At 69.5% G+C, this 57,671-nt stretch carries 40 protein-coding genes and 2 pseudogenes (2 of these 42 cut by a window edge); 33 read left to right on the forward strand and 9 right to left on the reverse strand.

All coding sequences use genetic code 11. The annotated features are described in order from the left end of the window. The 4 genes in view from J7E88_RS00490 to J7E88_RS00505 are tightly spaced (at most 49 nt apart) and all read left to right on the forward strand, a layout consistent with a single transcriptional unit that may run on beyond the window. Nucleotides 1-2,287, forward strand: partial view of a GNAT family N-acetyltransferase gene (locus tag J7E88_RS00490; protein ID WP_215176048.1) — the 3' portion only. 1,466 nt of this gene lie to the left of the window's left edge; only the last 2,287 of its 3,753 coding nucleotides appear in the window; the start codon falls outside the window, past its left edge; its stop codon occupies nucleotides 2,285-2,287. A gap of 37 nt (nucleotides 2,288-2,324) precedes the next feature. Then, the gene (locus J7E88_RS00495; protein WP_215176050.1) at nucleotides 2,325-2,909 is read left to right on the forward strand and encodes a DUF5998 family protein; all 585 of its coding nucleotides are present in this window, start codon (nucleotides 2,325-2,327) and stop codon (nucleotides 2,907-2,909) included. After that, the gene (locus J7E88_RS00500) at nucleotides 2,909-4,111 is read left to right on the forward strand and encodes an alkaline phosphatase family protein (protein ID WP_215176052.1); all 1,203 of its coding nucleotides are present in this window, start codon (nucleotides 2,909-2,911) and stop codon (nucleotides 4,109-4,111) included. Before J7E88_RS00495 ends, J7E88_RS00500 begins: the two co-directional genes overlap by 1 nt. A gap of 49 nt (nucleotides 4,112-4,160) precedes the next feature. Beyond that, a complete protein-coding gene (locus J7E88_RS00505) occupies nucleotides 4,161-4,811 on the forward strand; it encodes a thymidine kinase (RefSeq protein WP_215176054.1) in 651 nt (216 codons plus the stop codon). A gap of 294 nt (nucleotides 4,812-5,105) precedes the next feature. Here J7E88_RS00505 and J7E88_RS00510 read toward each other — a convergent pair whose 3' ends face one another. Continuing rightward, nucleotides 5,106-5,894, reverse strand: coding sequence for a VOC family protein (locus tag J7E88_RS00510; protein ID WP_215176056.1), 789 nt, complete (start codon nucleotides 5,892-5,894; stop codon nucleotides 5,106-5,108). 221 nt (nucleotides 5,895-6,115) lie between these two features. Here J7E88_RS00510 and J7E88_RS00515 point away from each other — a divergent pair, with 221 nt between their 5' ends. Then, the gene (locus tag J7E88_RS00515; RefSeq protein ID WP_215176058.1) at nucleotides 6,116-6,946 is read left to right on the forward strand and encodes a sulfurtransferase; all 831 of its coding nucleotides are present in this window, start codon (nucleotides 6,116-6,118) and stop codon (nucleotides 6,944-6,946) included. Nucleotides 6,947-7,524: 578 nt separating this feature from the next. Here J7E88_RS00515 and sepH read toward each other — a convergent pair. The 3 genes from sepH to J7E88_RS00530 all read right to left on the reverse strand — a co-directional run bounded on the left by sepH (nucleotide 7,525) and on the right by J7E88_RS00530 (nucleotide 11,735). Beyond that, nucleotides 7,525-8,571 (reverse strand): septation protein SepH, encoded by a 1,047-nt coding sequence (gene sepH / locus J7E88_RS00520; RefSeq protein WP_215176060.1) that lies wholly within the window; start codon nucleotides 8,569-8,571, stop codon nucleotides 7,525-7,527. Between the two features lie 634 nt (nucleotides 8,572-9,205). Beyond that, nucleotides 9,206-10,504: a D-arabinono-1,4-lactone oxidase gene (locus J7E88_RS00525; protein WP_374196201.1), complete on the reverse strand. Its 1,299-nt coding sequence runs from the start codon at nucleotides 10,502-10,504 to the stop codon at nucleotides 9,206-9,208. Then, complete coding sequence (locus J7E88_RS00530; RefSeq protein ID WP_215176063.1) at nucleotides 10,485-11,735, reverse strand: MFS transporter; 1,251 nt, start codon at nucleotides 11,733-11,735, stop codon at nucleotides 10,485-10,487. Before J7E88_RS00530 ends, J7E88_RS00525 begins: the two co-directional genes overlap by 20 nt. A 136-nt stretch (nucleotides 11,736-11,871) precedes the next feature. On the opposite strand from J7E88_RS00530, the gene J7E88_RS00535 reads away from it, so the two are divergent. Together J7E88_RS00535 and J7E88_RS00540 are read left to right on the forward strand one after the other, a co-directional pair. After that, nucleotides 11,872-12,999 carry a ferrochelatase gene (locus J7E88_RS00535; RefSeq protein WP_215176065.1) on the forward strand — a complete coding sequence of 376 codons (1,128 nt, stop codon included), beginning with the start codon at nucleotides 11,872-11,874 and terminating at the stop codon, nucleotides 12,997-12,999. A gap of 11 nt (nucleotides 13,000-13,010) precedes the next feature. Next, nucleotides 13,011-13,811: an inositol monophosphatase family protein gene (locus J7E88_RS00540; RefSeq protein ID WP_215176066.1), complete on the forward strand. Its 801-nt coding sequence runs from the start codon at nucleotides 13,011-13,013 to the stop codon at nucleotides 13,809-13,811. A 364-nt stretch (nucleotides 13,812-14,175) separates the two neighbouring features. Here J7E88_RS00540 and J7E88_RS00545 read toward each other — a convergent pair whose 3' ends face one another. Next, a complete protein-coding gene (locus J7E88_RS00545; protein ID WP_215176069.1) occupies nucleotides 14,176-14,343 on the reverse strand; it encodes a hypothetical protein in 168 nt (55 codons plus the stop codon). 315 nt (nucleotides 14,344-14,658) lie between these two features. On the opposite strand from J7E88_RS00545, the gene J7E88_RS00550 reads away from it, so the two are divergent. The 4 genes from J7E88_RS00550 to J7E88_RS00565 all read left to right on the forward strand — a co-directional run bounded on the left by J7E88_RS00550 (nucleotide 14,659) and on the right by J7E88_RS00565 (nucleotide 18,250). Continuing rightward, nucleotides 14,659-15,312 (forward strand): response regulator transcription factor, encoded by a 654-nt coding sequence (locus J7E88_RS00550; RefSeq protein WP_177151625.1) that lies wholly within the window; start codon nucleotides 14,659-14,661, stop codon nucleotides 15,310-15,312. A gap of 5 nt (nucleotides 15,313-15,317) precedes the next feature. Then, nucleotides 15,318-16,556 (forward strand): cell wall metabolism sensor histidine kinase WalK, encoded by a 1,239-nt coding sequence (locus J7E88_RS00555; protein ID WP_215176070.1) that lies wholly within the window; start codon nucleotides 15,318-15,320, stop codon nucleotides 16,554-16,556. Between the two features lie 382 nt (nucleotides 16,557-16,938). Further along, on the forward strand, nucleotides 16,939-17,235 hold the full coding sequence (locus tag J7E88_RS00560) for a DUF4193 domain-containing protein (protein ID WP_018848140.1): 297 nt from the start codon (nucleotides 16,939-16,941) through the stop codon (nucleotides 17,233-17,235). A gap of 13 nt (nucleotides 17,236-17,248) precedes the next feature. Beyond that, on the forward strand, nucleotides 17,249-18,250 hold the full coding sequence (locus J7E88_RS00565; protein WP_215176071.1) for a hypothetical protein: 1,002 nt from the start codon (nucleotides 17,249-17,251) through the stop codon (nucleotides 18,248-18,250). A 389-nt stretch (nucleotides 18,251-18,639) separates the two neighbouring features. On the opposite strand, the gene J7E88_RS00570 is transcribed toward J7E88_RS00565, so the two are convergent. Beyond that, nucleotides 18,640-19,098 (reverse strand): DUF3093 domain-containing protein, encoded by a 459-nt coding sequence (locus tag J7E88_RS00570; RefSeq protein WP_215176073.1) that lies wholly within the window; start codon nucleotides 19,096-19,098, stop codon nucleotides 18,640-18,642. A gap of 58 nt (nucleotides 19,099-19,156) precedes the next feature. Between J7E88_RS00570 and J7E88_RS00575 the strand changes: the two genes are divergently transcribed. The 8 genes and pseudogenes from J7E88_RS00575 (at nucleotide 19,157) to J7E88_RS00610 (ending at nucleotide 26,742) form a co-directional block, all read left to right on the forward strand. Beyond that, nucleotides 19,157-19,777, forward strand: coding sequence for a PaaI family thioesterase (locus J7E88_RS00575; protein ID WP_308307205.1), 621 nt, complete (start codon nucleotides 19,157-19,159; stop codon nucleotides 19,775-19,777). Beyond that, complete coding sequence (gene dut / locus J7E88_RS00580) at nucleotides 19,777-20,289, forward strand: dUTP diphosphatase (RefSeq protein ID WP_215176075.1); 513 nt, start codon at nucleotides 19,777-19,779, stop codon at nucleotides 20,287-20,289. The genes J7E88_RS00575 and dut overlap by 1 nt, the downstream gene beginning before the upstream one ends. A 1-nt stretch (nucleotide 20,290) precedes the next feature. After that, nucleotides 20,291-21,064, forward strand: a complete 774-nt coding sequence (locus J7E88_RS00585; protein WP_215176081.1) for a DUF3710 domain-containing protein — start codon at nucleotides 20,291-20,293, stop codon at nucleotides 21,062-21,064. 263 nt (nucleotides 21,065-21,327) lie between these two features. After that, nucleotides 21,328-21,997 (forward strand): annotated as a pseudogene (locus J7E88_RS00590) (ABC transporter ATP-binding protein). A 202-nt stretch (nucleotides 21,998-22,199) separates the two neighbouring features. Further along, entirely contained in the window at nucleotides 22,200-24,746 is a 2,547-nt protein-coding gene (locus J7E88_RS00595) for a sensor histidine kinase KdpD (RefSeq protein ID WP_215176082.1), read from the forward strand. Nucleotides 24,747-24,834: 88 nt separating this feature from the next. Further along, a complete protein-coding gene (locus tag J7E88_RS00600; RefSeq protein WP_215176085.1) occupies nucleotides 24,835-25,521 on the forward strand; it encodes a response regulator in 687 nt (228 codons plus the stop codon). Between the two features lie 33 nt (nucleotides 25,522-25,554). Further along, nucleotides 25,555-25,980 (forward strand): OB-fold nucleic acid binding domain-containing protein, encoded by a 426-nt coding sequence (locus J7E88_RS00605; protein ID WP_215176087.1) that lies wholly within the window; start codon nucleotides 25,555-25,557, stop codon nucleotides 25,978-25,980. Nucleotides 25,981-25,983: 3 nt separating this feature from the next. Further along, nucleotides 25,984-26,742 carry a DUF3159 domain-containing protein gene (locus J7E88_RS00610; protein WP_215176089.1) on the forward strand — a complete coding sequence of 253 codons (759 nt, stop codon included), beginning with the start codon at nucleotides 25,984-25,986 and terminating at the stop codon, nucleotides 26,740-26,742. A gap of 192 nt (nucleotides 26,743-26,934) precedes the next feature. On the opposite strand, the gene J7E88_RS00615 is transcribed toward J7E88_RS00610, so the two are convergent. Further along, nucleotides 26,935-27,600 carry a TrkA family potassium uptake protein gene (locus J7E88_RS00615; RefSeq protein ID WP_215176090.1) on the reverse strand — a complete coding sequence of 222 codons (666 nt, stop codon included), beginning with the start codon at nucleotides 27,598-27,600 and terminating at the stop codon, nucleotides 26,935-26,937. Beyond that, the gene (locus J7E88_RS00620) at nucleotides 27,600-28,268 is read right to left on the reverse strand and encodes a TrkA family potassium uptake protein (protein WP_215176199.1); all 669 of its coding nucleotides are present in this window, start codon (nucleotides 28,266-28,268) and stop codon (nucleotides 27,600-27,602) included. Before J7E88_RS00620 ends, J7E88_RS00615 begins: the two co-directional genes overlap by 1 nt. A gap of 182 nt (nucleotides 28,269-28,450) precedes the next feature. Between J7E88_RS00620 and J7E88_RS00625 the strand changes: the two genes are divergently transcribed. The 8 genes from J7E88_RS00625 to J7E88_RS00660 all read left to right on the forward strand — a co-directional run bounded on the left by J7E88_RS00625 (nucleotide 28,451) and on the right by J7E88_RS00660 (nucleotide 44,383). Continuing rightward, nucleotides 28,451-30,499 (forward strand): APC family permease, encoded by a 2,049-nt coding sequence (locus J7E88_RS00625; protein WP_215176091.1) that lies wholly within the window; start codon nucleotides 28,451-28,453, stop codon nucleotides 30,497-30,499. Between the two features lie 69 nt (nucleotides 30,500-30,568). Further along, complete coding sequence (locus J7E88_RS00630) at nucleotides 30,569-31,897, forward strand: class I SAM-dependent RNA methyltransferase (protein ID WP_215176093.1); 1,329 nt, start codon at nucleotides 30,569-30,571, stop codon at nucleotides 31,895-31,897. Nucleotides 31,898-32,226: 329 nt separating this feature from the next. Next, nucleotides 32,227-33,213, forward strand: a complete 987-nt coding sequence (locus J7E88_RS00635) for an AAA family ATPase (RefSeq protein ID WP_215176097.1) — start codon at nucleotides 32,227-32,229, stop codon at nucleotides 33,211-33,213. Nucleotides 33,214-33,346: 133 nt separating this feature from the next. After that, nucleotides 33,347-35,845: a S8 family peptidase gene (locus tag J7E88_RS00640; RefSeq protein WP_215176098.1), complete on the forward strand. Its 2,499-nt coding sequence runs from the start codon at nucleotides 33,347-33,349 to the stop codon at nucleotides 35,843-35,845. Nucleotides 35,846-36,024: 179 nt separating this feature from the next. Then, nucleotides 36,025-38,073 carry a class I SAM-dependent DNA methyltransferase gene (locus J7E88_RS00645; protein WP_308307207.1) on the forward strand — a complete coding sequence of 683 codons (2,049 nt, stop codon included), beginning with the start codon at nucleotides 36,025-36,027 and terminating at the stop codon, nucleotides 38,071-38,073. After that, nucleotides 38,070-39,404 (forward strand): restriction endonuclease subunit S, encoded by a 1,335-nt coding sequence (locus tag J7E88_RS00650; protein ID WP_215176100.1) that lies wholly within the window; start codon nucleotides 38,070-38,072, stop codon nucleotides 39,402-39,404. Before J7E88_RS00645 ends, J7E88_RS00650 begins: the two co-directional genes overlap by 4 nt. Before the next feature lie 182 nt (nucleotides 39,405-39,586). After that, nucleotides 39,587-42,673, forward strand: coding sequence for a type I restriction endonuclease subunit R (locus J7E88_RS00655; RefSeq protein ID WP_251021944.1), 3,087 nt, complete (start codon nucleotides 39,587-39,589; stop codon nucleotides 42,671-42,673). A gap of 51 nt (nucleotides 42,674-42,724) precedes the next feature. Then, nucleotides 42,725-44,383, forward strand: coding sequence for a serine/threonine-protein kinase (locus J7E88_RS00660; protein WP_308307208.1), 1,659 nt, complete (start codon nucleotides 42,725-42,727; stop codon nucleotides 44,381-44,383). A gap of 4 nt (nucleotides 44,384-44,387) precedes the next feature. On the opposite strand, the gene J7E88_RS00665 is transcribed toward J7E88_RS00660, so the two are convergent. Next, nucleotides 44,388-48,347 (reverse strand): NACHT domain-containing NTPase, encoded by a 3,960-nt coding sequence (locus tag J7E88_RS00665; RefSeq protein WP_215176102.1) that lies wholly within the window; start codon nucleotides 48,345-48,347, stop codon nucleotides 44,388-44,390. 250 nt (nucleotides 48,348-48,597) lie between these two features. Between J7E88_RS00665 and J7E88_RS00670 the strand changes: the two genes are divergently transcribed. The 6 genes and pseudogenes from J7E88_RS00670 to J7E88_RS00695 form a co-directional block, all read left to right on the forward strand. Next, nucleotides 48,598-48,858 carry a hypothetical protein gene (locus tag J7E88_RS00670; RefSeq protein ID WP_215176103.1) on the forward strand — a complete coding sequence of 87 codons (261 nt, stop codon included), beginning with the start codon at nucleotides 48,598-48,600 and terminating at the stop codon, nucleotides 48,856-48,858. 1,036 nt (nucleotides 48,859-49,894) lie between these two features. Further along, nucleotides 49,895-54,412, forward strand: a complete 4,518-nt coding sequence (locus J7E88_RS00675) for a DEAD/DEAH box helicase (protein ID WP_251021945.1) — start codon at nucleotides 49,895-49,897, stop codon at nucleotides 54,410-54,412. Further along, the gene (locus J7E88_RS00680; protein ID WP_215176105.1) at nucleotides 54,409-55,293 is read left to right on the forward strand and encodes a hypothetical protein; all 885 of its coding nucleotides are present in this window, start codon (nucleotides 54,409-54,411) and stop codon (nucleotides 55,291-55,293) included. Before J7E88_RS00675 ends, J7E88_RS00680 begins: the two co-directional genes overlap by 4 nt. Before the next feature lie 253 nt (nucleotides 55,294-55,546). Next, nucleotides 55,547-56,384 (forward strand): annotated as a pseudogene (locus J7E88_RS00685) (DUF5655 domain-containing protein). A gap of 434 nt (nucleotides 56,385-56,818) precedes the next feature. Further along, entirely contained in the window at nucleotides 56,819-56,995 is a 177-nt protein-coding gene (locus J7E88_RS00690; protein ID WP_185923492.1) for a hypothetical protein, read from the forward strand. 10 nt (nucleotides 56,996-57,005) lie between these two features. Continuing rightward, nucleotides 57,006-57,671, forward strand: the 5' portion of a protein-coding gene (locus J7E88_RS00695; protein ID WP_215176107.1) for a cupin domain-containing protein. 546 nt of this gene lie beyond the right edge of the window; the window shows 666 of its 1,212 coding nt (coding positions 1-666); the start codon lies at nucleotides 57,006-57,008; its stop codon lies off the right edge, out of view.

A 57,671-nucleotide genomic window follows, 5' to 3' on the forward strand; every position in this document is an offset into this window, starting at 1 on the left:
CGACGCGGGGCTGCTGCTCGCCGGGCAGCCGCTGCCGGCCGGGCCGAGGGTCGCGATCCTCGGCAACTCCGAGTCCCTCGGGCTTCTCGCGTACGACGCGTGCCTCGCGGAAGGGCTACGGCCGCTGCCGCCGCTCGACCTCACGACAGGGGCGACGCCGGCGGACTTCCGGACAGCGCTCGCCCGGGCGTTGGACGACGACGCGTGCGACGCGGTGGTCGTCACGGCGATCCCGTGGGTCGGCGAGAACGGCGTCACGGAATCGGGCGACGGCGAGGTGCTGGCCACGGCCCTCCGCGACGCGGCGGCGACGAGCGCGGCGAAGCCGGTGGCCGTGGTGCACGTCGAGATGGGTGCGCTGGCGGACGCGCTCTCGGCGGCATCGAGCACGTCCCCACGCGCCCGTGCGGGCACGACGCCCGGCCGCCCGTCCGAAGCGGCCGAGTCGTCCGAGGCCGCTGAGACCGCCGACGGCGGGCCGCAGTCGACGGACCGTCGGGTCGGGCGGGGCGAGCCGGAGGCGGCCGGCAGTCGGGGCGGGTCCGCGCCGACGAACGGGCGGGGCGGGCCTGAAGCGGTCGGCAGCGCTGCGGTCCCGGCGTCGGACGGGCGGCGGCAGGTTTCGACTCCGGTGGACGCGGACGTGTCGTCGCCGGGGGCGGGTGCCCCTTCGGGTGATGGCCGGGGCAGGGGCGTGACGGATCGGCATGGCGCTGCCGTGGATGCGGATGTGTCGTCGCCGGGTGCGGATGCCCCTTCGGGTGATGGCCGGGGCAGGGGCGTGACGGATCGGCATGGCGCTGCCGTGGATGCGGATGTGTCGTCGCCCGGGGCGGATGCCCCTTCGACAGAGGCTCGTGGCACGGGCGTGGCCGATCGGCATGGCGCTGCAGTGAACACGGGCGTGTCGTCCGAGAAGGCGGCGGAGCAGCACGGTGCTGCCATAGACGCGGACGCGTCGTCGCCGGGGCCGTATGCCCCTTCGGGCGAGGGCCGGGGCACGGGCGTGGCGGACCAGCACGGTGCTGCCGTGGACGCGGACGTGTCGTCCGGGAAGGCGGCGGACCAGCACGGTGCTGCCGTGGACGCGGACGTGTCGTCCGGGAAGGCGGCGGACCAGCATGGCGCTGCCGTGGACGCGGACGTGTCGTCCGGGGATGCCCGCCGCACGTCCCGGTCCGCGGTGGCCAGGTCGTGGTTCGGTCTGCGGGGACGTGTCTCGGGCAGGCCGGCCGGCTCACAGGGGCACGGCGCCTCCGAGGCCCCCGCCGACGAAGGGCGGCGATCGGCCCCCGCCGGCGCCGACGTGCCTGCCCGGCCCGGCGCCCGTCCGGCGCACGCCGACGCCGCGCCCTCCCGTGCCCCGCAGGCGCGCGCCGTTGCGGATGCCGACCGTCCTGCCGCAGGCGACGACACGCGGCGCATCCCCGCGTATCCCGCCGCGGAGCGGGCCGTCCGGGCGCTGGCCGAGGCCGTCAGGTATGCGCAGTGGCGGCGGCAGGCCGCCGAGCCCGGGAGGGTGCCCGAGTACGACGACATCGACGAGGCAGGGGCCGCCGCCCAGATCGAGCGGCTGCTCGGCGGGGACAGCGACAGCCGGGGCTTCACCCTCGGCCAGGTCGACGCCCACGAGCTGCTCGCCCGCTACGGCATCCGTGTACGGTCCGCCCTGCCCGCCTCGGACGCCGATTCCGCCGCCGAGGCCGCCCGGCGCCTCGGCTATCCCGTTGCTCTCAAGACAACCGCCCCGCACCTGCGCCACCGCGCCGACCTCGGCGGCGTACGTCTCGATCTGGCGGACGAGACGCAACTGCGCCAGGCGTACACGGAGTTGATCGGCTCACTCGGCAAGCCCGCCGAGCTGCAGCCCGTCGTGCAGGCGATGGTCCCGCGCGGAGTCGACACCGTCGTGCGCGCCGCCATCGACCCCGGCGCCGGCGCTGTGCTCTCCTTCGGGCTGGCGGGCCCGCCCTCCGAGCTGCTGGGCGACACCGCCCACCGCCTCGTCCCCGCCACCGACCGCGACGCGGCCGAGCTGGTCCGCAGCATCCGCACCGCCCCGCTCCTGTTCGGCTGGCGCGGCTCCGCGCCCGTCGACACCGCCGCGCTGGAAGAGCTCCTTCTCCGGGTCTCACGGCTGGTCGACGATCACCCCGAGGTGGTGTCGATCAGTCTCGAACCGGTCGTCGTCGCACCCCAGGGCCTCGCTGTTCTCGATGCCTCCGTCCGTCTCGCACCACCGCCCCCTCGCACCGACCTGGGCCCCCGCAGGCTCCCCAGCTACTGAGCGCTCGGGCCCCTCAGGGCCCCGTAGGATGGACCGCATGGCGAAGACCGGTACGACGACCCAGGGGCTGCGCGCGGCGATCGAGCGCAGCGGCTACTACCCGGCCCTCGTGGCCGAGGCGGTGGAGGCCGCCGTCGGCGGCGAGCCGATCTCGTCGTACCTCGTGCACCAGGAGACCACGTTCGACGCCAACGAGGTCCGCCGCCATGTCACGGTCCTCGTCCTGACCGAGAACCGCTTCATCGTCAGCCACACCGACGAGCAGGCCGCCGACACCAGCTCCCCGACGCCGTACGCCACGACGTCCACCGAGTCGGTCAAGCTCGACCGCATCTCGTCCGTCGTGGTCAGCCGCGTCGTCGCCAACCCCGAGTCGTACACCCCCGGCACCCTGCCCCGCGAGGTCGTCCTCACCATCGGCTGGGGCGCCGTCTCGCGTATCGACCTGGAGCCCGCGGCCTGCGGTGACCCGAACTGCGACGCCGACCACGGCTACACCGGCAACTCGACCGCCGACGACCTCAGCCTGAGGGTGAGTGAGGCGGGCGACGGTCCCGACACCGTGCGCCAGACGCTCGCCTTCGCCCAGGCACTCTCCGAGGCCACGGCGGCCACCCGCTGATGGTCCAGCCCGCGCAGAGCGCCGTCTGGCCGGACGAGCCCACTCCGCTCGCACTCGACACCGCACCCGTGCCCGAGTACGGCACCGGCTCCCTCGCGGATCTCCTGCCCACCCTGGCTGCCGGCCTGGGCGTCCCCGGGCTCATGAGGCGCATCCCGGAGCTGACACCCGCCGACCGCAACTGCGTGTTCCTGATCGACGGTCTCGGCTGGGAGCAGATCAAGGCGCACCCGGACGAGGCCCCGTACCTGACCTCCCTGCTCGGCACCTCGCGCGGGGGTACCGGCCGTCCGCTCACGGCCGGGTTCCCCGCCACCACCGCCACCTCGCTCGCCTCCGTCGGCACCGGCCTGCCACCCGGCGTGCACGGCCTGCCCGGCTACACCGCGCGCAATCCGGAGACCGGCGAGCTGATGAACCAGCTGCGCTGGAAGCCCTGGACCCCGCCACGCGTGTGGCAGCCCTACCCGACCGTCTTCCAGCTCGCAGACGAGGCGGGGGTGCATACGGCGCAGGTGTCGTCGCCGACGTTCGAGCAGACGCCGCTCACCAAGATCGCGCTCAGCGGCGGCACGTTTCACGGGCGGCTCTCCGGCGAGGAGCGCATGGACCTCGCCGCCGAGCAGCTCGCCGCCGGCGACCGCTCGCTGGTCTACACGTACTACAGCGATGTCGACGGCAAGGGCCATCGCTTCGGTGTGGACTCCGACGCCTGGCGTGGACAGTTGATGTACGTGGACCGGCTGGTGCAGCGCCTCGCCGAGCAACTGCCGCCCCGCGCCGCCCTGTACGTCACCGCCGACCACGGCATGATCGACATCCCCTTCGACGAGCAGTCCCGCATCGACTTCGACGAGGACTGGGAGCTGCGCGCCGGTGTCGCCCTGTTGGGCGGCGAAGGCCGGGCCCGCCATGTCTACGCCGTGCCGGGCGCCCAGTCCGATGTGCTCGCGGTCTGGCGGGAGGTGCTGGGCGAGCAGTTCTGGGTGGCCGGCCGGGACGAAGCGATCGCCGCCGGCTGGTTCGGCGACCGGGTCGACGAGCGGGTGTACGGGCGGATCGGCGACGTCGTCGCCGCGGCCCACGACGATGTGGTGATCATCGCGTCGGTCAACGAGCCGCACGAATCGGCCATGGTCGGCATGCACGGGTCCATGACCCCCGTCGAGCAGCTCGTCCCCCTCCTCGAACTACGCTCGTAACCCCCGCATCCCCACCGCCTCCCACGACCCGAAAGGTCCTCGACCTCCCATGCCCGAGCTGGTGTTCTTCTCCGGAACGATGGACTGCGGAAAGAGCACCCTCGCTCTTCAGATCGAGCACAACAGGTCGGCGCGCGGCCTGCAGGGCATGATCTTCACGCGGGACGACCGGGCGGGCGAGGGCAAGTTGTCCTCCCGGCTGGGCCTGGTGACCGACGCCGTCGAGGCAGCCGAGGGCTTCGATTTCTACGCGTACCTCGTCGACCGTCTCTCCAAGGGCGGCCGCTGCGACTATGTGATCGCGGACGAGGCGCAGTTCCTCGCGCCCGAGCAGGTCGACCAGCTGGCCCGTATCGTCGACGACCTGGAGCTGGACGTCTTCGCCTTCGGCATCACCACCGATTTCCGCTCCAAGCTCTTCCCCGGCTCGCAGCGGCTCGTCGAACTGGCCGACCGCGTCGAGGTGTTGCAGGTCGAGGCGCTGTGCTGGTGCGGTGCGCGCGCCACGCACAACGCCCGCACCGTCGGCGGCGAGATGGTCGTCGAGGGCGCCCAGGTCGTGGTCGGGGACGTCAACCAGTCACCGGACGAGATCGGTTACGAGGTGCTGTGCCGACGCCACCACCGGCGCCGGATGACGGCGGCGACAGCGCGCGCGGCCGCTCTGTCCCCTGACGTCCTGCCGGTCGGGACCGTCTGACGGGGCGGTTCCGTCGGCCTGACGGTACGGACTGCTTGACCGGGTATCCGGCTCGGACAGCACGGTCGGCCGGCCGCCCGGTCCCGCCGCGTCCGCCGCCTCAGCCCCCGGTTCGCCGGTACCTCAGCCCCGGCCCGCCGCCTCTGCCCCGGCACGCACGCCCCGCCGCGCCCGCCGCCTCAGCCCCCGGTTCGCCGGTACCTCGGCCCCGGCCCGCCGCCTCTGCCCCGGCTGCAGGCCCCGCCGCGTCCGCCGCCTCTGCCCCGGCACGCACGCGCCGCCGCGCCCGCAGTCTCAGCCCCGCTCCGTCCGCACGATCGTGAACACCGCGCCCTCCGGGTCCGCGACGGTCGCCTCGCGACATCCGGCCCCGGTCCCCGGGGGCCGGATCACCCGCCCGCCCAGCTCGACGACCCGCTGAGCCGCCGCGTCGGTGTCCTCGACCTCGAAGTACGTCATCCAGTGCGGGCCGCGGTCCCGGGGGAGCGCCTGGCCGACGCCGCGCACCGAGGCCACCGGCCGACCGCCGACGAGCAGCGTCAGACGGTCCTCCTCGGCCGGGCCGCCGTCGGCGGACGGGACGAGCGCCTGCGTCTCGTGGCCGAAGACCACCTGGTAGAACTTGCTCACGGCCGTGTCCCGGGCGACCAGCTCGTTCCACACCGGCGTGCCATGGGTGCCGTGGACGGCGGTGCCGGTGTGTGCCGCGGCCTGCCAGACGCCGAAGACCGCGCCCACCGGGTCGGAGGCGATGGCCATCCGGCCTTCTTCCCCGGCGACCAGCGGGCCCACGCCCACGGTGCCGCAGGCGCTCCGGATCGCCTCGGCCGTCGCGTCCGCGTCGTCCGTCGCCAGATACGGCGTCCAGGCGACCGGCAGATGACGGTCGGCGGGCAGGCGGCCGATCCCTGCCACCTCCTTGCCGTCGAGCAGCGCGCGGACGTACGGACCCAATTGCGGCGGGCCGGGCGCGAACTCCCATCCGAACAGCGACGCGTAGAACTCCTGCGTCACATCAAGGCCGTGCACCATCAGGCTCACCCAGCAGGGTGTGCCGGGCGCGCGCCGAGTCGCCTCGGTCATTGTCACTCTCTCCTCGGACCATCGTGGTGGCCGTGCGGGGACGGGCGCGCCGTTGTGCGGACAGGGTGTGCGCCCGAGCAGATGCTTTCACCACCGGACGCCCACTGCGCCCCGGCCGCGCCGGATGTGGCGGGTTCCCGCCGGAGCATGCCCGGTCTGCAGCCGGTCATCCGCCTCGAGGGCGTTACGGTGCGGCGATGCGGTGCGCGAGGATGGCCCGTATGACACCCATCATCTCCGCGGCCGATCTTGCGACCGAACTCGCCGGCCCGACCCCGCCGGTGCTGCTCGACGTCCGCTACCAGCTCGGCGGTCCGCACGGCCGGCCCGCGTACGAGGCCGGGCACATCCCCGGCGCCGTCTTCGTCGACCTCGATGCGGAACTGGCCGGGCCCCCCGGAGCTGGCGGCCGGCATCCTCTGCCCGACATCGACGCCTTCGGCGCGGCGATGCGCCGCGCAGGCGTCGGCGCCGGCATGCCGGTCGTGACGTACGACGGCGACAAGGGCTGGGGTGCGGCCCGTGCCTGGTGGCTGCTGCGCTGGGCGGGGCACGCCGACGTACGGGTGCTCGACGGCGGGCTCGCCGCCTGGACGGGGCCGCTGGAGACGAAGGAGCCCGAGCCCGTGGAGGGCGACTTCGTCCCCGCGCCCGGCGCGCTGCCCCTGCTGGACGCGGACGGCGCTGCGGCCATGGCCCGGGAGGGGCTGCTGCTGGATGCCAGGGCGGGGGAGCGGTACCGGGGCGAGGTGGAGCCCATCGACGCGGTCGCGGGCCATATCCCGGGTGCGGTCTCGGCTCCGACCTCGGAGAACGTGGACGAGACGGGACGCTTCCTGCCGCGCGAGCAGCTGGTCGCGCGCTTCGTCGGCCTGGGCGCCGGCGAGGACGCGAAGAGCGTCGGCGTCTACTGCGGGTCGGGCGTCTCGGCGGCGCAGCAGGCGGTCGCGCTGGAACTGGCGGGCTTCGTCCCGGCGTTGTACGCGGGCTCGTGGTCGCAGTGGTCGCGCGACCCGTCTCGCCCGGTTGCCACAGGTCCTGATCCGTCCTGACGCCTCCGTGATGGGTGGTCCGGTGCAGTGGTGTTCCGTACGCCGGACCATCGCGCGTGCTGGTGCGGGTGGGTGTTGCGTTGCACGCGGGCTTGCGGGTGTCGGTGGTCGGGCGCCCGGTTGCCACGCGGCTCGGCCCGTTCCGACGCCGCCACGGTGGATCGGCCCGGGAGCGCCCGGAGCCGGCCGGGGCCGTGGCGGCACGCGCCGTCAGCGCGGCCGGCAGTTCCGCCGCGCGGCCCGGCCGGATGGACCCGCCCTGTCGGTCACGTCATGGCCCCGTCCGAGCCTGTGCGCCCCCGCAGCGATCAGGTCGGCGTCGGGCATGCGCGACCTGCTCTCATGCAGGAGCTGTGGCGGGCCTGGGCGTTGCCTGGCCCGGCTCCGCGGAGCTGCTGCTGTGTCCGCCGCTGCTGCACCGGCGGCACGCGGCCCGGGTGGTCGTGCGACGTGCCGTCCGTGGCGGGGCCGCGCGCCCCGGCCGGGGCGCGGCGCGGCGGCATGCGTACCCGACGGGGCTCGCGGCCGCGCACGCCGAAGGGCCGGCACCGCACCGGTGCCGGCCCTTCGCCGAGCCGCTACTCCTGCTTCTTGCGCCGCGTGCCGAAGACGATCTCGTCCCAGCTCGGCACGGCCGCCCGGCGGCCGGGGCGGACGCCGTCCGCCTCCGCTTGGCGGTCCGTGGTGCCGGTCAGCCGGTCGCGGTGGCCCGCCACCGAGCGCGGCATCAGCACGTCCGCGTACGCCGAGCCCGCACCCGCCGACGCCGCGGGAGCCACCGGCTCCTCCTCGGCCTCAGGCTCCTGGGCGGGGTCGAGCGCGGCGGGCTCCGGCTGTGCCGGGCGCTCCGGGACGACCATGTCGCCGCGGAAGTTCGGCACGGCCTCCAACAGGCTGGTCAGGGAGTCCCGTTCGCCGCTGTCCTCCGCGTCGGGCGCGGGGCCGACCGCGGGCCGGTCCATCTGGCGGTCCAGGGCACGGTCCAGCGGCCGGTCTCTCGGCAGCCGTGCGATACGCGGCACGAACGGGAAGCTCGGCTCCTGCGCGATCGTGTCGTCCGTCTCGCCGATCAGCGCGCGCGCCTCGTCGTCGACGGCCTGGACGAGCCGCCGCGGCGGGTCGTACGTCCAGCTCGCCGAATGGGGCTCGCCGGCCACCCGGTAGACCAGCAGGACCTCCCAGGTGCCGTCGTCACGGCGCCACGAGTCCCACTGCACGGTGTCCTTCTCGGCGCCGCGCAGCAGCAGCCGTTCCTGCACCGCTTCGCCGAGCTGTGGGCCGGTGTTCTCGCCAGGACGGCGTACGGGCGTCTTACGGGCCCGCTCCGCCATGAACGCGCGCTCGGCGAGGACCGGGCCCTCGAAGCGGCGCACCCGGTCGACGGGAATGCCGGCGAGCTGCGCGACCTCCTCGGCTGAGGCACCCGCGCGTATACGCGCCTGGATGTCGCGGGGGCGGAGATGACTCTCCACCTCGATCTCGATCTGGCCGAGACGGGCGCGGTCGTTGCGCACCGCGGCGCGCAGCCGCTCATCGATCGGAAGCGTGTATTCCGTGCTGTCCGCAGCCTTGAGCACCAGCCGTGTGCCGTCGTTGGAGACGGCCACGACACGCAGTTCGGGCATGGGGACCTCCCGGGTGGTGCCTGCCGACGTCACCTGCGTCGCTGCTTCCGCTAGTCGAGTGTGGCCTGCCCGGGTGCAGCCTGCCACAACCTTGCCGAGTTGCCCGGCGTGTCGGGCACAGGCCCTTGATCGCCGTTATGGCACGGTTATCTATTTGCCACTCAGAGTGATCGACGCTCACTCTGAGCAATAGATTCCCGTCCGGTGCCGCGGCGCCGCCGGATCGAGCGCCGCTTTCGGCCCCCTACCTGGGGTCCCGAACACCACGAAGGTGCTGGGGCCCAGGGCTCGCCACAGTACTCCATTCGGGCCATCGGGGTGGACTGCCGCGCTGTCGAACTTCTCCGCGGGGGTGGGAGTTGGCGCGCCGAACGGGCGGTGACCAGGTGTTGTGCTTCACGGGAGAGGCAGAAACGGAACTGTCCACTTCGCTCAACTGTCCCTATCTGGGTGTACGAGGGGCAGATGGGTGGACAGGGGTGGGAGGTGCAGAAGAAGGCGGACGGCGGGACGAAAGAGCAGGAACGGGCCGAACGGTCCTTGGGCGCCGGCCACTCGGCCGGAGAGTCCGGCGTCCGAGGGCGGGTTCGGGGCGGCGACCACGTACGGCACCCGCGTGCGGAGACGCATCCGGTCAGTCGCCCAGGACCCGCCGCAGGTAGGGGTTCTGGAACAGCCGGTCCGGATCCAGCCGGTCCCTCAGCGCGGTGAACTCGCCGAACCTCGGGTACACATCGGCGAGGTACCCGGCGTCCCGTGTGTGGATCTTGCCCCAGTGCGGCCGCCCGGCGTGCGCGGTCATGATCCGCTCGACCGCGGTGAAGTAGGAGCGGTACGGCGTTCCCCGGTACATGTGAACGGCTATGTACGCGCTCTCGCGGCCCGACGCCGTCGACAGCGTGATGTCGTCGGCCGGGGCGGTGCGCACCTCCACGGGGAAACCGATCCGCAGCGGCGAGCGGTCCACCATGGCCCGGACCTCGCGCAGCGCGTCGACCACCGCCTCACGCGGCAGCGCGTATTCCATCTCCACGAAGCGCACCCGGCGCGGAGATGTGAAGACCTTGTAGGGAATGTCCGTGTACGTGCGGGCGGACAGGGCCCGGCTGGAGAAGCGGGCGATGGCCGGGACGGCCGCCGGGAAGGTGCGGCCGAGTGAACAGGCCACCTGAAAAGCCCCGTTGGACAGCAGCTCGTCGTCGATCCAGCCGCGCACGGCACCGGTCGGTGCGGCGGGGCCCGCACTGCGGTTGTTGCGCTTGGTGTTGCAGTTGCCGGTGTGCGGGAACCAGTAGAACTCGAAGTGCTCGTTCTCCGCGTGCAGGGCGTCGAAGTCCGTGAGCACCCGGTCGAGGGGCATCGGCTCCTCACGGGCCGTCAGCAGGAAGAGAGGTTCCACGGCGAACGTGATCGCGGTGACGACACCGAGCGCGCCGAGCCCGATCCGGGCCGCCGCGAAGAGGTCCGGATCCTCCTTCTCGGAGCACGTGCGCACCCTGCCGTCCGCCGTCACCAGCTCAAGGGCCTTGATCTGCGCGGCCATCGAGGCAGAGTCGCGGCCGGTGCCGTGGGTGCCGGTCGACGTGGCGCCCGCGACGGTCTGCTCCATGATGTCGCCCATGTTGGTGAGCGACAGGCCCTCGCGCGCCAGCGCCGCGTTCAGCCGCTTGAGCGGAGTGCCCGAATCTACGGTCACCGTCATCTCCGACCGGTCGATGCGCCGGATCCCGGTCATCAGGTCGGGACGGATCAGCAGCCCGTCGGTCGCGGCGATCGCGGTGAACGAGTGGCCGCTGCCCACGGTCTTGACCCGCAGCCCGTCCTCGGCCGCCCGGCGAACCGCGTCGGCCAGCTCCTGGACCGAGGCCGGTCGGGCCTCGCGCTGCGGCACCGAGGCGACGGTTCCCGCCCAGTTACGCCACGTGCTCCCCACGCTCTTCCGCCTGTTGCGAGTCCCGCTCACGCTGCCCCTCCCGCGTCGGCACCGGCCTGCGCAGCCGACGGTACCCCAGGAACGCCACCACGGCCGCGAGCACTCCGGCAACGCCGGGCACCCCGTACCCCGCGGCCGCCCCGTGCGCGTCGACCACCCAGCCGGCGGCCGACGAACCGAGTGCCACACCGACAGCGAGCCCCGTACCGGTCCAGGACATGCCCTCGGTCAGCTTGCTGCGTGGTACGTGCGCCTCGACGAGGGCCATGGTCGTCACCATGGTCGGCGCGATGGCAAGACCCGCGACAAAGAGCGCCACGGCCAGGAACGGCAGGCTCCCGGCCAGTTGGAGGGGGATCATACTCACGGCCATCGCACACACGCCGAGCACCCACCTGCGCGAGGGCTCGCCCCTCAGGTGCAGCAGGCCGAAGACGGCGCCGGCGAGGCAGGAGCCCAGGGCGTAGACCGCCAGCACCAGGCTGGCGGCGGCCTTGTGCCCCTCTTCCTCGGCGAACGCCACGGTCACCACGTCCACCGCGCCGAAGATCGCACCCGTGGCGACGAACGCGGCCACCAGTACCTGCAGTCCGGGGGAGCGCAGTGCGCTGCCGCCGGTGTGCTGCTCGACGGGATGCGGTTTCGGCTCGGTGGCGCGCTGGGCGGTGAGCCACCAGACGCCGACGAGCAGGAAGAGCGCTGCCAGCAGCGGACCCGCCTCCGGGAACCACACCGTCGACAGACCGATCGAGACGATCGGCCCGAAGATGAAGCAGATCTCGTCGATGATCGACTCCAGCGAGTACGCGGTGTGCAGCTCGCGCGCCGAGCCCTGATAGATCTGCGCCCAGCGGGCCCGCGTCATGGCGCCGACGCTCGGCACACAGCCGGCGACGGCCGAGAACACGAACAGCGTCCAGTCCGGCAGGCCTTGCTGCGCGCAGATCAACAGCCCGGCGACGCCCGCCACGGCGACCAGGGTGGCCGGACGCAGCACCCGGCGCTGGCCGTGCCGGTCGACGAGCCGCGAGATCTGGGGCCCGAGCACGGCGGCGGACATGGCGAGCGCGGCCGAGAGCGCGCCGGCCAGCCCGTAACGGCCGGTGATCTGCGAGATCATCGTGACGATGCCGATGCCCATCATGGACAGCGGCATCCGTCCGATGAAGCCGGCGGTGGTGAACACCAGGGTGCCGGGGGCGGCGAAGATCGCGCGGTAGGGGCTGGGCAAGGAGCACTCCCGGTAAGGCGTATGGGCAGCCTTCACAGATTACGGGTCGGCGGGTGTGAGCGCACCGCGGTTTTCCCGCGCGCGGTGCCGGGGGTCTCCCCGCCCGGGGCACGGGGAGGGTGGCAGGATCGATCCCATGTCCGATCTGCGTGATCCAGCTCCCTACGACGCCCTTCTGCTGCTCTCCTTCGGCGGCCCCGAAGGCCCGGACGACGTGGTTCCGTTCCTGGAGAACGTGACCCGCGGCCGGGGCATCCCCAAGGAACGGCTCAAGGAGGTGGGTCAGCACTACTTCCTGTTCGGCGGGGTCAGCCCCATCAACGACCAGAACCGCGCCCTGCTCGACGCCCTGCGCAAGGACTTCACCGAGCACGACCTCGACCTGCCGGTGTACTGGGGCAACCGCAACTGGGCGCCCTACCTCGCCGACACCCTGCGCGAGATGACGGCCGCCGGTCACCGCCGGATCGCGGTGCTCACCACCAGTGCGTACGCCTCGTACTCGGGCTGCCGCCAGTACCGGGAGAACCTGGCCGACGCCCTGGAGGCGCTGCGGGCGGAGGGCCTGGACGTGCCCCGCGTGGACAAGCTGCGCCACTACTTCAACCACCCGGGCTTCGTCCGTCCCATGATCGAGGGTGTCCTCGCCTCGCTGGCCGACCTGCCCGAGGAGGTCCGCTCCGGCGCCCACCTCGCCTTCACCACGCACTCCATCCCCACGTCCGCCGCCGACACCTCCGGCCCCGAGCCGGAACACGGGGACGGCGGCGCCTATGTGCGCCAGCACCTGGACGTCGCCGCCCTGATCGCGGGCGCCGTACGGGAGGAGACGGGTGTCGACCACCCCTGGCAGCTCGTCTACCAGTCCCGCAGCGGCGCCCCGCACATCCCGTGGCTGGAGCCGGACATCTGCGACCACCTCGAGGCGCTGCACGCCTCTGGCGCGCCCGCGGCCGTGATGGTCCCCATCGGCTTCGTCTCCGATCACATGGAGGTCCTCTACGACCTCGACACCGAGGCCACTGCCAAGGGAGCCGAACTGGGGCTGCCCGTACGCCGGTCCGCCACCGTGGGCGCCGACCCGCGGTTCGCCGCTGCCGTACGCGACCTGGTGCTGGAACGCGCCGCGACCGAACGCGGCATCGCCGCGGAGCGCTGCGCCCTCGGGGCGCTCGGCGCGAGCCACGACCTCTGCCCGGTCGGCTGCTGCCCGGCGCGGGCGCCGAAGCCCGCGGCCGCCGGCGCCGACAGCCCCTACGCCTGAAGGAGACCGCTGTGACCGACCCCCTGACGTCCGAACTGCTCACCCTCGCCCTCGAAGCCGCCCGCCGGGCGGGCACGCTGCTGCGCGACGGCAGGCCGGACGACCTGGCGGTCGCCCGGACCAAGTCCAGCCCCATCGACGTGGTCACCGAGATGGACATCGCGGCGGAGAAGCTGATCACCGGCTATCTGACGGAGCACCGCCCCGACGACGGCTTCCTCGGCGAGGAGGGCGCGTCCAGCACCGGCACCAGCGGTGTGCGCTGGGTGATCGACCCGCTCGACGGCACCGTCAACTACCTCTACGGCCTGCCCACCTGGGCCGTGTCCATCGCCGCCGAGCTGGACGGCGAGACGGTCGTGGGGGTCGTGGCGGCGCCGATGCGCGGCGAGACGTTCCGGGCGGTCCTGGGGGACGGGGCGTACCTGGGCGAGCGGCGGCTGCGCTGCCGCCCGGCCCCGCCGCTGGACCAGGCGCTGGTCTCCACGGGGTTCAACTACGTCCACACGGTCCGCTCGCACCAGGCGCAGGTGGCCGAGCGGCTGATCCCGCGGCTGCGTGACATCCGCCGCAGCGGCTCGGCGGCCATCGACCTGTGCGACGTGGCCGCCGGCCGCCTCGACGGGTACTACGAGCGCGGACTGAGCCCCTGGGACCTTGCGGCGGGCGACCTGATCGCCCGCGAGGCGGGCGCGCGGACGGGCGGTCGCCCCGGCGAGCCGCCCTCCGGCGATCTGACGGTCGCGGCCGGCCCCGGCGTCTTCGAACCGCTGCAGACCCTCCTGGAGGACCTGGGCGCCTGGCACGACTGAGCTTTTCGTGGCTGCGGTTCTCCCCCTGGTGCCCTCTGGTGCCCCTGGCTCCGCCTGGCGCCCCCTGGCTTCGCTAAGGGGAGCCTGAGACAGCAGCCGACGGTCGTCCCCGCTCGACCCTCCCCAGACTGCGTCCGGGGGTGCCCCCACGTTCCCCGGGAGCTCTGCGGTAGGGAGACCCACCCAGCGGTAGCCGGGGGGCGTAGGGAGACCCGACTCCCTTTCGCCGCCGCGACCCCTTCGACTCACTCGCCCATGCGCCGAGCAACAAAGAACAGAACCCCGGCGCCGTCTTGCGGTGCCGGGGTTCTCGGGCTGTCCAGCGGGTCAGAGCCGGACAGCCATTGATGCTCTCGGAGTGGTGCTACGCCGCGCTGAGCTCGACGCCGTGCTCGGCGGCGAGCCGGCGCAGGTCTTCCAGCTCAGCCTGCTCGACGTCGGCGAGGAACTCGTCGCCTGTCTCGCGAGCCATCGTCAGGTCGGTCTCCGCAGCCTTTATGCGCTGCAGAAGTCCCGCGGTGAAAGCGTCCATGATGCGCCCCCTCGGCTAGGTCGGTGGCACGGGGGTGTGCCTGGGGTCCCCCTCGTCAGGGCGAGGGGCGGGTGATCAACCCTGGAACAGGTCGTGCTGCGCCACTTACAAGGCGTGATCGTGGGTGTGCAGACGTCTTCCCCACGCGTTCCCTGAGGGAAACCTCAGCTGTCGCGGGAATCGCGTGCATTCCCAGTTGCTCTTGCAACGAAATCCGCCTTACAGCCGGTTTACGCGCGTAACGGGCAGGATGGACGCGCACAGCAGTGCAAAAACTGCCCGTCGCCGGACGGGCCCGGAGGAAGGAACAGCGACGTGCGCGTACTCGTCGTCGAGGACGAGCAGCTGCTCGCCGATGCGGTGGCCACCGGACTGCGCCGGGAGGCCATGGCCGTCGACGTCGTGTACGACGGCGCGGCGGCCCTGGAGCGTATCGAGGTCAACGACTACGACGTGGTCGTCCTCGACCGTGACCTCCCGCTCGTGCACGGCGACGACGTCTGCCGCAAGATCGTGGAGCTGGGCATGCCCACCCGGGTGCTGATGCTCACCGCGTCGGGGGACGTCAGCGACCGTGTGGAGGGCCTTGAGCTGGGCGCCGACGACTATCTGCCCAAGCCGTTCGCGTTCACCGAGCTCACCGCCCGGGTCCGCGCACTGGGCCGGCGGACGACCGTGCCGCTGCCTCCGGTGCTGGAGCGGGCCGGGATCAAGCTCGACCCGAACCGCCGGGAGGTGTTCCGCGACGGCAAGGAGATCCAGCTCGCGCCCAAGGAGTTCGCCGTTCTGGAGGTGCTGATGCGCAGTGAGGGCGCGGTGGTCTCGGCCGAGCAGCTGCTGGAGAAGGCCTGGGACGAGAACACCGACCCGTTCACCAACGTCGTGCGCGTCACCGTGATGACCCTGCGCCGCAAGCTCGGCGAGCCGCCGGTGATCGTCACGGTGCCCGGCTCCGGCTACCGGATCTGATCCGCATGGCCTCCGTCCCCGCGCCCCCCGAGGCGCCGCCGAAACCGACCTGGGACCCCAGGGAGCCGGTGCGCCCGTGGCTGCGCCCGACCATCCGGATACGGCTCACGCTGCTGTACGGCGGGATGTTCCTGATCGCGGGCATCCTGCTGCTGTCGATCATCTATCTCTTCACCGCGCAGGCGCTGCACGACGGGAGCGGTCTTCCCTTCAAGCTGCTGCCGGAGAGCAAGATCCAGCTCACGGACAACTCCTGCGAGGCGCTGACCACGGGCCTGTCGGCCGACGAGGCCAACGCGGCGCTGAAGTCGTGCTTCGCGCACCAGCGCGAGCTGGCCCTGGACGACCTGCTGCGCCGCTCGCTGTTCGCCCTGCTCGGGCTGAGCATCATCGCCTTCGCCTTCGGCTACGCCATGGCGGGGCGGGTCCTGTCGCCGCTCGGCCGCATCACCCGCACCGCCCGCCAGGTCGCCGGCTCGGACCTGACCCGCCGGATCGAGCTGGACGGCCCCGACGACGAGCTGAAGGAGCTCGCCGACACCTTCGACGAGATGCTGGACCGCCTGGAGCGGGCCTTCACCGCCCAGCAGCGGTTCGTGGCGAACGCTTCGCACGAGCTGCGCACCCCGCTGGCGATCAACCGCACGCTGCTGGAGGTCCACCTCTCGGACCCGGGCGCGCCCGTGGAGCTCCAGCAGCTCGGCAAGACGCTGCTGGCCACCAACGAGCGCAGCGAGCAGCTCGTGGAGGGCCTGCTGCTGCTGGCCCGCAGCGACAACCAGATCATCGAGCGCAAGCCGGTCGACCTCGCCGAGGTCGCCGCCCGCGCCATCGACCAGGTGCGCGCCGAGGCCGACGCGCAGGGTGTGGAGATCCGCGGGGAGCGCGCACCGGCCGTCGTGCAGGGCAACGGCGTGCTGCTGGAGCGGATCGCGCTGAACCTCGTGCAGAACGCCGTGCGCTACAACATGGGGGACGGCGGCTGGGTGGAGGTGTCCACCGAGGTCCAGGGCAACCAGGCCGTCCTGGTCGTGTCGAACACGGGACCAGTGGTTCCCGCGTACGAGATCGACAACCTCTTCGAGCCGTTCAGGAGGCTGCGGCAGGAGCGGACGGGCAGCGACAAGGGCGTCGGTCTCGGCCTCTCCATCGCCCGGTCGGTCGCCCGGGCCCACGGTGGCCGTATCATCGCGGAGCCCCGAGAGGGCGGAGGGCTTGTGATGCACGTCACCCTGCCGGTCTGACATGCTGAGGGACGTTCGCTTTAAGCGGAATTTTCTGGACCCGTTTCCCAGAGTCCGTTGTGCGATCGATCACAGAGGCGAATTGCAGGCCGTATACTCTCCGTGATCGAACATTCTGTCGGAAAGTCGGTGAAAGCCCGAGTTTCCGGGGGGTGTCATTACGGGAAGTACACGGGGTGGTGCTTGTGAAGCGCGCCCTTCGGACCGTGTACGGTCCCCATCGCCGTCCAACCCGATCACTCTTGAGGGATCCGGTTGGGTGTCGATTGAGTAACAGACCTTGATGTGAGGCAAAATCTCCGCCTCAGGTCGGGCACAAGTCCGGCCTCTCACGCGTTACGTGCGCTGGAGACACCGCAGACACCCAGAGGGGGAGAGCGACATGGCAACGGATTACGACACCCCACGCAAGACCGACGACGACGTCGATTCGGACAGCCTTGAAGAACTGAAGGCCCGGCGGAACGACAAGTCCACCTCCACCGTCGACGTCGACGAGTTCGACGCCGCGGAGGGCATGGAGCTCCCCGGAGCAGACCTGTCCAACGAGGAGCTGGCCGTTCGCGTCCTGCCGAAGCAGGCCGACGAGTTCACCTGCATGAGCTGTTTCCTCGTGCACCACCGCAGCCAGCTGGCTCGAGAGAAGAACGGCCAGCCGATCTGCCGCGACTGCGACTGAGGGCAGGTCGCCAGTGGCAGGCGAGACACCGTCCAGGAAGTGGCGTTTTCGGCGTCAGAAGCCGTCGGAGGCGCACCAGGGCGGATCAGGCCCGGCACCGGACGCGGAGGCGTCCGCCGAGCCCGATGCTGTCCTGCTGCCGCACGGCGCACGTGACGACAGCGAGCGAGGTCGGTCGGCCTCGCTCGAAGCAGCGGGCCAGGCGGGGCCCCCGACCAGGGCCCGGCGCCTGGCCGCGGTGCGTCACGGCGTCGTACGGGGCGGCGCGGGAGCCAGGGTCTCGCTGGTGAAGACCGGGCACGGCGTACGGAATGGGCTCGTCAGGACCCGCCAGGGAGCCAAGGCCGCCCTGGCCCACCTCGCCGACCGCCTGATCGACAACGCGCCCCGCGTGCCGGTGCGCGACCTGGCGACGCTGCGCAGCCAGTTCCCGGGGCTGGGACCCGAGCAGCTCGCCGACAAGCTCGTGGCGGGCGCGGCGAACGCCACGTCCACCGTCGGTGCCGGTATCGGCGCCGCCGCGATGATGCCCGTTCCGCCGGCCATGCCGACCGAGCTGGCCGCGGAGGTCCTGGGCGTCGGTGCGATCGAGCTCAAGCTCGTTGCCGAGCTCTACGAGGTCTACGGACTGCGACCGCCCGGCAACCTCAAGGACCGCAGTACCGCGTATCTGAACGCCTGGTCGTCGGAGCGCGGGATCGATGTGACCAAGCCGTCGACGTACAACGCGTCGATGGGCGGTCAGCTCAAGCGCCAGCTGCGCCAGCAGATCATGAAGCGCATGGTGCGCAACCTGCCCAACCTCATGCCGTTCATGGTCGGCGCCGCCGTCGGCGCGGTGATGAACCGCCGCGACACCAGGAAGCTCGCGGACCGCATCCGCAAGGACCTGCGCGCCAGCCAGGTGCCCTGGGAAGCCCTCCCACAGCTGCCGCCGCTCGAGCAGCCGAAGGATCCGCTGCCCGGAGAGGTCCTGGGCGAGCCTCGCCGGCTCCCGCCCGGCACGGAACACTGAGCACGTCTTCGGGCCGCGCGCCGGCCACGGGGTGAGCTCAGCCGGCCCCGCCCGCCGTGGAGGACGGCCGGGGCGGTTCGGCCGCGACCGGCACGAGGCCGCCGGGCGTTGGGCCCCCGACCGGCCTTGCACACGGTTGAGCCAGTTCGGCCGCGACCGGCACGTCACGCATTGAGCAGTTCGGCTGCGAGCGGCACGGAAGACAGCTCGGACAGCTCGGCCGGGACCGGCCCTTCACACCGTTGTGCAGTTCGGCTCCGCCCCCCGCGGAAGACCAGCGAGGCGGCTCGCCCGCGACCGGCACGTCAGACCGCTGAGCCTCCAGGACGCGACCGCCGCCGCCGCCACCGCCGCGACCTCGCGGCAGCGCGGCGCAGCGCCGAGCGGGCTCAGGCCGTCTGGACGGTCGTCAGCGCAGCCGCCAGCTCCTGCGGGTGCCGCGTCGACAGATAGACGTACGGCGTCGGGTCCGCCGGGTCCGTGACCTCGATCCGCACCGCCGTCGGCACATAGCTGCGCAGCAGCATGTACGCCCGCGGATCCGCCTTGTGCGACCGCCAGGCGCGCGCCTCCTCGGGGTCGAGCACCTCGGGAGTGCCGAGCGCCGACACCGGGATTCGGGCGTCGCCCGCGACCAGCGAACCGGCCACCACGCGGATGCGTGCCGAACCGTACGAGCTGACCAGCGCCCCCGCCAGCGCCGTGGCCCCGATCAGCCCGCCGAGCATCGGCAGCGTCCCCAGGGGCAGCGTGACCAGAGCGCCGGAGATGCCGACGAGAGCGGTGACGACCCACCATGAACGGGGCGCGGTCAGGCGTTCTGAGTACCGGGGGGCGGAAGGCTGCATGAATCCAAGCTTGGCACGGCGCGACCCGCGCGTATCCGCGCGGGTAAGGTCTGCGCCTGTGAGTAACGCGAATCCCCAGGCGGCGACGCCCGGACCCTCGGCAGGCCGCGCGGCGCTGACCCCGCCGCCCGACGCCACGGCACCGGTCCGGCACCCCGATGCCCCGGCCCCCGGAGAGCTCCTCGGCGCGCACTACGACCACTGCTTCGGCTGCGGCGACGGACAGCCCCATGGGCTGCACCTGGCCGCCCGCGCCCAGGAGGGCGTCCGCGTCACCGCCGAGTTCACGGTCAAGCCCGCCCACCAGGGCGCACCGGGTCTGGCCCACGGCGGGGTCCTGGCCACCGCCCTGGACGAGACGCTGGGCTCGCTGAACTGGCTGCTGCGGGTGATCGCAGTGACCGGCAAGCTGGAGACCGACTTCGTGCGCCCCGTGCCCGTCGGCACCGTGCTGCACTTCGACGCCGAGGTCACCGCCGTGGCCGGACGCAAGATCTACTCGCACGCCGTCGGCCGGATCGGCGGCCCGGACGGACCGGTGGCCGTGCGTGCCGGCGCGCTGTTCATCGAGGTCAAGGTGGACCACTTCATCGACAACGGCCGTGCCGAGGAGATCCGGGCAGCCATGGCCGACCCCGACCAGATCAGGCGCGCCCGCGCCTTCGAGGTGAACCCCTGATGCGTGAACCCGTCGACGTACTGATCCGCCGCGTGGACCCCGACGTCCCGCTCCCGGTGTACGGACACCCCGGCGACGCCGGTGCCGATCTCGTGACCTGCGAGGCCGCCGAACTCGCGCCGGGCGAACGCGCGGTCCTGCGCACCGGGGTCTCGATCGCCCTGCCCGACGGGTATGCGGCCTTCGTGCATCCGCGCTCCGGTCTCGCGGCCCGCTGCGGAGTGGCCCTCGTGAATGCCCCAGGGACGGTCGATGCCGGGTACCGTGGAGAGATCAAGGTGATCGTGGTCAATCTCGACCCACGCGAGAGCGTGCGGTTCGAACGGTTCGACCGGATCGCCCAATTGGTCGTCCAGCAGGTCGAGAAGGTGCGCTTCCATGAGGTCGCGGAGCTTCCCGGCTCGGCGCGGGCCGAGGGGGGCTTCGGGTCCACCGGCGGTCACGCCGCCGTGGACGGCACCACGGGTGGGAATCGATACGCTTCGGTCGTATCCGACCGGGAAGGACAGTGACGTGTTCGGACGTCGCAAGAAGAGTGGTTCCGCCGGTGACACGGCGGCGGGCGAGGCCGAGCGAGTCGCCGACCTGTCGGACGAGCTCGACACCGACACCGAGGAGGGCGCGCCCCGCCGGGCGAACCTCCCGCCGGCGCCCCGGCCCGACGGCCCCTGGGACGTCTCCGAGGTCTCCAGGCCCGGCGACGGCAGGGTCGATCTGGGCGGGCTGTTCGTGCCCGGGGTCGAGGGTATGGAGCTGCGCGTCGAGGTGGCCGGCGACGCGATCGTCGCGGCCACGGTCGTGCTGCGCGACAGCGCCGTACAACTGCAGGCCTTCGCAGCGCCCAAGAAGGAGGGCATCTGGGGCGAGGTCCGCGAGGAGATCGCCTCCGGCATCACGCAGCAGGGCGGTGTCATCGACGAGGTCGAGGGTCCGCTCGGCTGGGAGCTGCGGGCCCAGGTGCCCGTGCAGCTGCCCGACGGCACGGGCGGCGTGCAGCTGGTGCGCTTCGTCGGCGTCGACGGCCCGCGCTGGTTCCTGCGCGGTGTGATCTCCGGGCAGGGCGCGGTGCAGCCGCAGGCCGCCGGCCTGCTGGAACAGATCTTCCGGGACACCGTCGTCGTGCGCGGCGACGGCCCGATGGCGCCTCGCGACCCGATCGTCCTCAAGCTGCCGGACGACGCCCAGATGGTGCCCGAGGGCGTCCAGCAGGAGGAGCAGGAGGGATCCCGCTTCTCCGGAGGCATGGGTCAGCTCCAGCGCGGACCGGAGATCACCGAGGTCCGCTGACACGGCGGTACGGCGCGAGGGCCGCGGCTCCGTCGTGGGCGCGGCCCACGGGCTTTTCATGCAGCGTGCCGCGGCCACGCGCCTCTCGTCCATGCAGCCATGGCCGTCGCCCCCTGCGCCGTTCGCGACGGCCGTTGCCCGGCCGCATGACCCCTGCACACACTGTGGCGCGGACGATCAGGACGTACGGGGGAACGCATGACCGAGGGCAGCCGCGCGCGGCGGCACGGCCGTCGCCGGCGAGCGGGCCTGCGAGCGCACCGATGCTGCGGGTGGAGAACGGGCACCGTTCGTACGGCACCGGGGCCGTGGCCGTGCACGCCCGGCGCGGAGTCTCCTTCGAGATCCCCCGCGGGAAACTCGTCGCGCCAAGGGCCGTTCGGGCTCCGGCAAGACATGCTCCTCAACTCGGCGGCGGACTGGACTCCCCGGACGAGGGCCCCATCACCGTCGACGGCATCGAACTGCAGGGCCTCGGCGAGAACGGGCTGCTGGAGCTGCGCCGCGACGGCATCGGCTTCATCTTTCAGTCCTTCGGCCTGATCCCGATCCTGAGCGCCGCCGAGAACGTGGGTGTGCCCCTGCGGCTGCGCAGGGCGGACCGCGCGAGCATGAGGAGCGAGTACAGCTGATGCTCGCCCTCGTCGGGCCGGCCGACCACGCGGCCCAGCGCCCCGGCGGACTCTCCGGCGGGCAGCAGCAGCAGCGCGTCGCCGTCGCCGTCGCCAGGGCGCTCGCCAACCGTCCCGCCCTGCTCATCGCCGACGAACCGACGGGCCGGTTCGACGCCGAGACCGGTCTGTCGGCCATGGAGCTCCTGCGCGCCGTCGTACGCAGCGAGGGGGTCGCCCTGGTGGCCACGCACGACGCCCAGCTGCTCGACCTGGCGGACCCGTGATCGAACTGCGCGACGGCGAGATCATCGAGCACTGACAGCCGGTGCCAGCCGCCCAAGGGCCGATCCGACCGCCGCCCGGCCCGCCTCAGCGGCCTCGGGCGCATCAGAATCGCGTCAATACACACCGTCGAGTCCCTCGCCGTACCTGTCACCCCCTCGGTCCGACGTAAGGTCGACGCTGCGCGGGGCAGCGGCCGCAGCCGCCGACCGACGCGGCACGGAGAAGACGATGGGGCCATGGGACGCGGCAAGCTTCGGATCTATCTGGGTGCGGCACCCGGAGTCGGCAAGACCTACGCGATGCTCTCCGAGGCGCACCGCCGCGTGGAACGCGGCACGGACTGCGTCGTCGCGTTCGTGGAGCACCACGGCCGGCCGCGCACCGAAGCGCTGCTGCACGGACTGGAGCAGGTCCGCCGCCGCGAGATCACCCACAGCGGCGCCGTCTTCACGGAGATGGACGTCGACGCGGTGCTGGAGCGCCGCCCCGCAGTCGCCCTCGTCGACGAACTCGCCCACAGCAATGTGCCCGGCTCGCGCAACGCCAAGCGGTGGCAGGACGTCGAGGAGCTGCTCGCCGCCGGCGTGGACGTCATATCGACCGTCAACATCCAGCACCTCGAATCACTCGGGGACGTCGTCGGCTCGATCACCGGGGTACGGCAGCGGGAGACGGTCCCCGACGAGGTGGTCCGCAGGGCCGACCAGATCGAACTCGTCGACATGGCACCGCAGGCCCTGCGCCGCCGGATGGCGCACGGCAACGTCTACCAGCCCGACCGCGTGGACGCCGCGCTGTCCAACTACTTCCGCCCCGGCAACCTCACCGCGCTGCGCGAGCTGGCCCTGCTCTGGCTGGCGGACCGGGTCGACGAATACCTCCAGCAGTACCGGGGCGAGCACAACATCCGCTCCACCTGGCAGGCGCGTGAGCGCATCGTCGTCGGCCTCACCGGTGGACCCGAGGGCCGCACCCTGATCCGGCGGGCGTCCCGGATGGCGGCCAAGGGCTCGGGCAGCGAGATCCTCGCCGTCTACATCGCCCGCAGCGACGGACTGACCTCCGCGTCCCCCAAGGAACTCGCCGTCCAGCGCACCCTCGTCGAGGACCTCGGCGGCAGCTTCCACCATGTGATCGGCGACGAGGTGCCCTCCGCTCTGCTGGAGTTCGCGCGCGGGGTCAACGCCACCCAGATCGTCCTCGGCTCCAGCCGCCGCAAGTCCTGGCAGTACGTCTTCGGGCCCGGCGTCGGCGCCACGGTGGCCCGCGACTCGGGGCCCGACCTGGACGTCCACATCGTCACGCACGACGAGGCGGGCAAGGGCCGCGGGCTGCCCGGCAGCCGCGGTGCCCGGCTCGGCCGCTCCCGGATCGTGGTGGGCTGGGCGGTCGGCGTCGTGGCACCCGTGCTGCTCTCCCTGCTGCTCACCAGCCTGGAGAACGGCCCCGGCCTGGCCAACGACGTCCTGCTGTTCCTCTTCCTGACGGTCACGGCGGCCCTCATCGGCGGACTGCTGCCCGCGCTCACCTCAGCCGCCGTCGGATCGCTGCTGCTCAACTACTACTTCACCCCGCCCACCCACACCCTCGACATCGCCGACCCGCAGAACCTCGTCGCCATGGTGATCTTCTTCGCGGTGGCCGTGGCGGTCGCCTCCGTGGTGGACATCGCCGCCCGCCGCACCCACCAGGCCGCCCGCCTGCGGGCCGAGTCGGAGATCCTCTCCTTCCTCGCGGGCAGCGTGCTGCGCGGCGAGACGGCGCTCGACGCGCTCCTGGAACGGGTCCGCGAGACCTTCGCGATGGACTCCGTGGCACTCCTGGAGCGCGCCTGCGACGTCGAACCCTGGACGTGCACGGCGAGCGTCGGCCCGGCTCCGGCCGTCCGCCCCGAAGACGCGGACGTGGACATGCCAGTGGGCGACCACATGGCGATGGCCCTCTCCGGCCGCGTGCTCCCGGCCGAGGACCGCCGGGTGCTCGCCGCCTTCGCCACCCAGGCAGCGGTCGTCCTGGACCGGAAGCGTCTGGTGGGGGAGGCGGAGGCGGCCCGGGCACTCGCCGAGGGCAACCGGATCCGCACCGCTCTGCTCGCCGCCGTCAGTCACGACCTGCGCACCCCGCTCGCGGGGATCAAGGCCGCGGTCTCCTCGCTCAGGTCCGACGACGTCGCCTGGTCCAAGGACGACGAGGCCGAACTGCTCGCCGGCATCGAGGACGGCGCGGACCGGCTCGACCACCTGGTCGGCAACCTGCTCGACATGTCGCGCCTGCAGACCGGCACCGTCACCCCGCTCATCCGCGAGACGGGCCTCGACGAGGTGATCCCGCTCGCGCTGGCGGGGGTACCGCAGACGAGTGTGGACCTCGACATCCCCGAGACACTGCCGATGGTGGCCGTGGACCGCGGGCTGCTGGAGCGGGCGGTCGCCAACATCGTCGAGAACGCGGTCAAGTACAGCCCCCCGGGTACTCCCGTCACCGTCGCGGCCAGCACCCTGGGGGAGCGGGTCGAACTGCGGGTCGTGGACCGTGGCACCGGAGTGCCCGACGAGGAGAAGGAACGCATCTTCGAGCCGTTCCAGCGCTACGGTGACGCCCCGCGCGGCGCCGGCGTCGGCCTCGGTCTCGCCGTCGCCCGCGGCTTCGTCGAGGCCATGGGCGGCACCCTCAGCGCCGAGGACACTCCCGGGGGCGGCATGACCATGGCGCTCACGCTGTGCGCCGCGCCCGGCCACAAGTACGCGGGCACCGCCGAGCTGCCCGCGCAGGTGACGTCATGACGGCACGCGGCACCCCCGGCGGCGCGCCCCTGACCAGCCCTCAGCCCCCACAGCAGCCCCAGCCCACTTCGGAGAAAGGCGGACCGGCATGACCCGGGTGCTCGTGGTCGACGACGAGCCGCAGATCGTACGCGCCCTCGTGATCAATCTGAAGGCGCGCACGTACGAGGTGGACTCGGCCTCCGACGGGGCGACCGCGCTCGAGATCGCCGCCGCCCGCCACCCCGATGTCGTCGTCCTCGACCTCGGCCTGCCCGACATGGACGGCGTCGAGGTCATCAAGGGACTCCGCCGCTGGACCAGGGTGCCGATCCTGGTGCTCTCCGCCCGCCACTCCTCGGACGAGAAGGTCGAGGCGCTCGACGCCGGCGCCGACGACTACGTCACCAAGCCCTTCGGCATGGACGAGCTGCTGGCCCGGCTGCGCGCCGCCGTCCGCAGGGCCGAGCCCGTCCGGAGCGACGAGGACGATGTGGTCACCGTCGACACCGAGACGTTCACGGTCGACCTCGCGGCGAAGAAGGTGAACCGCGACGGACGCGACGTACGCCTCACGCCCACCGAGTGGCACCTGCTGGAGGTCCTCGTACGCAACACCGGCCGCCTGGTCAGCCAGAAGCAGCTGCTCCAGGAGGTCTGGGGCCCTTCCTACGGCACGGAGACCAACTACCTGCGGGTCTACATGGCCCAGCTGCGCCGCAAGCTGGAGGCCGACCCCTCGCACCCGAAGCATTTCGTCACCGAGCCCGGCATGGGGTACCGCTTCGAACGTTGATCCGGCCCCGGTAGCGGCCGGTAGGCTTTCTGTATGAGTGCTCTACCCCGCCCTGAGGGTGCGGCGAAAGACGACAGCGCGTCGAAACCGGTCGGCCGCTTCCGCCGCATGCTCGACCGGCTCTCCAGCTCCCAGCAGGACCTTGAGTCGGAAGAGCTCCAGGAGGACGCCGAGGCGTCGGGGTGCACCCGCATCTGCGATTGCGGCGACCGCCAGATAGTCAAAGTCACTGGTACCTTGCGCACCGTCACCCTTCGTCCGCGGGCCGGTGTGCCCGCGCTGGAGGCGGAGCTCTTCGACGGCACGGCTGCGCTGGACGTCGTGTGGCTCGGCCGCCGCTCCATCGTGGGCATCGAGCCGGGCCGCAGGCTCATCGCCTCCGGCCGGATCTCGATGAGCCACGGCCGCCGGGTGCTGTTCAATCCCAAATACGAACTCCGACCGCTCGGACAGGAGTAGCCGGTGACGTCTGTCGACAAGCCGACCCCCACGACGAACGACCAGCAGCAGGACAGCGAGCAGGGCCCCGCCGACTCGAAGGCGGTCACCGAGGCGGCGCTGTTCGAGGCGTTCGGCGGCATGCGCGGCATGGTGGAGACGGTCCTGCCGGGCCTGCTCTTCGTCACGATCTACACGGTCAACAGGGACCTGCACATCTCGGCGATCGCCGCACTCGCGGTCTCGCTGGTGCTGGTCGCCGTCAGGCTGGTCCGCAAGGACACCGTGAAGCACGCCTTCAGCGGCGTCTTCGGCGTTGCCTTCGGCGTCGTCTTCGCGATGATGACGGGCAACGCGAAGGACTTCTATCTGCCGGGCATGCTCTACACGCTCGGGCTCGCTCTGGCGTACATCATCACGACGCTGGCGGGCGTGCCGCTGATCGGCCTGATCCTCGGCCCGGTCTTCAAGGAGAACCTCTCCTGGCGCACCCGCAACCCCGGCCGCAAGAAGGCGTACGCGAAGGCCAGCTGGGCCTGGGGCCTGATCCTGCTCGCCAAGTGCGCCATCCTCTTCCCGCTGTACTGGTGGGCGGACACGACACAGCTGGGCTGGGTCCTGGTCACGCTGAAGATCCCGCCGTTCCTGCTGGCCGTGTACCTGACGTGGCTGTTCCTGGCGAAGGCGCCGCCGCCGATCGACGTCTTCGCGGAGATGGAGGCGGAGGAACGGGCGGAGAAGGCCCGCAAGGAGGCAGCCGCGCACGGCGGCGGCGAGGGATAGCCGCGCACGCCCCTGGTGCCACTGCGCAACGGCCCGGAACCGAGACGGTTCCGGGCCGTTGCCGTGTCCTGTGCGTGGGGACCCGCGCGTCAGGAGACCGTGCGTGGGGCCACGGGCCAGGAGACTGTGCGTCGGGCCACCCCGGAGACGGGTGGCCCGTGCCGTCCAGGAGACGGTGCGCCGGGCCGCGCGTCAGGGCCGGCGGACCGAGAGCAGGTCCTCCAACTGCTCCTCACGCGCTTGGGCCGCCACGAACAGCAGCTCGTCGCCCGCCTCCAGCGTCTCCTCAGGGCTCGGGGTGAGGACCCGGGAGCCGCGGATGATCGTCACCAGGGAGGTGTCCTCGGGCCACGCCACATCGCTCACCTGCGTACCCGCCAGCGCCGACTCCGGGGGGAGCGTCAGTTCGACGAGGTTCGCGTCGCCGTGGCTGAAGCGCAGCAGACGCACCAGGTCGCCCACGCTCACCGCCTCCTCCACCAGCGCCGACATCAGGCGCGGGGTGGAGACGGCCACGTCCACGCCCCAGGACTCGTTGAAGAGCCACTCGTTCTTGGGGTTGTTCACGCGGGCGACCACCCGCGGCACCCCGTACTCCGTCTTCGCCAGCAGCGACACGACCAGGTTCACCTTGTCGTCGCCCGTCGCCGCGATCACCACGTTGCAGCGCTGCAGCGCCGCCTCGTCCAGCGAGGTGATCTCACAGGCGTCGGCCAGCAGCCACTCAGCCTGCGGCACCCGCTCCACCGAGATGGCGGTCGGGGCCTTGTCGACCAGGAGCACCTCGTGCCCGTTCTCCAGCAGCTCACCCGCGATGGAACGGCCCACCGCGCCGGCGCCCGCAATAGCCACCCGCATCAGTGACCGCCCTCCTCAGGACCCTCCGAGAAGGCCGCCTCGACCTTCGCGATCTCGTCCGTACGCATCATCACGTGCACGAGGTCGCCCTCCTGCAACACGGTCTGCGACGTCGGCAGCACCGCCTCGCCCAGCCGTGTGAGGAAGGCGACGCGTACGCCTGTCTCCTCCTGCAGCCTGCTGACCTTGTGGCCGATCCAGGCAGGCGACGTGTGGACCTCCGCCAGCTGCACCGCGCCGCTGGGATCACTCCACAGCGGCTCCGCGCCCGACGGCAGCAGCCTCCGCAGCATCTGGTCGGCGGTCCAGCGGACCGTCGCGACCGTCGGAATGCCGAGGCGCTGGTAGACCTCCGCGCGGCGCGGGTCGTAGATCCGGGCGGCGACGTTCTCGATGCCGAACATCTCGCGCGCCACCCGCGCCGCGATGATGTTCGAATTGTCGCCGCTGCTCACCGCGGCGAACGCGCCCGCTTCCTCGATCCCCGCCTCGCGCAGGGTGTCCTGGTCGAAGCCGACACCGGTGACGCGGCGGCCACCGAATCCGGATCCCAGGCGGCGGAAGGCCGTGGGGTCCCGGTCGACGACGGCGACCGTGTGCCCCTGCTGCTCCAGGGTCTGCGCGAGGGCGGCTCCCACTCGTCCGCACCCCATGATGACGATGTGCACGACCGTCCTTCCGGCTGTCACTGATCCTGTCCTGCAGTCAAGACCCTCCAGGATCTCAGACCGCGGCCCTAGCTAAACACGTGCGGTCGCCCCCTTGACCCCGGCGTCACCGGAGACAGGATTCCGTTAAGGCGTGGGTGGTGAGTGGGCATGACTGATATCGAACGCTTACGATCCTCACCGTGTCCAAACTGACCGACGTGCCCAAACGGATCCTGATCGGCCGGGCGCTGCGCAGCGACAAGCTGGGAGAGACCCTTCTTCCCAAGCGCATCGCGCTCCCCGTCTTCGCCTCCGACCCGCTTTCCTCTGTGGCGTACGCCCCGGGCGAAGTCCTGCTGGTCCTGTCCATCGCGGGTGTGTCGGCCTACCACTTCAGCCCCTGGATCGCCGTGGCGGTCGTGGTGCTGATGTTCACGGTCGTCGCCTCCTACCGGCAGAACGTGCACGCGTACCCGAGCGGCGGCGGCGACTACGAGGTCGCCAACACCAACCTCGGGCCGAAAGCCGGCCTCACCGTCGCCAGCGCGCTGCTCGTCGACTACGTCCTGACCGTCGCCGTCTCGATCTCCTCCGGCGTGGAGAACCTCGGCTCGGCCATCCCCTTCGTCGTCGAACACAAGGTGTTCAGCGCCATCGTCATCATCGTGCTGCTGACGCTGATGAACCTGCGCGGTGTCAAGGAGTCGGGCAAGCTCTTCGCCATCCCGACATACGTCTTCGTCACCGGTGTGTTCCTCATGATCGCCTGGGGGGCGTTCAAGGGGATCGTCCTCGACGAGAGCATGCGCGCCCCGACCGCCGACTACGAGATCAAGGCCGAACACGAGGGCCTCGCCGGCTTCGCGCTCCTCTTCCTGCTGCTGCGCGCCTTCTCCTCCGGCTGTGCGGCGCTCACCGGCGTCGAGGCGATCAGCAACGGCGTCCCCGCCTTCCGCAAGCCCAAGAGCAGGAACGCCGGGACCACGCTGGCGATGATGGGCACCCTCGCCGTCATCATGTTCTGCGGCATCATCGGCCTCGCCATGGCCACCGACGTCAAGATGGCCGAGAACCCGGCCAAGGACCTGCTCGCGGGCGGCACACCGGTCGGCTCCGACTACGTCCAGCACCCGGTGATCTCGCAGGTCGCGGCCGCCGTCTTCGGCGACGGCACGTTCTTCTTCGTGCTGCTCGCCGCAGCGACGGCACTCGTGCTGTTCCTCGCGGCCAACACCGCGTACAACGGCTTCCCGCTGCTCGGCTCGATCCTCGCCCAGGACCGCTACCTGCCGCGCCAGCTGCACACCCGCGGCGACCGGCTCGCCTTCTCCAACGGCATCGTGCTGCTGGCCGGAGCCGCCATCCTGCTCGTCTGGGTCTACGGAGCCGACTCCACCAAGCTGATCCAGCTCTACATCGTCGGCGTCTTCGTCTCCTTCACGCTCAGCCAGACCGGCATGGTCCGGCACTGGAACCGGCACCTGAAGACCGAGACGAACAAGGCCAAGCGGCGTCACATGATCCGCTCCCGCGCGATCAACACCTTCGGCGCCTTCTTCACCGGCCTGGTGCTCGTGGTCGTCCTCGCCACCAAGTTCACGCACGGCGCCTGGGTCGCCCTGCTCGGCATGGTGATCTTCTACGGAACGATGAGCGCGATCCGCCGGCACTACGACCGGGTCGCCGAGGAGATCGCCGCGCCCGACGAGCCGACCGACGACACCGCACGCCCCTCCCGCGTGCACTCGATCGTCCTCGTCTCCAAGCTCCACCGCCCGACGCTGCGCGCCCTCGCGTACGCCAAGCTGATGCGTTCCGACAAGCTGGAGGCGCTGAGCATCAACGTCGACCCGGCCGAGACCAAGGCGCTCAAGGCGGAGTGGGAGCGGCGCAGCATCAACGTCCCGCTGAAGATCCTCGACTCGCCCTACCGCGAGGTCACCCGCCCGGTCATCGACTACGTCAAGAGCATCCGGCGCGACAGTCCGCGCGACGCGGTCAGCGTGATCATCCCCGAGTACGTGGTCGGCCACTGGTACGAGCAGCTGCTGCACAACCAGAGCGCCCTGCGCCTCAAGGGCCGGCTGCTGTTCACCCCCGGGGTGATGGTCACCTCGGTGCCGTACCAGCTCCAGTCCTCCGAGGCCGCGAAGAAGCGGGCCAGGAAGCGCCAGGAGTGGAACGCGCCCGGCTCGGTGCGCCGCGGTCCGGTCGACCAGCGCCCCAAGCAGCCGGCGGCCAAGAGCTGAACCGGAGGCACGTAGACTGGTGGGCTGCCGCCCCGGCAGCCCACGTCTCACCTCTGGAGTCACCCCCTCATGCAGAACGCACCGGATTCTTCGCTGATCGGGGAGGAGTACGAGGTCGAGGTCGGTCCCGTGGCACACGGCGGCCACTGCATCGCCCGCACCGACGAGGGCCGCGTGCTGTTCGTACGGCACGCGCTGCCCGGCGAGAAGGTTCTCGCCCGCGTCACCGAGGGCGAGGAGGACTCGCGCTTCCTGCGCGCCGACGCCGTACGGATCGTCGAGGCGTCAAAGGACCGCGTCGAGGCCCCCTGCCCGTATGCCGGGCCGGGCCTGTGCGGCGGCTGCGACTGGCAGCACGCCAAGCCGGGTGCGCAGCGGCGGCTCAAGGGCGAGGTGATCGCGGAGCAGTTGCAGCGGCTCGCCGGTCTGACTCCCGAGGAGGCCGGCTGGGACGGCACCGTGATGCCGGCCCCGGGCGACAAGCTCCCGGCCGGTGAGGTGCCCGCCTGGCGCACCCGCGTGCAGTACGCGATCGACGCAGAGGGACGCGCCGGGCTGCGCAAGCACCGCTCGCACGACGTCCAGCCCATCGACCACTGCATGATCGCGGCGCCGGGCGTCAGCGAACTGGGCATCGAGAAGCGGGAATGGCCGCAGATGGCCGCGGTGGAGGCGATCGCGGCGACCGGCTCCCACGACCGCCAGGTCGTCCTCACCCCGCGCCCCGGCGGCCGGCTCCCGCTGGTCGAACTCGACAAGCCCGTCTCGGTGTTGCGCGTGGACGAGAAGGACGGCGGTGTCCACCGGGTCCACGGCCGCGCCTTCGTCCGTGAGCGCGCCGACGAGCGTACGTACCGCGTGGGCATGGGCGGCTTCTGGCAGGTGCACCCGCAGGCGGCGGACGTCCTGGTGAAGGCCGTGATGCAGGGCCTGCTGCCGCGCAAGGGCGACATGGCACTCGACCTCTACTGCGGCGTTGGCCTGTTCGCGGGTGCGCTCGCGGACCGGGTCGGCGAGAAGGGCGCGGTGCTCGGCATCGAGTCCGGCAAGCGCGCGGTGGAGGACGCCCGGCACAACCTCCAGGACTTCGACCGTGTCCGCATCGAACAGGGCAAGGTGGAGCAGGTCCTGCCGCGGACCAGGATCTCCGAGGTCGACCTGATCGTCCTCGACCCGCCGCGCGCGGGCGCCGGCAGGCAGACGGTCAAGCACCTGTCCTCACTGGGCGCCCGCCGCATCGCCTACGTGGCCTGCGACCCGGCGGCGCTGGCCCGCGACCTGGCGTACTTCCGCGAGGGCGGCTACAAGCCGCGCACACTGCGGGCGTTCGACCTGTTCCCGATGACGCACCACGTAGAGTGTGTCGCCATCCTCGAACCGGCCGCAAAGGGCTCCTGACCTGCGGTTTTGTGCGTGCGCATTATGTGCGTTGTGGGCGTTACGGGCGATATCTTGACGCTGAAATGACGCTCGTGACGCTCATTTGACGCTCGTTCTGATGGGGCGTCAGGCGCGCGATGCCGCTGCTCAGGCGCTCTGTCGGCCACGCCGTGGGGCAGGTTTGGCCGCGTGAGTCTGATCGAGAGCGCGCTGCTGCGGGCGGTGAGCGGGAACGTCCAGGCAACACTCTGCCGCCTCGAGCCGTACGATGCAGGCGGCACAGGTGCCCATTGGCTCCTGGGTAGACCTCCCTCACGGATAGCTGGCATCGGAAGGGTGACAGGCGTATGGCGGCGAACGCCGAGCACCTGAAAGCTCTCGTGCGAGCGCACGCCGAAGCCAACGACGACCTTTTCTATAGCGTCGCCCTGCAGGTGGCGGCGAAGTCCGCTCGCCAGGGGCAGGGAAAGTTTGCTGTAGAGCTGCGAACGCTGGTGGAGACCGCGCAGCAGAAGCAGAGCAGAGCCGGCAGCCGGAATGCCGCAACCCCGGTAGTGCAGCCCCGCGGCGAGCTCACCAGTCTTCTGACAGCGGGCTACCCCGACACCGAACTTGACGACATGACCCTGGACGCGGGGCTACGAGCTTCTCTGGACCGCGTGCTGCACGAGCAGCGCCAGCGCGCCCGGCTGGAGCGTTTCGGCTTCACTCCAGTGCACCGCATCCTGCTGTCTGGCCCTCCAGGAACCGGAAAGAGCATGACCGCCGCGGCATTGGCCGGCGAGCTGAAGCTGCCGTTGTTCACCATCCGCCTGGACGGTCTGATCAGCCGGTTTATGGGTGAGACAGCAGCAAAACTGCGCCTGGTCTTCGACGCGGTCGCCCAGACCCGCGCTGTCTATTTGTTCGACGAATTCGATGCCCTCGGCGCCGAGCGAGCGGCAGGCAACGACGTTGGCGAGGCCCGCAGGATCCTGAACTCGTTCCTGCTGTTCCTGGACGAGGCTCCCTCTGAGAGCCTGGTCGTCGCCGGCACCAACCATCACCAGCTTCTGGACCGGGCGCTCTTCCGCCGCTTCGACATGATCGCCACGTACGGCCCGCCCACGCCCGAGCAAGCCGTGGAGGTAATGCACCGACGGCTAGCCGGAATGGATACAGGCACAGTACGGTGGGACGCCGTGACAGACAGTGCATCCGGCCTGAGCCATGCCGAGCTTGTCAAAGCGGCGGAGGCGGCGGCCAAAAGGGCCATCCTGGCCGGCCGAGACGTGGTGGACGAGCAGCTGCTGCTGGAAGCACTGAGCGAGCGGCACGCGTCCCACCATGCCTGAGCCCGCAAGAGCGACCCCGCACTTGGTGGTGCCCTGGCGGGCCGCCACGCTGACCCCGCGCCCCGAGCCCTCTGGCGGAGGCGGACCTGAGCTAGCCCAGCGCGAAGACCGTCACGGGCACGCTGCTTCCCTGGTGGACGGCCTTGAGAGAGCCGAACGCGAGTCGGCCCAGCTCATCCACGAGACCCCCGACGCGTTCCAACCTGACGGTTTCGCCGTGCGGATCGAAGCAGCGCGTGACCACCCGCTGTCGCTGGAGCGTCTCGACGGCTCGGGCCTCACTCTCATGAGCAGCCATCCGCAGACCGACGACGGTCCGCAGGCTGCGCTGGTCTGGGTCCCGTTCGACAGAGTCACCTCGTTCACGCAGCGGATCCACGCCTTCACCGAGGACACCGACGGGGGCAACCCAAAGCAGGCCCCTTTGGTGGCCAACATGGAGCAGATCCACCGAGCGCTTCTGGAGCACCTCTGGCAGGAGCGGCAGGACCTGCCGCCCATGAACGAGGAGCGGTGGTGGGAGCTGTGGTTTGATCCGCGGATCTCGCCGACGGATCCGGTTGTCACCCTGCGTGCTCTTGCCGGCGAGCGGCGGTGGCGCATGAACGACCGGGCGATCCATGTGGGCGAGCGCCTTGTCGCGCATGTCGCGACGACCGGCGAGGAGCTCACGGTCCTGCTGGCCACGAACGCCTGCCCTGCCGAGATCCGCAGGCCGACCTTCGCTGAGGGCCTCCACGCAGTTGACCGCGCCTTCCGCGTGGACCTCGTCGAAGATCTTGCTGAGCGCATTGAGCCGGCCGACCCGCAGGCCCCCGCGGTGTGCATTCTGGACACGGGCATAGCCCAGGAACATTCGCTACTCAAGCCCGCACTGCACGAGCGGGCCTACAGCGTGCTGCCAGGCAGTACACCAGCCGACCGCAGCGGACACGGGACGCAGATGGCCGGGCTTGCCCTGTTCGGGGACTTCGCTGCCGCCCTTGAGTCGAAAGGCCGAGTGGTCCTCAGCCACGGACTGGAGTCCGTGAAGATCCTGGACGACAGCTACGCACCGGCTACGTCGCCGCGGACCTGCGCCGAGACGACCGCGAACGCTGTAGCGACCGCCGAAATCGGCAATGGTGGTCCCATGCCGTCCGCCCGGGTCTTCTCGATGGCCGTCACCCGGCAGTCCGGGGAAGGCGAGAACGGTGTCGACGGCACAGCAACCCTGTGGTCGGCCACCCTGGATGCTCTGGCGGCGGGCACGGACGTGACCGTGCGAGACGACCGCATCGATTTGATCGGCGCACCGGATCCTGCGGCGTCGCGGCTGATCATCGTCAGCGCAGGCAACGTCCGTGGTGCCGTGCCCCATCAGATGCGCACCGAGGAAGGCACGCTGGATCCCCTGCTGCTCTCCGACCTGTCGCGTATTGAGGAACCTGCCCAGGCGCACAACGTGCTCACCGTGGGGGCCTGCACGCACCTGGATACCGTCCCGGACACTCCCTTGTTCCGTGGGTATCGGCCGCTCGTCGTCCAAGGCGGCCTGTCGCCGTTCAGTCGAACCTCGGTGGCGCTCACAAACGCAGCCATCACCAAGCCCGACATCGTCCTGGAAGGCGGCAATATGCTCGTCGCGCCGGACGACAGCTTCCTGGACGAGCACGAACTGGTGAGCGTGGCAACCACCCACCACGACCCCGCGCGTCAGCTGACCTGGACAAACGCCACCAGTGCTGCCACCGCACAGGCGGCAGCACTGGCCGCCACGGCGATGAGCACTTATCCCGGACTACGGCCGGAGGCTGTCCGCGCCCTGCTCGTCCACGAGGCCCAATGGACGTCGGCCATGGTCGACCAGGGCCTTTTCAAGAAGTCCGGGACTCCCAAACTGGCCAAGGGTGAGGTCATGCGGCAGGTGATCCGCCGCTACGGCTGGGGCGTGCCCACCGCCGAACGCATCCGCAGCAGCGCCTCCAACGCCGTCACGATGATCGTTCAAAACACCCTGGTGCCGTTCAAGAGGGTCAAGGGCGGGCAGGTCCGGCTGGCCGAACTCAAGCTGCACGAACTGCCGTGGCCGCTGGAGCAGCTGCGCGAGCTGGCCGAAACCACCGTGGACCTACGCGTGACGCTCGCCTACATGATCGAACCCAACCCCGGCCGGCGTGGCATGCTCGGCCGCTACAGCTACGCCTCACACGGCCTGCGCTTCGCTATTAAGGGCCCAACCGAATCAGGCGACGCCTTCCAGAGGCGGTTGGCTGAACAGGCAGAACACGAAAGCGACGGGATCGGCAACCCGAAAGCGTTCGAGTCCCACAGTCACTGGCTGGTCGGCCCACGATTCCGCAATCTCGGCTCCCTGCACGCGGACATCTGGCGCGGATCAGCGGCCGAGCTCGCCGACTGCGGCACGCTCGCGGTCTACCCTGTCGGCGGCTGGTGGAAGGCGAACAAGCGAAATGACCGAATCGGTCTCCCTGTCAGCTACGCCCTCCTGATCTCCCTGCGCACGCCAGAGGTCTCCACCGACCTGTACAGCCCCATCGCAACCCAGCTTGGCGTGCCGGTCGAGGTCACTCCACACGCACAGACCGAGATTTTGGACGGCATCCCCATCCAGATGGAATTTGGCTGGTAGGTGACCAGGCGGGCGCAACCCAGCGTCGGCGGCCCTGACGGACACGCCTCCGGCCATCTTGAGATCATCGACCGCAGCCCTGCGGCCCGTCCGGTTTCCGTACGCTAGCCCTGTCAGACCTCTCCGGTACGGTGCGACCAGCCGGGCCCTCCATGCGGAACAACACAAGAAGGTGGCGTGTGAGCGACAAGAATCAGGAGCTGGCCGACTTCATTTGGTCGGTCGCCGACCTGCTGCGGGGCGACTACAAGCGCTCCGAGTACGGCAAGGTCATCCTGCCGATGACGCTTCTACGCCGCATGGACTGCGTGATGAAGGACACCCGCGAGGCCGTATGGGCACGTGCTGACTCCTTCGCGGGTCAGAACAAGGACGCGGTCCTGCGCGCCACTGCCGGCCGCGACTTCTACAACCTCTCGCGGCAGACCTTCGCTACGATCGGTGCGGACCCGGACACGCAAAAGGTCGAGAAGAACCTCAAGGATTTCATCGGCGGCTTCTCCTCGGAGGCCACCGAGATCCTGGACCACTATGCCTTCCATCTGCAGATCGACCGCTTGGCCAAGGCTGGCCTGCTCTACCTTGTGGTCCAGAAGTTCGCTGGCATCGACCTGAGCCTCGAGGCCGTGGACAACCACAACATGGGTTACGTCTTCGAAGAGTTGATCCGCAAGTTCGCGGACGCCTCGAACGAGACCGCTGGTGAGCACTTCACCCCGCGTGAGGTCATCGAGCTGATGGTCGAGCTGCTCCTGGCTCCGGACGGCGAGCGCCTCACCGGCGCAGCGCCGGTAATCGACATCCTCGACCCTGCCTGTGGCACCGGCGGTATGCTCTCCGCGGCCCAGGACCACATCAAGGCCCTCAACCCCAACGCGCGTGTGAACGTCTTCGGGCAAGAGCTCAATGCCGAGTCGTACGCGATCTGCCGCTCCGACATGCTGCTGAAGGGCCAGGCCGCCTCCAACATCCACTTCGGCAACTCCTTCACCCAGGACGGCCATGAGGACGAGCAGTTCGAGTACATGCTCGCCAACCCGCCCTTCGGCGTGGAGTGGAAGAAGGTCGAAAAGCAGGTCAAGCAGGAGCACGAAGACCGCGGCTACGACGGCCGCTTCGGTGCCGGACTGCCTCGAATCAACGACGGCTCGTTCCTCTTCTTGCAGCACATGATCCACAAAATGCGACCGCTGAAGAAGGACGCCGAAGGCAAGGAGATCGGCGGCAGCCGCATCGCGATCGTCTTCAACGGCTCCCCGCTCTTCACCGGCGGCGCCGGCTCCGGCGAGTCCGAGATCCGCCGCTGGATCATCCGCAACAACTACTTGGAAACGATCGTCGCTCTCCCCGACCAGCTCTTCTACAACACTGGCATCTCGACCTACGTCTGGATCGTCACCAATCGCAAGCCTAAGAACCTCAAGGACCGGATCATCCTCATCGATGCGCGGGACCAGTGGTCCAAGATGCGGAAGTCGCTGAGCAACAAGCGCAAGGAGATCAGGGAGGATCAGCGCAAGGAGATCAGCGCCTGGTACGGGGAGGCATACCGCCTCACCCGCTCTGGGGATGGCTCGCAGCACTCCGTGCCGGACAAGGTCAAGGTTTTCGACGCGGACGACTTTGGCTACCAGCGCATCATGGTGGACCGGCCTCTCAAGTTGCGATTCGAGGTATCCGAGGATTCCCTGGACGCGCTGCGGGTGGCCAAGGCAGTGGAGAAGGAGCTCGGCGAGGGCGGTCCCGAGACACTGGCGGACGCGCTCAAGCCACTACTGGGCGGCTCGTGGGAAACCAAGGCGGAGGCATGGATCGCACTGGGTGCTGCCCTAGACGCGGCCGGCATCAGATGGCCGAATAGCAAGCCTTTTGATAAGGCCGTCCGTGACGCAGTCGGTGTTCCGGATCCAGAGGGTGAGGTCCAGTACGTCAAGAAGGGGCAGGTCGAGCCTGACCCGGATCTGCGGGACGCGGAGAACGTGCCACTGCGCGAAGACATTGACGAGTACTTCGAACGGGAGGTTCGACCCCACGTCGGAGACGCATGGATCGCGGAGACGAAAGACCCAAGGACCAAAGAAACTGTACGCTCCCGCGTGGGATTCGATATCCCGTTCACCCGACACTTTTATGTGTACACGCCGCCACGGCCACTGGCAGAGATCAAAGCCCAGCTGACGGCACTTGAGATGGACATTCAGGCTCTGCTCGGAGAAGTGGCCCGTTGAACAGCTCAACCTTCGACCCGCGCTCGCTCAGGCTCCCCGAGAGCTACGAACTCGTCCGACTCGGCTACGTCGCCCGCTTGCAGAATGGGCTGACTGTCGACGCGAAACGAGACATCACCGGCGATGTCGTGACGCGGCCTTACCTGCGTGTCGCCAATGTGCAGGCCGGGAGCCTCAACCTCGAGTCGGTCACGGAGATCACCGTGCCCCGAAGTGTGGCCCGACGCAGCACACTCCGCCCCGGCGACGTACTGATGACCGAAGGCGGGGACTTGGACAAGCTGGGCCGCGGGACGGTCTGGCGGGGCGAACTGGAAGAGTGCCTGCACCAGAACCATATCTTTGCGATTCGGCCCGATCCACGGCGCCTCAATGGCCGGTTTCTCGCCTATTTGACGCAGTCGCTATACGGGCGCTGCTATTTCGAAAGCACGGGCACGAGAACCACGAACCTGGCCTCCACCAATAGCAGTAAAATTCAGAGTTTTCCTCTGCCGCTACCTCCATTGGAGGAACAGAAGCGCATCGCGGACTATCTCGATATTGAAATTGCCCGCATTGATGAAACGGTCGAGCTTCGCCAGAAACAGCTTGAGCTTCTGGAAGATCAGGACATCTCGACAGTCCTGTATTTTGTAGGTGGGCAAGGTGAGCCGACCGAAGAGAGGAAGCCAAGCGGACTGGATTGGATCGGTGACGTTCCAGAGTCGTGGCCTGTGATGCCCGTTGCGTATCAGTATGAAGTGCTCCTCGGGAAAATGCTCAGTCCTGAGCGGGCGCGCGGAGAACATCTCCGCCCCTACTTGCGGAACGTCAATGTTCAATGGGACGCCATCAGTACCGACGACCTCTTGATGATGAACTTTCCTCCGGAGGAGAGGGTCCGATACCGCCTGCGTGCTGGAGATCTCCTGATTTGTGAAGGCGGAGAGCCGGGAAGATGCGCCATCTGGAACGGAGCGGTTGACGAAATCTATTACCAGAAGGCTTTGCATCGGGTTCGTGCTCGCGGATACAGTTCTCCGCGCTGGCTCTACTACTGCATGAAGGCCGCCACGTCGCAGAATGTATTTGCCGTCGAAGGTAATGCCACCACGATCGCGCATTTGACCGGCGAACAGCTTCGCGCGCACCGCTTCCCCTTCCCTCCCCGCGGCACTCAAGATCGCATTACTGGAATTCTTGACGAGGAGGCGAATCAGACGCGGGATCTTCGCAGCAAAATTGACCGTCAACTCGACCTCCTTGCCGAGCACCGCCAGGTTCTAATCACGGCCGCAGTAACCGGCCAACTCGACAACAACACAGCACCCCAGAACGCCGCCGCTTAGCAACCAGCCGCCCACCCGACCACCTACGGAGCCTCCAAATGCCCACCTCCCCTCCCCGCGCGCACGAGGCCCACACTGAGGGCGCTTTTGAGGACGCTGTCGAGGCGGCCCTGCTCCGCAGCGACTGGGAGCGGGGTCCGGCCACGGCCTACAACCACGAGCTCGGCATCGACACCTCGGAGTTGTCAGCGTTCCTGCGTGACTCTCAGCTGGATGCGTGGGAGCGATTGATGGAAACGTACGGCGAGCCGGAGGAGTACGCGATCCAGCGGTTCGCCGCGCACGTGGCCAAGCAGATAGATGAGCGCGGGCTGCTGGACGTGCTGCGCCACGGGGTGGTCCAGCGCAACATCAAGCTGCGGCTGGCGTACTTCCGGCCCGCCCACACTCTGGCCGCGGGAGCGTTGGATGAGTACATCGCCAACCGGCTCACAGTGGTGCGGCAGTTCCGCTACTCCGCTGCGGAGCCGACCAAGTCCCTGGACCTTGCGTTCTTTGTGAACGGACTGCCCATCGCGTCAGCCGAGCTGAAGAATCCCCTCACCGGGCAGTCGGTCGAGGACGCGAAGCGGCAGTACCGCACTGACCGTGACCCGAACGAGCTGTTCTTCGCCCGCCGCAGCCTGGTGCACTTCGCAGTTGATCCGAACCTAGTGTTCCTGACCACGCGCTTGGCCGGGGCGAAAACGCGGTTCCTGCCGTTCAACATGGGCACCGGCGACGGGGGCAACATCGGAGGCGCAGGGAACCCGCCGGCTGCCCCTGGGGCGGAGTACGCAGTCTCCTACCTGTTCGACGAGGTGATGCGGCGCGACAACTGGCTAGACCTGCTGCACCGTTACCTTCATGTGGAGGACGAGGCGGCCAAGGCCGGCAGAGCCCCCCGCTATCGTCCCGGCTCCGCACACAAGCAGCCGCTGATTTTCCCTCGGTTCCACCAGTGGCACGCAGTCCGGAAGATGACGAACCACGCGGCCAAGCACGGCGCAGGAGAAAACTATCTGATTCAACACTCGGCAGGATCGGGTAAGTCGAACACGATCGCTTGGCTCGCACACCGCCTGGCGTCACTGCACACCCCCGAAGACCCCGCGTTGCTGGACCCGGCTGCCGCCCAGGCAAAGGGCCTCGGGCCTAATCAGCAGGTCTTCGACAAGGTCGTCGTCATCACCGACCGGCGGGTGTTGGACAAGCAACTTCAGGACACGATCTACCAGTTCGACCACACACCCGGTGTGGTGCTGCGCGTCGACGATGACTCCCAGCAACTCGCTGACGCATTGACCGGGACGACCGCCCGCATCGTCATCACGACACTCCAGAAGTTCCCGTTCGTCCTGGACAAGGCGTCCGGGCTCGGCCGCGAGCGTCGCTACGCGGTCATCATTGACGAGGCGCACTCATCCCAGGGAGGCAAGGGCACCGACGCGCTCAAGCGGATGCTGGGCAAGTTGGGCGAGGGCACGGTCGATGAGGACGGCGATCCGCTGACTGCGACCGCGCTGGCCCGCGGTAAGCAGCCCAACCTGTCCTTCTTCGCGTTCACCGCAACCCCGAAGGACAAGACCCTCAAACTGTTCGGAACCGAGTCACCTGTCACGGGCCAGATGGAGCCGTTCCACATCTACTCGATGCGGCAGGCCATCGAGGAGGGCTTCATCCTCGACGTGCTCGGTACTTACGTCACTTACGGCACGTACTTCAAGCTGCAGCAGGCAGCCGCGGACGAGGCTGAGCGGCAGGTTGATCCGCGCAAGGCGAAAGCGAAGCTGGTGCGGGCCGCGCTGATGTCGGCGGCCTCCCTGGAGTCCAGGGCGAAGATCATCGTGGATCACTTCCGTGCCCACACCATGAATCGGCTCGGCGGCCGAGCGCGCGCCATGGTCGTCACTCCCAGCCGCGAGCACGCCGTGCGCCTCTACCAGGCGATCCGCGGCTACGTGGAGCGCTGCGGCTACACCGACTGCGGCACTCTGGTGGCGTTCTCCGGGACCCTCACTCTGGACGAGATCGAGTACACCGAAGCGAAGCTGAACGGCTTCCCCGAGAGCAAGCTGCCCGAAGCCTTCGCCTACACCCGCCTGGACGACCCCAAGCCGCCGTCCGTGCCCCGGCCTGAGTACCGCATCCTGGTCGTCGCCGACAAGTACCAGACCGGCTTCGATCAGCCCCTGCTGACGACGATGTACGTTGACAAGCTACTCGCCGGCCTCGCCGCCGTGCAGACACTGTCTCGGCTGAATCGCACGCACCCCTTGAAGTCGGCCGAGGACTTGTTCGTGATGGACTTCGCGAACAAACCGGAGGTGATCGAGGAGGCGTTTCAGCAGTACTACGAGGCGTCGATCTCCGAGCCGACTGACCCGGACTTTCTGTTCACCCGGCACGATGAGGTGATGGCCTATCGGCTGTTGATCGAGGCGGAAATGGATGCCTTCGTCACCGCCTACTTCGCCGCCTTCAAGAACGGCACTGCCACCGACGCTGCGGTCTCCAAGGCACACTCGAAGCTGTACGTCTATACCCAGCCCGCCGTGGACCGGTTCAACGCCCTGGCCGAGGACGAGCCGGACGCAGCACAGGAGTTCCGACGCGCCCTGGACTCCTACGTCAAAGCGTACGGCTGGCTCTCCCACGTCATCGGCTTTGAGAACGAGGACCTGGAGCGTCTCTACCAATACGGGAGATTCCTGGTACGCCGCCTCCGGCTCCCGGTCGGCTCAGCAAGCGCGGACATTGGGGAGGTCACTCCTAGCCACATGAATGTTCGCAAGACCGGCACTGCCGAGCTCAACCTTAAGGCGGAGGGTCTTCAACTGCTGCCCGGTCTGGTCCCGCAGCCCGCTGGCGCAGGCCCGGAGGTCGAGGAGAGGTCCCTCGCCGAGGTCATCGAATCGGTCAACGACGAGTACGGCATAGGTCTGTCCACCACGGACCAGATCCTTCTCGGCCAGCTTGTTGTCGCCGTCTCGGAGGATCCGGACCTGAAGCGAATCGGCCTGCACAATGACGAGGAGACCTTCCGGCGGGAGGTCGACAAGGACATGGACCGCATCGTGATTGACCAGGCCAAGTCCAACGACGCCCTGCTCGTGCGGTATTACGACGACCCTCTCATCAATAAGATCTTCAAGCAGGTCGCCACCCAGCAGGCGTACGGGCTCATCCGCCGTCCCGTCCGCCGGGAAGCGGAGCGACGAGCCACCGCCGAGCGGGCTGCAGCGATCAAATCTGGCGAAGCCGGAACCACCCTGCCAGCCGATGCGTAACCTGCAACGAAAGTCCCGCCTCACGTCGAACTCTGGTGCTGGGCAGGCACCGTGGCCGAAGGGATCGCTGCAGTGCCGCACGATGGGCTTCATGATGCGCCGACCGAGTACGCCGGAGGGTCGCCGTCCCGCGTAATCGCGGGACGCTACCGGCTCGACCGACCTATCGGCGCCGGCGGCATGGGCGAGGTCTGGCACGCCTACGACGAGCGCCTCGACCGTCGCGTTGCGGTCAAGATGATGCTCACTGACACCCGCGGTCTGCCCGGCATCCCCGGCCTCGGTGCAGCCGAGATGCTGGCCAACCGCCGCGACCGCTTCCTGCGCGAAGTCCGCACCACCGCCGCCCTGGAACACCTCGGGATCCCAGCCATCTACGACACTGGCATCGACGAGACCACACATCAGCTGTACGTGGTCATGCAGCTGCTGCGGGGACGCGAAGTGCAGGCCATCATCGATGACACTCACTACGACGTCTCACCGCTGGCCATCTCCTGGGCCGCAGCAGCAGGAGTACAGATCGCCTCCGTACTGGACGAGGTGCACCGCAACGACGTCGTACACCGCGACATCAAACCCGCCAACCTCATGATCACCCCCGACGGTGTCGTCAAGGTCCTCGACTTCGGAGTTGCCGCCCTGCGCGGCTCCGGCAACCATCCCCGCCTGACCCAAGAGGGCATGACTGTCGGCACCCCGCCCTACATGTCCCCCGAGCAGAGCCTCGCCAACGAAGTCGGCCCGGCCTCCGACATCTACGCCTTGGCCTGCGTGCTGTACGAGCTTCTCACCGGCCGCCCGCCATTCATTGCCGATGCCAACGGCTCCCACGCCTGGCACCACGTGCGTACTGACCCACCGCCGATCCGCACGCGGCGCCGCGACCTTCCCCAGGAACTGGAGGACCTCCTCCTGGGCATGCTGAACAAGGAACCCGAACGTCGCCTGGCCGCTTCCCAGGTTTACGACGCCCTGCTGCCTTGGGTCTACAAGCAGGACGGCTCCGGCACTATGCGAGCCGAGTACGACCCACGCCAGCCCTTCCACCGCCCCTTCAACGGGCCGTCCAAACGCCCCGCCCCAACCGGCTACTCACCGACGCAGATCGTCGAGGCCGAACCGAACGCTGTCGCGGAGGCAGCCTCCGCCCTCCTCACCGACGCAGAGGCCAACGAAGCCGCAGATCTCGCCGCACAGCTCGCCCAGGACGGCAAGTTCGTTCAAGCAGCAGACCTCCTAGCCGGTGCTATCCACCGCGCCCAGGACGGCGTCCTGCACGACGACCTCATGTTCTCCCTGGCCCAAGTCCGATTCTTGGCCGGCGCCCACCGCGAAGCCGCCGCGCTCTTTGACGAGGTCGGCGCTGCCTGGAGTGCCCGCTACGGCGCCGACGACGCACAAGCCCTACTCTGCCTCTACTACGCCGCCCAGTGCCGCATGGCCCTCGGTGAGTCGACAGCCTCGATCGAAGCCTTCCACGCCTATACCGCCCGTGCCCCCGACCCCGACGATGCAGAAGCCGTCGACCGCCACTTGGACGCCCTCGCCAACCTCGCTCGCCTTCATGCCGCCAGCGAACGCTTCCCCGAAGCCCGCCGCGCCGTCGCGGAACTGCGTGAAGCGACCGAGCGTTTGCGCGGCCCCAACGCCCCAGACCTCGCCGACATCGACGCATTCGTAAAGCGTCTCAACCGCTTCACGGCTTGAAGGCTCACCGGATACCCGCCCAGTGATCGCAACGGTCTGCCCGGTACCGAGCCCAACCGCCCTCGGAAGACTCGGGTGACTCTGGTTTGGCCGCCGATGCTAGGCCGTCGCATCCTCCGCCGTCATCAGCTCCGGCCACGGTCCGCCGCAACGGATCCGGGCGTTGACGGTGGAGGTGGGAGGTGACTGTGGAGCGGATCTGGGGTGGGAGGGTGGTGTCGTTACCGAGGGCCTGATACCAGGTCGGGGGCTGTGAGGTGGTGCCGGCCAGCATGGAGAAGGCGGTGACCGCAACGTGCCCCATTGCGGGCTCGGAATGTGCCAAGTCGACGACGAGCCTGCGGCGTGCTCCGGCTCCCAGGCTCGCGAGGGTAGCTCCGACGGTGCTCGCCGTGAACTTGGCGAAGTTGTCGGCGATGCCGTTTGGGTGGTTTCCCAGACGCTGCGCCGCTCTGACCAGGCCGCGGGCGGCGAGCTCAGGGGCGGCTGCGGCCACACGGCCAAGCATCTCGGCGGCCAGGCGGGCGCACGAGGCGTCCACAGAGCCCAGCGTCTCTCCAGCTGGGAGTGTGAGATCGAGTACGGTGTCCAGCGCGATGCCGGACTCGGCTGCGGCCAAGGGATGTCGGCGGGCGAGAAGTACCGCCAGGGCGCGGTGCGGCGATGAGGCCCCGGCCTGTCTCTCCGGCCGCGTCTTGATGTCCTTGCGCAACTGTTCAGTCAACGGCTCGAGCTGCTGCCACTCCCATGCGGAGTGCGAGGCGCATTCCTCGACCAGCAGCAGCATGCTGGTGTAGCGGCTGTCACCAGCCGCCAGGGCCCTCGCGGCCGCGTCGGGTGCTGGCGGCAACCAAGACCAGTGCTTGACGAGCGTCCGCCACAGCTGGATCTGCTCAGAGGTCCTGAGGTCCTTGGTCAGTGCCTCGATCTCGGGCATGGTCTTCGGGGGTGGAGCCAGGCTGGCCGCCGCGGCGGCCTCGACGAGTGTGGTCAGCTCACGCAGTGGCTGATGGTGGAGTGCGTCCTGTACCAGGTGGGTGAGGACGTCGTCCGTGAGGTGGGCGAGCAGGCTGGTGGAGATCCGGGCGACGGCCCAGCCGGCCTCCGTACGCGCCTTCGGTGCGGTGTCGGCCCACGTCTTCAACACGGCTAGCGCTGGACGGTGGGCGGCTGCCGCGGCCGCGCCCAGGACGTCTGTCAGTCCGCCGGGGGAGAGCCACAACGTCGGTGTGTCGTCGTCCGGCAGGAGTGCGGCGAGCCGGTCCGGGCCGAGGCCCGCCTCGACGGCCTTCTCGACGGCCTCTGTCAGCCAGGCGGCCCGGTTCCGGCTGCCGTCCGCATGCTTCGCCGGACACGGCAGGGTTGCCAGCTCGGCGCGGCAGGCCGCGTCGACGGCATCGCGGAAGCCGTTGGCCGGGCCCAGGAGGGCAGGTACGAGTACGTGCGTCAACGCAACCGTCTGCACGGTGGGGGAGCGCACGTCCAGCACTTCTCCGACGGCCTGTTGGGCACGTTCGGCCGACAGCAGGGCGGCCAGCCGCCCCGCACCGTGCAGGCGGGCCCGGCCTGCTCCCCGGTCGCCCTTGAGCAGGGCGGCGGTGAGCTGCTTACTCGCGACGGCCTCCGTCGCCGGCTGGGCGTCCGCCCACAGGCGGCCGACGGACCGTTCTAGGTCCGCGACCCCCTTGGGGGCTTTGGTGGGGCGCTCGTCGAGGAGGGACTCGAAGCCCGGGAGCGCCAACTGCCTCAGACCGGAGTGCCGCGCCGCGGGGGAGATGCGCCGCACGCAGTCCTCGACCTGGTCGACGGCGTCGGCCACGATTCCGTAGGCACCGACCCCAGCGAGGACGCGGCAGACGTCGTTCAGCCATTCCAGCGCCTCCTCGGCGTCGTGTGGGAACAGGGCGGCGAAGAGGGCGAGCCAGGCAGGCTTGTGAGTCTTGAGCGGCTGGGGGCCTTGCTTCACCCACCAGCTCAGCCGCTGTTCCTTCCCCGCGACGAACTCGACCGCCTCGTCCGGGTGCTGGCTTGCAAGGCGGCCGACGGCGGCGAACAGGGTGCGTCGTAGTGCCGGTTGCCGCTCGGTCAGCGGCCATACCACCGTCAGATCCTCGACCCAGCGCTGGCCCGTGGGGTGCACATGACCCGGGAGCCGCTCCACGAATCTCTTGAGGCTGTGCGGCGAAGCGCGGCGCAACGCGGTGTGGGCGGCGGCCGCGTCGCCGGCCCCGGGGGCGCGCATGTCGGCGTACCACTCCAGGGCCCGGTCGGACAGCACCTCGTCCTCCAGCAGCGGTCGCAGGAGTGCGCTGTTGACACCCGGGTCGGCGCGCGGGATCAGTTGGCCGGCCACCGCCGCGAGGACGAGGTCCTGCGGATGGGTGGTCATCCGAGTGACCAGCTGGGCGGTGCCGCGGCCAGCGGTGCGCAGGTACTCGGCCGCCATGAACTCGAAGAACGTCTGGTGGAAGAACCGCAGCCCGCCGGCGGGTGTGTCCGTCACCAGCCCCCTTCTGCGCAACTCGGCCAGCTCGAGGCCGATGCGTGGGCGGGACACGCCTGGGAGGAGACGCTCCAGGGAGTCTCCCGCGTCCCCGGACCGGTACTCGATGGTGTTCGCGCTCAGCATGTAGCGGGCCAGAGCCTGGGCGGTGCGAGTCAGGTCCCAGTCTGCCCGGGAGTCGCCATCCTCAACAACGGGAGCTGCTCCCTCGCGGCCCGCGGGTTCTCCCCTGCCCGCCATCAACTCCTCGCCCCCCGCCCGTGCGTCGCGCTGGACCCGCTCGACGCGCACTAGGTCGAACAGCCCACCTGCATCGACCTGCTGCAGCGGTGGGTTCGGGGCGTAGAGGTCGAACAGCAGTCTCAGGTAGAGGGGGTTGGCGCACACCTCCTTCACCGGCAGCCCCTGGTAGACCGCGCCCAGGATGTCTGCCTTCAGTCGTTCGGCGGCGCCGGCCCCGTATAGCGTGTCGGGGCAGAAGACGTCGGCATGTCGTTGCACGGCCTCGTTCCGCTCGTCGTCCGAGTACAGGCCCAACGTGATCTGCGGGCGGCGGAATGCCACAGATTCCTCCTCCGCTTCGGAGTCCTCGGTCACCGCGCCGTGGACGCCGTCGCCCTGCGGAAAGAACTGCAGTTCCACGGCCTCCTCAGGGCGGCATGTGAGCACCACGGGTACTTGCCACCTGTCCATGGCGCTCAGGAGGTCCTGGACCACCGCCACGCCCTTGGGCTGGGCAACGAGCAGATCCAGGGTGTCGACCAGCACGACGGGACGGTTCCCGAGCCGCCGTGAACAGCGGGCGGCCGCCGTGATGTCATCGGTGGTCACGGCCGTCGGGTTCTGCTGTCGCACCAGCCCCTCGATGAGGTAGCTGGCGCGTACGAAGAGCGGCTCTACTCCCTCGGTCGCGCCGAGCCGGCCGTACAGGCTCCACAACAGGGACGTCTTGCCGCAGCCCGGTTCTCCGGTGATCAGCTGGGCGCTGCCAGCCTCCGCCCCCAGGGCCTTGTTGATGACGGACTGTTCAACGTCGCGGCGCACGTACAGCTGTTCCAAGGCGACGCGGCCCCGGGCCTCCGGTCCGGTCTGGGACACCACCGAGGCATCCTGATATGCGGCGGCGCTCAGCTGCATCATCTGCAGGTACGCGAGGTGTCCCTTGGTGGCGTGGAGCCTGCTGATCCGCATCAGCTGCCCGTCGATGCTTCTGAAACGGGCCTGGTGAGCGCCCGGCCAGAGCTGATAGCCAAATGACGAGTTCGTCATCAACCCGTCCAGCATCTTTCTCAGCGCGTCGGGCTGCGGCACCGCACGGCCGTTGCACCAGTCGGAGACCGTCGTCGTCGACTTGCCCGACAACTTCACCAGCAGGGTCTGCTGCGGCTCGGGCCGGCCCGCAGCGAGTGGAAGGTCGAAGAGGAGAGCCCGCAGCAGTTTTCCGAACTCGTCCTTGGTCACGTGATGCACCCCTCCCGTGCGAATCCTTCTGCGGAGTTCTACCGCAGCCGACCCCGCTGCGGCGCCCTCCCACTCAACTGAGGGCATCCCACCGGATCCGCCCGGAATGCTTATGCACCCCGTCTGATCAGCCCTTATGTCTGCGATGCCTGCGCCGGAATCCACCGGACGAGGCAGGTCGCGGAAAGGGTCGGGTGCGGCGCCGCCAGCCGGCAGCGCCAACCGCAACCACCCGATGGGGGAGAGCACTATGAACGGTTTCCACCTCACCGCCGCGGCCAACTGCACGACACCCAGCCTCGGTGGCCTGGCACTCAGCTTCCTGCCCTGGGTCCTGCTCGTTCTCGTCAGCGGGGCGATCGCGGGAGCAGCCGTGGGCTGGATCAGCCGGCGTGCCGGGGACGGCCGCTGGGAGGCACTGCGCCACGGTGTGATGGCCTCGGTCGCATGGGTCGGCCCTCCGCTGGCCGTGCTGCTGTCGCTCGTCAACCTGTTCAGCCAGTGCCGTTGACGCGACCGGTTTCGCACCGTCCGTGGGTCCGGTACGGCAGACCCGCGGACGGCTTTGGCGGCTGTGGCGGGCAACCCCGCACTCCAGCCATTGCTCGTCGGGGCGCGCGTGGGTGGTTCTCGTGTGCCCGTTGACGTCCAACCGCTGGTCCTTGCAGGGGCGATGCAGCGGCCAGGGGCGTGGAGCCAGCGTGTCGCCCCGCAGGCCAATCGGAGACGAGCAGGATGCCCTCGTACCTACGACCTGAGGAGTCCTGTTGCCCCGAGCCTCGAAGGCGCCGGTCCCCAGCCGCGCGCGCAACACCAAGAGCGCGATCGAGGCGATCCTCGACGCTGCCACAGAGCTGCGGCCCACGCCCGGATATATCAACGGCACGGACTACGCGGACTGGTCCGTCGAGGCTACGCCTGTTCTACTGCGCGCGCTCGCCGACCTGGCCCAACACCACAATGAGGGCGAACTCGCCGACGACCTCCGCAGGTTCAGCGGACCCATGTGCTTGGAGCCGCTATACGACGACCCGTCCAAGAACTGCTCCCCTCGATCGTTCTGCGCGGAAGTCGTGGCGAGCGAGGGAGAACCCTGCCCGGAGCACAGCCCTGCGAACGCAGATGCTTTGGGCCGCTGCATCTACCCCGACCGGGGCAGGTTGTGCCGGGAGCCTCGCGTACATGGAAAGGACCGGTGCGCCGGGCACGTGAAGCTGTGCCTCGTGGTACAGCTGGACGGCACGGTGTGCGGTAGGCGGAGCTGTGGGGTTCCGAAGCACAAGCGGATTGCTGCGGCGTCAGCGGCTGAAGCTGTAGCAGTTCCTGCATCGTCGTAACACCAGCCAAGCGGGGTGGTGTTGAGCCGATCGTGGACGTCTGCCGTCGATCTTCGTCAAGGCGTTGGTGCTGCGTGAACCCGTCCGGGTAGTTCATGGCGACCTTGGTCCGACCTACGTTGCCTGTCGTACACGAAGTGCAACTATCGGCTACTGTCCGTGATCGCCTTGCTGCTCTGGTAAGGCCGTGCGCTCTTGTGAAGGTTCGTCATGGCGACTCTCTCCTCCGGTCAGTCAGCTCGGGTGCCGCGTCCCTCGCTCGGAGCCCGGGTGGAGCTCAGTGCTCTTGATTCTTCGGTGTTCTCCAAGCTGCTGGAGAAGGCGCACGAGGCCCGGCACCTCACGCCGGAGCTGGCTGCCGAGGCAGCCGTCCGTGCTGGAAACGGTCAGCTGGGCGTGAGGGAGCTACGGTTGCTCCTCCTCCGGTTCAAGGGGGCGCGCCTCGCCGATCAGGCGAGGGCGGCGGCCTGGACGGTGGTAGGGGCGAGGCCGGAGCTCGCGACGTCCGTGTTGCACTCCCACGCCCAGGACACAGGCGTCCCGACTGCCCTCGTGGTCCGGGACCTGAATACCGGTGGTCCTGAACTGTTCGTCGTGCAGGCCGGATGGCGTGACCGGGGTCGGCAGCTCCACGGCGCTGCAGCAACCCGCGGGACGAAGAAGGCAGCACTGCAGGCAGCTGCTGTGAGCCTGCTCGGTCACATGTCCGGCTGCGAGCCGGTGGAGCAGACCGGCTTCGCCGAGAAGGGCTGGCAGTCGGCGGCCCGGTACTCGGCCGGCTCGGCTATGGCAGCCGCTGACCCGAACTTCGCGTCTCGGCTGCTCGCCGCTCTCGCACAGCCGATCGTGGCCCCGGCCGTTGTGGCGGAGGTAGCCACACGGATCACCGCGGGTGCGCTGATCGCACGGGATCTTCATGCCGTGCTCTTCGACGCCGCGTCCTCGGCCTGGGACCCGGCCCGCAAGGCGGTGCTGTGCGCTGCTGCCGAGACGCCCGGTGCCGCGGTCACTGTGCTGACGTTGTACCAGTCCGCTCGCAATCAACCCGTCCCAGGGTTCAAAGAGGAGCAGAAGCCCGGAGGTGCGGTGCTGTTCCGGTCTCATGTCACGTACGTCACCGACGGCGAGACGGCGACCGTGACAGGTCCGTGGCGCACCAATAAGCGCGACGCCCGGGGCGCGGTCGCACTGCGCGTTCTGGCCGATCTCGCCGGTCTGCCCGTCGAAATTCCCCTGCCGAGGCAGCAGCAGGCCCCTGCTCCGGCGGCGAAGACGACCGCTCCCGGCCCGCAGGACCGGCTCCTTGTGATGCAGGAGGGGGGTGTCATCAGCGAGTTGGCCTTCAAGGAGCAGCCGAGCATCACGGGGCTGGAGCCCCTGTTCGTGTGCGTGGCCGCCTGCATCAGCAACGGGCGGGTGCTCTCGGGCACTGGCCGCAGCGTGGGAAGGTCCGGTGCCCGCCTTGAAGCGGCGAAGCACTTGCTGAGCGAGTGGAAACGGACGAAGGCGCCCGCGCTCCCTGTTTGGCCGGGGCAGGACAACGTACCCGCCTTCAACGAGATGACCGCTCTCCAAGTGCTGAACCAGCTCAAGCAGAAGGGCCGGATCGCCAAGCTGGTCATCGCCGAGCCCCGGCTCGAACCGGGGGCCGGGTATCTCGCGACCGTCAGCTGCCGGGTCGCCGGACAGGATCTGCGGGCGGAGGCCGCCGGCGCGGCAAAGCGGCCGGCCCAGCGCAACGCGGCGAAAGCCATGCTGGACCTGCTGGCCGCACCGCCCAGCATCCCGCCGCAAGCCGCTGAGCCGGAGCCGGATATCCACGACGACCGCGTGAGGCATGGGCCTGCCGGACCGGTCGCCGGAGCCGGTGACATCACCGCCGCAGCGGCTTCCCTGGCGGCCCTGTTTCGGCAGGGCGCGGAACTCACCATCGACATCCAGGGCGGAAGCGCACGATTCTTGCTGTACAGCCCCGACGGCTTGCCCATGCAGGAGACGCCCCGTCGCCCGATCCGCCCCTGCACAGCCGCACTGATCCTGCCGAGCAAGGGAGCCGCGATCCGGCTGCAGCTCGTGGAGTGCTGGCACGTCCCGCTGCGTCTGCTGGCCAACGTGCTTGCCTTGGAGGAGGAACGCGGCAAGGAGGCGCATTCAGTCAGCGTGTGGCGACAGGTGATCCGTCTCGGGCTGGCCGTCGTGGCCGACGGCCGCGTCTTCCCGGAGCTGGCCGACGACGGGACGGACGTGTGGCGAGCCGGTCCGCTGACTGCCGAAGAGGAAGAGTGGGTCGGGCGACTCGCCGATGCCATGGTGCCGCCGGCGCACTGCGGCATGGTCACCGACACGAAGCCGCACCGACTGTGGGCCCCGCGAGTCGCGGTCCTCGCCGGACTCGACACGGTCGCCGAGGCGATGCTCCGCGGCCCGGGTACGTCGACCGTGCTCGGCCACGGGCCGTTCACCGGAGCAGTGCCCCAGCAGCAGCACACGCCAGCCCTCGTCCAGTGGGGCGACGCCCTGCGGGACGGAGCGGGCGCCGAGCAGCTGGAGCTGGTTCTGTCGGTCCGCGCTCCTCAGAAGGACAGTCCGGACGACACCGAGCTCCTCTGGGCAGATCTCCGGCTGCGTATGCCGGATGCTTCGACGGTTCATGAACGGAACTGGCGCCCTGCTGCGGACATCGCCTCCGACCCGCAGCTCGTCGCCCTCCTGCGCCGCCGGCTGCGTCACATCGCCGCCGATTGGGCCCCCGCCGAACGGCTCTTGGAACGCCCCGTCCCTGACACCTTCACTCTGCGGGCGGCTGAGGCCGTCCTTCTGAGAGGACAAACCGCCCACCGGCTGGAACGGGCAGGGCTGCGCGTGGAGTGGCACCACGGATGGACGGACCGACTACGGACCCGTGCGGTACTGGAGCGCCGCCCGGCAGCCCCGGCCTCTGCAGCGCGCCCCCGGTTCGCCCTGGACGATGTACTCGACGGACGCTGGCAGGTATCGGTGGCCGGCAGCGACCTGTCCGACAGCGAGATGGACGACCTCGCGAAGAACTCCGTGCCTCTGGCGAAGGTCCGCAACCAGTGGGTGCTTGTCGACGAGGAGACAGTCCAGCGGGCAGGAGACCGCGTGATGCCGCCCGTCGCCGCCGACCAGGCCCTGAGGGCCTCCCTGACCGGGAAGATCAACATCGACGGCACCACGTTCGACTGCGAGCCGGCCGGCGACCTTGCCGAACTTGTGCAGTTCCTCCGCGCCGGTTCACGAAGCGCACCAGTGAACTCACCCCACGGGCTGTCGGCCACAATGCGCGACTACCAGAAGCTCGGCCTCGCCTGGCTGGCGAACACCACCGACGCCGGCTTCGGCGCCCTCCTCGCCGACGACATGGGACTCGGCAAATCCCTGACTGCCCTCGCGCTCCACCTGCACCGCCGCAACGGTGCACGTCGGCCTGCCGGGCCCTCCCTGATCGTGTGTCCCGCCTCCATGGTGATCAACTGGGAACGCGAGGTACAGCGGTTCGCCCCCACGGTGCCCACCGTCCGCTACCACGGCCCGGAACGCACTTTGAACGGCACGACGGACCGCACCGTGGTGATCACCACCTACGAGACCATCCGCCGCGACATCGACGTCCTGGTCGCGCACCCCTTCGACCTCGTCATCGCCGACGAAGCGCAGCTGATCAAGAACCACCGGACCGGTACGGCCATGGCCATGCGACGCCTCCAGTCCCAGATCCGCATCGCCCTGTCGGGGACCCCCGTCGAAAACAACCTCAACGACGCCTGGTCCCTGATGGACTGGCTCAACCCCGGCCTGTTCGGATCGCTGCGAACTTTCCGGGAGCAGTTCGGCAAGCCGATCGAAGCCAACATCACCGACACCGAGCTGACTGACCGTCTCGCCGGCCTCCTCAAAGCCTTCATGCTCCGTCGGCGCAAGAGCGACCCCGGAGTCCTGCCCGAACTCCCGCCCAAGGTCCACAGCCCGCGAATCGTCACGCTGACGCCCGAGCAGGCCGCCCTCTACCAGCAAGTTGCCGACGAAACGCTCCGTGAGATCCGTGCCGCCGAAGGAATCGCACGCAAGGGCCTTCTGCTCAAGCTCTTCGACCAGCTGCAGAAGATCTGCAACGCGCCCGAGCACTTCCTGGACGAACCGCTCGACGACGTGTACGACCCCGAACAGGCTGCCGCCCGCTCCGGCAAGCTCGCGGCCCTCGACGACCTCCTGCCCGTCCTTCGCGACCCGGACGAGTCCTGCCTCATCTTCACCCGCTACCGGGCGATGGCCCACCGCCTCGTCCACCACCTCCAACGCCACGGCATCAACCCGCTCTACCTCAGCGGCGACATCTCCGCCGGCCGCGACCGACAACGCATCATCGACACCTTCCAAAACCGCCCCGGTCAAACCATGGTCATCACTGTCAAGGCCGGCGGCACCGGCCTCACGCTCACGCAGGCCAGCCACGTCATCCTCTTCGACCGCCCCTGGAACCCGGCCAAGGAAAGCCAGGCCATCGATCGAGCGCACCGCCTCGGCCAGACCCGCACCGTCACCGTCCACCAGCTCACCACCGAGAACACCCTCGAAGACCGAGTCGACGAACTCCTCCGCCACAAACGCGCCCTGGCCGACGCCATCCTCACCAGCGACAGCTCCGCCCTCAGCGAGCTCACCGACGACGAAATCTGCGAGCTGATCGCCCTGGGAGCCCGACGATGAACAACACCAACCTCTGGGCCGACCACTTCAGCACTGCTGCCAGCGCCGCCATCGCCGACCAGGAAACCTACCTCGCCGGCCGAGCGGACCTGGACGAGCGAGGCATCGAGCGCTTCCTGATCTCACCCGGACGCATCTCCGGCCTGGTGACCGCACGCAACACCGGCGCGGAACTCCACGTCACCATCACCCTGCCGGTCCTCACCTCCGACCAGGCGGCCAACCTCCGAACAGCAACGCCCCAGTGCGTGCACCACGAAGCCGGCGGCGACGCACTGCCCGACTGCCTGGCCGAGCCCGCCCACACCGGCGGCGTGAACGTACTCCCGGATCCCGCCCAGCTCCGCTTCGTCTGCACCTGCCCGGCGACCTCCCCCTGCCGGCACGCAGCAGCCCTCGCCCATGCACTCATCGACCGGCTGCGCACCCACCCAGGAGACCTCGCCGTCCTGCGCGGCCTGCGCCAGCCCTCACACCCGGCCCAGGACATCCCCGCCGCGGACACGAGCGCCGACACCAGAACGAAGACCCGGCTCTCGGCACACCACGCCTGGGCCTGGTATCGGGAATGCACCGACCTGCCCCCCATCCCCACCTACTCGCCCTCACTCTCCAACGAGCCGCCCAGCCCCCCAGCCTGGTCTCCGCCACCCCCGCCCGCACCCACCAGCGAGCACCTGCGCGCCCTCGTCAACGATGCCGCGACCCATGCCACGGACTTCCTCCGCAGCGGAACGCCGCTGGAATGCGCCTGGGACACAGACGCCGTCCGTCTCGCCTCCCGAATCCCGCACATCCGCATCTCAGACATCGCCGACCGTCTGGGCCTCGACATCGCGGAGCTACGCGACCGGATCACCGCCGCCCGTACGTCGGCCTAACGGCAGAACCCTGACGGAACCCGCTCCGCGATGGTGCCCATGAGAATCCGACAGCGCATCCATCACGTGAGTCAGGTGTCAGCGGCCGAGCTGGCAGCAGTAGTCGTCGACTCGGGCGGCATCGGATGCAGAGGCGGCTGGGAGGCTGTCTGGAAATAACCCTCCGTTCGAGAGCGTTACCGCTCGACGATCACGAGCGCGGAGGTGGCTGGACCTGAAACTGTTCGACACGAGGAACGGCGTGACCGAGGTCATGCCGTGGCTGGCTGAGGCTGAGGCCGATGTGCAGGCGCTCGTCGAGAGTGCGATGGAGCCGATGCTTGGGGTCCGCTTCCTGGCCACCGAGTACAGCACCGGCCCCGTCCACGGCGGGCGCATCGACTCGCTCGGGCTGGACGAGAACGGCTCGCCGGTGATCGTCGAGTACAAGCGGGGCGTTGACTCGGGTGTTATCAACCAGGGCCTGTTCTACCTCAGCTGGCTCATGGATCACCGGGCAGAGTTCGAGCGCCTGGCCCGCGACCGGCTCGGGGCCACGGCCGCGGCCCAGGTGCTGTGGAGCGGACCGAGGCTGATCTGCGTCGCTGGCGACTTCACCCGCTACGACGTTCATGCCGTGCGCGAGCACCGGCGCAGCATCGACCTGGTCCGTTACCGGCTCTTCGGCAACGACCTGCTCGGCCTTGAGACTGTGGCCTCGGTCAGCGGCCGGTCGCCAGTCACCCGACGCGTTCGCCGGCAGGGGACCGGGCCTTGGGGGCGGCGGCCACGGCACGGCCCTGGTTGAGCTGGCGCAGGCGGTCGACGAGTCGCTGCTAGGGCTGGGCGACGGCGTGAACTATGTCCAGCGCAAGATGTACCGGGCGTACCAGCGCCTGCGGAACTTCGCCTGCGTGTGCCCGCCCCAGAGGACCAAGCTCCTCGTCTATCTCAAGGTTGACCCGAAGCAGGTCGACCTCGTCCCTGGGTTCACCCGGGACGTGACGGGTCTCGGTCACCACGGCACGGGCGACCTGGAGGTGCAGCTGCGCACCCTCCGGGATGTGGAGCGCGCCCAGGACCTGTTCCGCATGAGCTACGCGGCGGCGTGAAGCGCTAACGGCTCCGAGCCGATCGCGTTTCCACGCGTCAATTCGATGGTCGTCTCGGTGATGCCTCTCGACGTACGGGCAGGTAGTGGCGGTGGACCATCAATCATCCGCGAGATCGCCGGTTTGGCTAACCGGCGATCCCGCGCTATGTTGCCCCGCTGACGGGGCTCCGATGTCCTGCCTTTCGCCGCCATGGTGAGCGTCGTGGTTGTCACTCTCGCCCTGGCTCACACTCCCGGTCGATGAATACACTCCTTCGGCCCAGCCCAGACCAGGCAGTCGTCCAGGCGGAATCAGGCCCTAGCTTCCTCCCCTGAGAAGGGGCAAGAGCGTCCTGCAGCGCTGTCCGAATCCCGCCCTACTGCCATGCGGTGGACGCGGGTTAACTCAGACGTTCGCCCAGAGCTGGGTTGGAGAACTGAGAGGAGAGCTCGATGGCAGACAGGGCATCCACACAGGTGGCGGGGACCAGCCCCGCGCTTCTGATCGCGGTGGAGGAGCTGGCGACTGCGCATGACCGCAGCGAGTCCGAGCGGTCCGACATCACCAGCTCGCAGAACAGCGCGGGAGATGACGGCGACAACCGCGACCTGAACCTCCCGAAGGAGTAGGGGGAACCCCATGGAGCACCGGCTCGTCAGCCACATCGAGAAGGCTCTCGGCTGGGACGGGCCGGGTTCCGTGGGATCCGCGTTCGCGCGCGGCCGTCTCACGGACCCGGACCTGCCCGCACGGCTGTTGACCCCGCTCAGACTGCTGGACCTGATCAAGCGCCGCCATCTGGCCAATCCGCAGCTGCGCTGTTATGCCGAAGGCGAGGAAGTGCACCCGTCCACGTTCCTGTCCACCAACGTCAACCGGCGCAGGCAGGCCGTGAGCCAGGCGGACATGGCGGCCCTCGGACGAATACTCAACGACGGCGGCACCGTGGTCCTGGATCACGTGGACTTCTTCGACGCGACGCTGGAAGTCGCCTGCCGGGCCCTGGGCTGGTGGTCCGGCGAACTCACCTCTGCCAACGCCTACCTCGCGGTGGGTGACACCGACGGATTCCACCTGCACTGGGACGACCACGAGGTCATCGCCGTGCAGCTTTCTGGCGAGAAGTCGTGGGAAGTGCGCGGTCCCTCGCGGCCGGCGCCGATGTACCGCGACGCGGAACGCAACCGCACGCCCTCCGAAGAAGTGCTGTGGAAGGGCACGATGCAGGCCGGGGACGTCATGCACATCCCACGAGGCTTCTGGCACACCGCGACCCGCCTCGGTTCGGGGAGTGGTGGACACTCA

This window comes from Streptomyces sp. ISL-10 (genome assembly GCF_018614575.1).
Lineage (GTDB): Bacteria > Actinomycetota > Actinomycetes > Streptomycetales > Streptomycetaceae > Streptomyces.

Excerpts from the sequence above, each read along its gene's own strand:
- J7E88_RS00495 (WP_215176050.1), top strand. The coding sequence starts at position 2,325 with ATGGCGAAGACCGGTACGACGACCCAGGGGCTGCGCGCGGCGATCGAG.
- J7E88_RS00500 (WP_215176052.1), top strand. The coding sequence starts at position 2,909 with ATGGTCCAGCCCGCGCAGAGCGCCGTCTGGCCGGACGAGCCCACTCCG.
- J7E88_RS00505 (WP_215176054.1), top strand. The coding sequence starts at position 4,161 with ATGCCCGAGCTGGTGTTCTTCTCCGGAACGATGGACTGCGGAAAGAGC.
- J7E88_RS00510 (WP_215176056.1), bottom strand. The coding sequence starts at position 5,894 with ATGACCGAGGCGACTCGGCGCGCGCCCGGCACACCCTGCTGGGTGAGC.
- J7E88_RS00515 (WP_215176058.1), top strand. The coding sequence starts at position 6,116 with ATGACACCCATCATCTCCGCGGCCGATCTTGCGACCGAACTCGCCGGC.
- sepH (WP_215176060.1), bottom strand. The coding sequence starts at position 8,571 with ATGCCCGAACTGCGTGTCGTGGCCGTCTCCAACGACGGCACACGGCTG.
- J7E88_RS00535 (WP_215176065.1), top strand. The coding sequence starts at position 11,872 with ATGTCCGATCTGCGTGATCCAGCTCCCTACGACGCCCTTCTGCTGCTC.
- J7E88_RS00545 (WP_215176069.1), bottom strand. The coding sequence starts at position 14,343 with ATGGACGCTTTCACCGCGGGACTTCTGCAGCGCATAAAGGCTGCGGAG.
- J7E88_RS00555 (WP_215176070.1), top strand. The coding sequence starts at position 15,318 with ATGGCCTCCGTCCCCGCGCCCCCCGAGGCGCCGCCGAAACCGACCTGG.
- J7E88_RS00560 (WP_018848140.1), top strand. The coding sequence starts at position 16,939 with ATGGCAACGGATTACGACACCCCACGCAAGACCGACGACGACGTCGAT.
- J7E88_RS00570 (WP_215176073.1), bottom strand. The coding sequence starts at position 19,098 with ATGCAGCCTTCCGCCCCCCGGTACTCAGAACGCCTGACCGCGCCCCGT.
- dut (WP_215176075.1), top strand. The coding sequence starts at position 19,777 with ATGCGTGAACCCGTCGACGTACTGATCCGCCGCGTGGACCCCGACGTC.
- J7E88_RS00595 (WP_215176082.1), top strand. The coding sequence starts at position 22,200 with ATGGGACGCGGCAAGCTTCGGATCTATCTGGGTGCGGCACCCGGAGTC.
- J7E88_RS00600 (WP_215176085.1), top strand. The coding sequence starts at position 24,835 with ATGACCCGGGTGCTCGTGGTCGACGACGAGCCGCAGATCGTACGCGCC.
- J7E88_RS00605 (WP_215176087.1), top strand. The coding sequence starts at position 25,555 with ATGAGTGCTCTACCCCGCCCTGAGGGTGCGGCGAAAGACGACAGCGCG.
- J7E88_RS00615 (WP_215176090.1), bottom strand. The coding sequence starts at position 27,600 with ATGCGGGTGGCTATTGCGGGCGCCGGCGCGGTGGGCCGTTCCATCGCG.
- J7E88_RS00630 (WP_215176093.1), top strand. The coding sequence starts at position 30,569 with ATGCAGAACGCACCGGATTCTTCGCTGATCGGGGAGGAGTACGAGGTC.
- J7E88_RS00635 (WP_215176097.1), top strand. The coding sequence starts at position 32,227 with ATGGCGGCGAACGCCGAGCACCTGAAAGCTCTCGTGCGAGCGCACGCC.
- J7E88_RS00670 (WP_215176103.1), top strand. The coding sequence starts at position 48,598 with ATGAACGGTTTCCACCTCACCGCCGCGGCCAACTGCACGACACCCAGC.
- J7E88_RS00675 (WP_251021945.1), top strand. The coding sequence starts at position 49,895 with ATGGCGACTCTCTCCTCCGGTCAGTCAGCTCGGGTGCCGCGTCCCTCG.
- J7E88_RS00680 (WP_215176105.1), top strand. The coding sequence starts at position 54,409 with ATGAACAACACCAACCTCTGGGCCGACCACTTCAGCACTGCTGCCAGC.
- J7E88_RS00690 (WP_185923492.1), top strand. The coding sequence starts at position 56,819 with ATGGCAGACAGGGCATCCACACAGGTGGCGGGGACCAGCCCCGCGCTT.